Annotated in this window: 52 protein-coding genes and 2 tRNA genes (2 of these 54 running past the window's edge); 31 read left to right on the top strand and 23 right to left on the bottom strand. The window is 59.8% G+C overall.

Translation table 11 applies throughout. The features are described from left to right. On the top strand, window positions 1-402 hold the 3' portion of the coding sequence (infC, locus tag DXY16_RS03195) for a translation initiation factor IF-3 (protein ID WP_115018916.1). The gene continues 258 nt to the left of window position 1, outside the view; 402 of the gene's 660 nt are visible here — the last part of the coding sequence; its start codon lies beyond the left edge, outside the window; it ends in the stop codon at window positions 400-402. Between the two features lie 3 nt (window positions 403-405). On the opposite strand, the gene DXY16_RS03190 is transcribed toward infC, so the two are convergent. After that, window positions 406-1,158 carry a dienelactone hydrolase family protein gene (locus DXY16_RS03190; protein WP_115119464.1) on the bottom strand — a complete coding sequence of 251 codons (753 nt, stop codon included), beginning with the start codon at window positions 1,156-1,158 and terminating at the stop codon, window positions 406-408. A gap of 79 nt (window positions 1,159-1,237) precedes the next feature. Here DXY16_RS03190 and DXY16_RS03185 point away from each other — a divergent pair, with 79 nt between their 5' ends. Beyond that, complete coding sequence (locus tag DXY16_RS03185) at window positions 1,238-2,227, top strand: GntR family transcriptional regulator (RefSeq protein WP_115018918.1); 990 nt, start codon at window positions 1,238-1,240, stop codon at window positions 2,225-2,227. A 36-nt stretch (window positions 2,228-2,263) separates the two neighbouring features. Beyond that, on the top strand, window positions 2,264-3,034 hold the full coding sequence (gene cysE, locus DXY16_RS03180; protein ID WP_256359479.1) for a serine O-acetyltransferase: 771 nt from the start codon (window positions 2,264-2,266) through the stop codon (window positions 3,032-3,034). A gap of 11 nt (window positions 3,035-3,045) precedes the next feature. On the opposite strand, the gene secA is transcribed toward cysE, so the two are convergent. Beyond that, window positions 3,046-5,895 carry a preprotein translocase subunit SecA gene (gene secA, locus DXY16_RS03175; protein ID WP_115119388.1) on the bottom strand — a complete coding sequence of 950 codons (2,850 nt, stop codon included), beginning with the start codon at window positions 5,893-5,895 and terminating at the stop codon, window positions 3,046-3,048. Window positions 5,896-5,997: 102 nt separating this feature from the next. Here secA and DXY16_RS03170 point away from each other — a divergent pair, with 102 nt between their 5' ends. Both DXY16_RS03170 and DXY16_RS03165 read left to right on the top strand, forming a co-directional pair. Continuing rightward, entirely contained in the window at window positions 5,998-6,936 is a 939-nt protein-coding gene (locus DXY16_RS03170; RefSeq protein WP_115119386.1) for an N-acetylmuramoyl-L-alanine amidase, read from the top strand. Window positions 6,937-6,957: 21 nt separating this feature from the next. Beyond that, window positions 6,958-7,413 carry a GNAT family N-acetyltransferase gene (locus DXY16_RS03165; protein ID WP_115119384.1) on the top strand — a complete coding sequence of 152 codons (456 nt, stop codon included), beginning with the start codon at window positions 6,958-6,960 and terminating at the stop codon, window positions 7,411-7,413. Between the two features lie 3 nt (window positions 7,414-7,416). Here DXY16_RS03165 and DXY16_RS03160 read toward each other — a convergent pair. The 3 genes from DXY16_RS03160 to psbZ form a co-directional block, all read right to left on the bottom strand. Beyond that, window positions 7,417-7,488 (bottom strand) — tRNA-Gly (locus tag DXY16_RS03160). Window positions 7,489-7,555: 67 nt separating this feature from the next. After that, window positions 7,556-8,032 (bottom strand): 6,7-dimethyl-8-ribityllumazine synthase, encoded by a 477-nt coding sequence (gene ribH, locus DXY16_RS03155; protein ID WP_115119383.1) that lies wholly within the window; start codon window positions 8,030-8,032, stop codon window positions 7,556-7,558. Between the two features lie 74 nt (window positions 8,033-8,106). Further along, on the bottom strand, window positions 8,107-8,295 hold the full coding sequence (gene psbZ / locus DXY16_RS03150) for a photosystem II reaction center protein PsbZ (RefSeq protein ID WP_115119380.1): 189 nt from the start codon (window positions 8,293-8,295) through the stop codon (window positions 8,107-8,109). A gap of 164 nt (window positions 8,296-8,459) precedes the next feature. Between psbZ and mutS the strand changes: the two genes are divergently transcribed. Next, window positions 8,460-11,231 (top strand): DNA mismatch repair protein MutS, encoded by a 2,772-nt coding sequence (mutS, locus tag DXY16_RS03145; protein WP_115119462.1) that lies wholly within the window; start codon window positions 8,460-8,462, stop codon window positions 11,229-11,231. A 23-nt stretch (window positions 11,232-11,254) separates the two neighbouring features. On the opposite strand, the gene DXY16_RS03140 is transcribed toward mutS, so the two are convergent. Next, entirely contained in the window at window positions 11,255-11,956 is a 702-nt protein-coding gene (locus DXY16_RS03140) for a precorrin-8X methylmutase (protein WP_115119378.1), read from the bottom strand. Between DXY16_RS03140 and holA the strand changes: the two genes are divergently transcribed. Continuing rightward, window positions 11,955-12,959: a DNA polymerase III subunit delta gene (gene holA / locus DXY16_RS03135; RefSeq protein ID WP_115119376.1), complete on the top strand. Its 1,005-nt coding sequence runs from the start codon at window positions 11,955-11,957 to the stop codon at window positions 12,957-12,959. The two genes, DXY16_RS03140 and holA, sit on opposite strands and share 2 nt — an antisense overlap. A gap of 30 nt (window positions 12,960-12,989) precedes the next feature. Further along, window positions 12,990-14,792 carry an aspartate kinase gene (locus DXY16_RS03130; protein WP_115119374.1) on the top strand — a complete coding sequence of 601 codons (1,803 nt, stop codon included), beginning with the start codon at window positions 12,990-12,992 and terminating at the stop codon, window positions 14,790-14,792. Window positions 14,793-14,810: 18 nt separating this feature from the next. Here the strand turns inward: DXY16_RS03130 and DXY16_RS03125 are convergent, their stop codons facing one another. The 3 genes from DXY16_RS03125 to DXY16_RS03115 all read right to left on the bottom strand — a co-directional run bounded on the left by DXY16_RS03125 (window position 14,811) and on the right by DXY16_RS03115 (window position 18,621). Then, the gene (locus DXY16_RS03125) at window positions 14,811-15,650 is read right to left on the bottom strand and encodes a methyltransferase domain-containing protein (RefSeq protein ID WP_170953808.1); all 840 of its coding nucleotides are present in this window, start codon (window positions 15,648-15,650) and stop codon (window positions 14,811-14,813) included. Between the two features lie 10 nt (window positions 15,651-15,660). Next, on the bottom strand, window positions 15,661-17,700 hold the full coding sequence (uvrB, locus tag DXY16_RS03120) for an excinuclease ABC subunit UvrB (RefSeq protein WP_115119370.1): 2,040 nt from the start codon (window positions 17,698-17,700) through the stop codon (window positions 15,661-15,663). Window positions 17,701-17,844: 144 nt separating this feature from the next. After that, window positions 17,845-18,621 (bottom strand): DUF561 domain-containing protein, encoded by a 777-nt coding sequence (locus DXY16_RS03115; RefSeq protein ID WP_115119368.1) that lies wholly within the window; start codon window positions 18,619-18,621, stop codon window positions 17,845-17,847. Between the two features lie 35 nt (window positions 18,622-18,656). Here DXY16_RS03115 and tilS point away from each other — a divergent pair, with 35 nt between their 5' ends. The 5 genes from tilS to DXY16_RS03090 are packed head-to-tail and all read left to right on the top strand — an operon-like array spanning window position 18,657 to window position 25,477. Beyond that, complete coding sequence (gene tilS / locus DXY16_RS03110) at window positions 18,657-19,691, top strand: tRNA lysidine(34) synthetase TilS (RefSeq protein WP_115119366.1); 1,035 nt, start codon at window positions 18,657-18,659, stop codon at window positions 19,689-19,691. Between the two features lie 12 nt (window positions 19,692-19,703). Continuing rightward, window positions 19,704-20,471 (top strand): hypothetical protein, encoded by a 768-nt coding sequence (locus tag DXY16_RS03105; protein ID WP_115119364.1) that lies wholly within the window; start codon window positions 19,704-19,706, stop codon window positions 20,469-20,471. A 56-nt stretch (window positions 20,472-20,527) separates the two neighbouring features. Then, window positions 20,528-21,283 (top strand): peptidylprolyl isomerase, encoded by a 756-nt coding sequence (locus DXY16_RS03100; protein WP_115119362.1) that lies wholly within the window; start codon window positions 20,528-20,530, stop codon window positions 21,281-21,283. Then, complete coding sequence (locus DXY16_RS03095) at window positions 21,280-24,249, top strand: peptidase domain-containing ABC transporter (RefSeq protein ID WP_115119360.1); 2,970 nt, start codon at window positions 21,280-21,282, stop codon at window positions 24,247-24,249. The genes DXY16_RS03100 and DXY16_RS03095 overlap by 4 nt, the downstream gene beginning before the upstream one ends. Before the next feature lies 1 nt (window position 24,250). Beyond that, window positions 24,251-25,477 (top strand): HlyD family secretion protein, encoded by a 1,227-nt coding sequence (locus DXY16_RS03090; protein WP_115119358.1) that lies wholly within the window; start codon window positions 24,251-24,253, stop codon window positions 25,475-25,477. A gap of 72 nt (window positions 25,478-25,549) precedes the next feature. On the opposite strand, the gene DXY16_RS03085 is transcribed toward DXY16_RS03090, so the two are convergent. The 3 genes from DXY16_RS03085 to DXY16_RS03075 all read right to left on the bottom strand — a co-directional run bounded on the left by DXY16_RS03085 (window position 25,550) and on the right by DXY16_RS03075 (window position 29,593). Continuing rightward, window positions 25,550-27,604: a ribonuclease J gene (locus DXY16_RS03085; RefSeq protein ID WP_115119356.1), complete on the bottom strand. Its 2,055-nt coding sequence runs from the start codon at window positions 27,602-27,604 to the stop codon at window positions 25,550-25,552. Window positions 27,605-27,695: 91 nt separating this feature from the next. Next, window positions 27,696-28,604 (bottom strand): 4-hydroxy-tetrahydrodipicolinate synthase, encoded by a 909-nt coding sequence (gene dapA / locus DXY16_RS03080; RefSeq protein ID WP_115119354.1) that lies wholly within the window; start codon window positions 28,602-28,604, stop codon window positions 27,696-27,698. A 5-nt stretch (window positions 28,605-28,609) separates the two neighbouring features. Then, the gene (locus tag DXY16_RS03075; protein WP_170953816.1) at window positions 28,610-29,593 is read right to left on the bottom strand and encodes an aspartate-semialdehyde dehydrogenase; all 984 of its coding nucleotides are present in this window, start codon (window positions 29,591-29,593) and stop codon (window positions 28,610-28,612) included. A gap of 226 nt (window positions 29,594-29,819) precedes the next feature. Between DXY16_RS03075 and tig the strand changes: the two genes are divergently transcribed. The 6 genes from tig to DXY16_RS03045 all read left to right on the top strand — a co-directional run bounded on the left by tig (window position 29,820) and on the right by DXY16_RS03045 (window position 39,766). After that, window positions 29,820-31,250: a trigger factor gene (tig, locus tag DXY16_RS03070; RefSeq protein WP_115119352.1), complete on the top strand. Its 1,431-nt coding sequence runs from the start codon at window positions 29,820-29,822 to the stop codon at window positions 31,248-31,250. Between the two features lie 46 nt (window positions 31,251-31,296). Beyond that, window positions 31,297-31,986 (top strand): ATP-dependent Clp endopeptidase proteolytic subunit ClpP, encoded by a 690-nt coding sequence (gene clpP / locus DXY16_RS03065; RefSeq protein WP_115119350.1) that lies wholly within the window; start codon window positions 31,297-31,299, stop codon window positions 31,984-31,986. Window positions 31,987-32,073: 87 nt separating this feature from the next. After that, window positions 32,074-33,429 carry an ATP-dependent protease ATP-binding subunit ClpX gene (gene clpX / locus DXY16_RS03060; protein ID WP_115119348.1) on the top strand — a complete coding sequence of 452 codons (1,356 nt, stop codon included), beginning with the start codon at window positions 32,074-32,076 and terminating at the stop codon, window positions 33,427-33,429. A 4-nt stretch (window positions 33,430-33,433) separates the two neighbouring features. Beyond that, window positions 33,434-34,054, top strand: a complete 621-nt coding sequence (locus DXY16_RS03055; RefSeq protein ID WP_115119457.1) for a lecithin retinol acyltransferase family protein — start codon at window positions 33,434-33,436, stop codon at window positions 34,052-34,054. 387 nt (window positions 34,055-34,441) lie between these two features. Further along, window positions 34,442-37,594: a DUF4347 domain-containing protein gene (locus tag DXY16_RS03050; RefSeq protein WP_115119346.1), complete on the top strand. Its 3,153-nt coding sequence runs from the start codon at window positions 34,442-34,444 to the stop codon at window positions 37,592-37,594. A 96-nt stretch (window positions 37,595-37,690) separates the two neighbouring features. Further along, window positions 37,691-39,766, top strand: a complete 2,076-nt coding sequence (locus DXY16_RS03045) for a DNA polymerase III subunit gamma/tau (protein WP_115119344.1) — start codon at window positions 37,691-37,693, stop codon at window positions 39,764-39,766. Window positions 39,767-39,923: 157 nt separating this feature from the next. Here DXY16_RS03045 and DXY16_RS03040 read toward each other — a convergent pair whose 3' ends face one another. Beyond that, window positions 39,924-41,243, bottom strand: a complete 1,320-nt coding sequence (locus DXY16_RS03040) for a glycosyltransferase family 2 protein (protein WP_115119342.1) — start codon at window positions 41,241-41,243, stop codon at window positions 39,924-39,926. A 38-nt stretch (window positions 41,244-41,281) separates the two neighbouring features. Beyond that, a complete protein-coding gene (locus DXY16_RS03035) occupies window positions 41,282-42,853 on the bottom strand; it encodes a SpoIID/LytB domain-containing protein (protein WP_115119340.1) in 1,572 nt (523 codons plus the stop codon). A gap of 57 nt (window positions 42,854-42,910) precedes the next feature. Between DXY16_RS03035 and rpmI the strand changes: the two genes are divergently transcribed. The 3 genes from rpmI to DXY16_RS03020 are packed head-to-tail and all read left to right on the top strand — an operon-like array spanning window position 42,911 to window position 44,129. Next, a complete protein-coding gene (gene rpmI / locus DXY16_RS03030) occupies window positions 42,911-43,108 on the top strand; it encodes a 50S ribosomal protein L35 (RefSeq protein WP_115018965.1) in 198 nt (65 codons plus the stop codon). A gap of 60 nt (window positions 43,109-43,168) precedes the next feature. Then, window positions 43,169-43,516, top strand: coding sequence for a 50S ribosomal protein L20 (rplT, locus tag DXY16_RS03025; RefSeq protein ID WP_115018966.1), 348 nt, complete (start codon window positions 43,169-43,171; stop codon window positions 43,514-43,516). A gap of 43 nt (window positions 43,517-43,559) precedes the next feature. Further along, complete coding sequence (locus DXY16_RS03020) at window positions 43,560-44,129, top strand: tetratricopeptide repeat protein (protein WP_115119455.1); 570 nt, start codon at window positions 43,560-43,562, stop codon at window positions 44,127-44,129. On the opposite strand, the gene DXY16_RS03015 is transcribed toward DXY16_RS03020, so the two are convergent. Further along, window positions 44,097-44,615, bottom strand: coding sequence for a hypothetical protein (locus tag DXY16_RS03015; protein WP_115119338.1), 519 nt, complete (start codon window positions 44,613-44,615; stop codon window positions 44,097-44,099). The genes DXY16_RS03020 and DXY16_RS03015 overlap by 33 nt on opposite strands. Window positions 44,616-44,707: 92 nt before the next feature. On the opposite strand from DXY16_RS03015, the gene DXY16_RS03010 reads away from it, so the two are divergent. From DXY16_RS03010 to DXY16_RS02995, 4 genes are all read left to right on the top strand, one after another. Further along, on the top strand, window positions 44,708-45,544 hold the full coding sequence (locus tag DXY16_RS03010; protein ID WP_115119335.1) for a thiazole synthase: 837 nt from the start codon (window positions 44,708-44,710) through the stop codon (window positions 45,542-45,544). A gap of 76 nt (window positions 45,545-45,620) precedes the next feature. Beyond that, entirely contained in the window at window positions 45,621-45,788 is a 168-nt protein-coding gene (gene psb34 / locus DXY16_RS03005; protein ID WP_115019167.1) for a photosystem II assembly protein Psb34, read from the top strand. 58 nt (window positions 45,789-45,846) lie between these two features. Further along, the gene (locus tag DXY16_RS03000; RefSeq protein WP_115119333.1) at window positions 45,847-47,043 is read left to right on the top strand and encodes an NAD-dependent epimerase/dehydratase family protein; all 1,197 of its coding nucleotides are present in this window, start codon (window positions 45,847-45,849) and stop codon (window positions 47,041-47,043) included. A 25-nt stretch (window positions 47,044-47,068) separates the two neighbouring features. Then, a complete protein-coding gene (locus DXY16_RS02995) occupies window positions 47,069-48,214 on the top strand; it encodes a glycosyltransferase family 1 protein (protein ID WP_115119331.1) in 1,146 nt (381 codons plus the stop codon). Window positions 48,215-48,223: 9 nt separating this feature from the next. Here DXY16_RS02995 and mrdA read toward each other — a convergent pair whose 3' ends face one another. From mrdA to cbiD, 5 genes are all read right to left on the bottom strand, one after another. Beyond that, on the bottom strand, window positions 48,224-50,035 hold the full coding sequence (gene mrdA / locus DXY16_RS02990; RefSeq protein ID WP_115119329.1) for a penicillin-binding protein 2: 1,812 nt from the start codon (window positions 50,033-50,035) through the stop codon (window positions 48,224-48,226). Between the two features lie 17 nt (window positions 50,036-50,052). After that, entirely contained in the window at window positions 50,053-50,472 is a 420-nt protein-coding gene (locus tag DXY16_RS02985) for a hypothetical protein (protein WP_115119327.1), read from the bottom strand. An 11-nt stretch (window positions 50,473-50,483) separates the two neighbouring features. After that, entirely contained in the window at window positions 50,484-51,095 is a 612-nt protein-coding gene (locus DXY16_RS02980; protein WP_115119325.1) for a hypothetical protein, read from the bottom strand. A 64-nt stretch (window positions 51,096-51,159) separates the two neighbouring features. Beyond that, on the bottom strand, window positions 51,160-52,746 hold the full coding sequence (gene guaA, locus DXY16_RS02975; protein ID WP_115119323.1) for a glutamine-hydrolyzing GMP synthase: 1,587 nt from the start codon (window positions 52,744-52,746) through the stop codon (window positions 51,160-51,162). A 57-nt stretch (window positions 52,747-52,803) separates the two neighbouring features. Further along, window positions 52,804-53,937 (bottom strand): cobalt-precorrin-5B (C(1))-methyltransferase CbiD, encoded by a 1,134-nt coding sequence (cbiD, locus tag DXY16_RS02970; RefSeq protein ID WP_115119321.1) that lies wholly within the window; start codon window positions 53,935-53,937, stop codon window positions 52,804-52,806. Between the two features lie 67 nt (window positions 53,938-54,004). Here cbiD and DXY16_RS02965 point away from each other — a divergent pair, with 67 nt between their 5' ends. Continuing rightward, window positions 54,005-55,156 carry an alanine--glyoxylate aminotransferase family protein gene (locus DXY16_RS02965; protein ID WP_115119319.1) on the top strand — a complete coding sequence of 384 codons (1,152 nt, stop codon included), beginning with the start codon at window positions 54,005-54,007 and terminating at the stop codon, window positions 55,154-55,156. 59 nt (window positions 55,157-55,215) lie between these two features. Further along, window positions 55,216-55,287, top strand: a tRNA-Gly gene (locus DXY16_RS02960). Between the two features lie 35 nt (window positions 55,288-55,322). Here DXY16_RS02960 and DXY16_RS02955 read toward each other — a convergent pair. The 3 genes from DXY16_RS02955 to DXY16_RS15350 all read right to left on the bottom strand — a co-directional run bounded on the left by DXY16_RS02955 (window position 55,323) and on the right by DXY16_RS15350 (window position 56,264). Then, window positions 55,323-55,547, bottom strand: coding sequence for a hypothetical protein (locus DXY16_RS02955; protein ID WP_244281510.1), 225 nt, complete (start codon window positions 55,545-55,547; stop codon window positions 55,323-55,325). A 68-nt stretch (window positions 55,548-55,615) separates the two neighbouring features. Next, window positions 55,616-55,843, bottom strand: coding sequence for a hypothetical protein (locus DXY16_RS02950; RefSeq protein WP_115119315.1), 228 nt, complete (start codon window positions 55,841-55,843; stop codon window positions 55,616-55,618). Window positions 55,844-55,880: 37 nt separating this feature from the next. Next, entirely contained in the window at window positions 55,881-56,264 is a 384-nt protein-coding gene (locus tag DXY16_RS15350) for a hypothetical protein (RefSeq protein ID WP_371410854.1), read from the bottom strand. An 81-nt stretch (window positions 56,265-56,345) separates the two neighbouring features. Here DXY16_RS15350 and DXY16_RS02940 point away from each other — a divergent pair, with 81 nt between their 5' ends. The 3 genes in view from DXY16_RS02940 to DXY16_RS02930 are tightly spaced (at most 59 nt apart) and all read left to right on the top strand, a layout consistent with a single transcriptional unit that may run on beyond the window. Continuing rightward, window positions 56,346-56,861: an AbrB family transcriptional regulator gene (locus DXY16_RS02940; RefSeq protein WP_115119313.1), complete on the top strand. Its 516-nt coding sequence runs from the start codon at window positions 56,346-56,348 to the stop codon at window positions 56,859-56,861. A gap of 59 nt (window positions 56,862-56,920) precedes the next feature. Beyond that, the gene (locus DXY16_RS02935; RefSeq protein ID WP_115119311.1) at window positions 56,921-57,340 is read left to right on the top strand and encodes a DUF6554 family protein; all 420 of its coding nucleotides are present in this window, start codon (window positions 56,921-56,923) and stop codon (window positions 57,338-57,340) included. Beyond that, on the top strand, window positions 57,318-57,671 hold the 5' portion of the coding sequence (locus DXY16_RS02930) for a hypothetical protein (RefSeq protein ID WP_244281509.1). 60 nt of this gene lie beyond the right edge of the window; the window shows 354 of its 414 coding nt (coding positions 1-354); it begins with the start codon at window positions 57,318-57,320; its stop codon lies off the right edge, out of view. The genes DXY16_RS02935 and DXY16_RS02930 overlap by 23 nt, the downstream gene beginning before the upstream one ends.

The following is a 57,671-nucleotide window of genomic DNA, read 5'->3' as shown; positions in this document are numbered from 1 at the left end:
GAAGCCAAGAAAAAGTCGCATCAGACCGAGGTGAAAGAGGTCAAGATGCGCTACAAAATTGACCTGCATGACTACGACGTCCGCATTGGCCAAGCCCAGCGTTTCCTCAAGGCTGGTGACAAGGTGAAATGCACCGTGATCTTCCGCGGTCGGGAGATTCAACACACCGCCCTCGCCGAAGTGTTGCTGCGGCGGATGGCCAAGGATCTTGAAGAGCAGGCCGAAATCCAACAGCCTCCGAAGCGTGAAGGCCGCAACATGATCATGTTCCTCACACCGCGCAAGACGCCGCTGGTGAAGAAGGACAAGGACGACGACCAACCCGTCGTGAAGGCAGTGCGGACCATCACCGCCCCTCCCCGTGCGGCCAGGATGAGCGGCAAAAGCGGCACCACCCCATAACGCTCAAGCGTGAAGGTGGTCGAGCAACAGTTGCCAACCCAGCTGTGCCGCTACTGGATCATGGTTGCTGCGAGCTTCACACATGAATCCATGATCAGCCCCATCAATGCCCACATAGCGCAACCGCTCTTCTGAAGGGTCAGATGCTTTCAAGGCATCCGCTATCTGCTGCTGGTCCGCTGGTGGAATCAGCGGATCGGCTGCAGCGCAAATGCAGGTGAGATTGCCAGCGACTCGATCCAAGAGCTCCAAGCTGGGCGGCCCTCCACCAGGGCGGCCTTGGCAAACACCGGCGCCGTAAAAGTCAAAACTGCTCTGCACCTCTGGAAGCGTGGCCGCAAGCAGGGCAGCATGGCCCCCGAAACAAAACCCCAACACTGTGAGCTCCGTGCAGCCCTGCGTCCGCAGCCAGGCGGCGGCATGTCGAACGTCAGCGAGGATCCCCGCCATGGTGGTGCTGTCTTTGTGACGGCGCCCCTCCGCCAGCGCATCCGGGTCGTAACCCAACTCCAACTGCGGCGCTGTGCGCGCAAACAGCGGCATGGCCAGCGCCGGCACCCCTTCTGCGGCGATCCGATCAGCAATGCTGCGCACCCAGGCATTCACGCCAAACACCTCAGGTAGCACGAGGACAGCACGAGAACGACACTGTTTAGTGTCATTTACTGGCGCCCACCAACAGCGCAGTGGTGCATGCGAACGGGCAAGTGTGTGCCAATGAGAGGGAGTTTTTAAAGCGCGCTCAGGAATTGGCATCAGGACACTGACCACCCAACCAATTGTCACCAGGACGATCACTTCTTAGGGTGGCCGCAATTCGATCCGGTCCACCGGCGTGCGATTCCACATTCAGCAGGAAAGCGACATTCCGGCTTCGACCCAGCTTTACAACCAGATCTGCTTCGCGATCGCCGCCCGGCACTACCCGCCAGGCCACCGGCTACCCAGCACCCGCCAGCTCGCGATGCAGACCGGTCTGCATCGCAACACCATCAGCAAGGTCTATCGCCAGCTGGAAACCGACGGCGTGGTGGAAGCGATGGCCGGGTCTGGCATTTACGTGCGTGACCAGCAAAAACCCCGAGAAGTGCGCACCCCTGTGCACATCCGCAACCGTGGGGTGACAGATCTCGACCGCGAGGTGCGCAAATGCGTTGACGGACTCCTCAATGCCGGCTGCACCCTGCAGCAGACCCGGGAACTGCTCACGCGCGAGATCGACTGGAGACTGCGCTGCGGCGCGCGGGTGCTGGTGAGCACTCCGAGGGAGGATATCGGTGCCTCCATGCTGATTGCTGAAGAACTCGAGCCAAGCCTGGATGTGCCCGTTGAGGTGGTGCCGATGGAGGAGCTCGAGAGTGTTCTGGAGAGCGCCAGCAATGGCACCGTGGTGACAAGCCGCTACTTCCTGCAGCCGATCGAGGAGCTGGCCAAACGTCACGGCGTGCGCGCGGTGGCAGTGGATCTGAACGACTTCCGTGAAGAACTCAATCTGCTCAAGGAACTCAGAGCCGGAAGCTGCGTGGGCCTGGTGAGCATCAGCCCGGGCATCCTGCGTGCCGCCGAGGTGATCTTGCACAGCATGCGTGGCAATGAACTGCTGTTAATGACCGCAACTCCAGACGTGGGTAGCCGGCTACTGGCACTGTTGCGAGCCTCCAGCCATGTGCTCTGCGATCGGCCAAGCCTGCCCCTCGTGGAACAGAGCCTGCGCCAGAACCGGTCCCAGCTGATGCGCATGCCCCAAGTGCACTGCGCTGAGAGCTACCTGAGCAGCGACACGATCGAACTGCTGCGCAAAGAGATCGGTCTGCAGACCAACTGAAAGACCACAGCCCGCACCCCTGACAGGTGATGATGCCTGCACCAGGCAAGCGTCCAAACTGACAAGGCCATGTTCAAGCAGATCCGAGCTGACATGGCCCTCATCCGTGAGCGGGACCCTGCGGCACGAGGCGCTCTAGAGATCCTGCTCTGCTATCCGGGCTTTCAGGCCATCACAGTCCACCGTCTCAGCCACCGGCTGTGGCACTCCCGCCTACCCCTCAAACTTCCAGCTCGGCTGCTGAGCCAGCTAAGCCGGGGCCTGACCGGTATCGAAATTCACCCCGGTGCCCGCATCGGCAGCGGCGTGTTTATCGACCACGGCATGGGGGTGGTGATCGGCGAAACCGCCGAGGTGGGAGACCACTGCCTGCTGTACCAGGGAGTGACCCTGGGAGGAACAGGCAAGGAAAGCGGCAAACGTCACCCCACCCTCGCCAGCAATGTGGTGGTGGGAGCCGGTGCCAAGGTGCTGGGGGCTCTGAAGATCGGCACCAACACCCGCATTGGAGCAGGCTCGGTGGTAGTGCGCGACGTGGAGGCCGATTCCACCGTGGTCGGGATTCCCGGCAGGGTGATTCACCAGAGTGGAGTGCGGATCAACCCGCTGGCCCACTCCGCCTTGCCAGATGCCGAGGCCAACGTCATTCGCAACCTGATGGAGCGAATCGATCAACTGGAGAGCCAGGTGGGCACCCTGCAGGCCTGCCTCAAGGCCGTCGCAGCGGGACGGCCGATCAGTGAGGTGCGTAGTGGCAAATCTCAGAACCTCAAGGACCGAGAGATCCTCGAGTTCTTGGGGGACTGACCCAGAGACAATCAGGCGCTTGCTGTCTGCTGAGCCGCAGGAGCTGGCTGGAACATGAACATCGAATAAATCACGTTGCGGCGCATGTTGGTCATCATCTCCAGGAACATGTCATAGCCCTCATTCTTGTATTCGATCAGGGGATCTTTCTGGCCATAACCGCGCAGGCCAACCGATTCGCGCAGCGCATCCATCGCTTGGAGATGCTCCCGCCAGAGGGTATCGATCTGCTGGAGAATGAAGAAACGCTCAGCTTCGCGCATGAGGCCTGGGCGTTCTTGTTCAATCTGGCCCTCCTTGAGGTCGTAGGCGTTGCGTAGCTGCTCCTGCAGAAATGCCTTGAGGTCATCCATGGAGAGACCACTGAGTTGATCGGGCTTTAGATCCTCAAGCAGATAGACAAACTCCTGAACCTTGCCCACCAGCTGACCAAGATCCCACTCCTCAGGCGGGAGATCGGGGTTCACATAGGCCTCAACGATTTCATTCATCGTGCGCTCTCCATAGCCAATCACCTGCTTCTTAAGCTCACGCCCCTCGAGCACGCGGCGCCGTTCGGTGTAGACAGCCCGGCGCTGATTGTTCATCACTTCGTCGTACTCAAAGACCTGCTTACGGATGTCGTAGTAATACGTTTCCACCTTCTTTTGCGCACCTTCCAGAGAGCGGGTCAACATCCCCGACTCAATCGGCATGTCCTCCTCGACGCGGAAGGCATTCATCAGTCCAGCGACCCGGTCACCACCAAAGATGCGCAGCAAGTTGTCGCCAAGCGACAGGAAAAAGCGAGTGCTGCCGGGGTCCCCCTGGCGGCCGGCTCGACCTCGTAGCTGGTTATCGACACGACGGGATTCATGCCGTTCAGTGCCGATGACATGGAGACCACCCGCCTCACGCACACGAGCCTCTTCCTGTTTGACCACCTCGTCGTATTCCGCCTTCACTCGGCCAATCGCCAACCGCAAAGCGGCAATCTGCTCATCCTCAGTAGGAGCCTTCTCTGCCGCCGTGGCAATGCGATCCTCCAGCTCAATCACGCTGAGGGCACGATCACCCCAGGCCTTGATCAGATCACGAGCAAGATCAGCCAGCGCCTGGTCCGTGTCATCACTGAGTTGACAGGGATACAGGCTGCCGATGGCCCTGGCTTCGCTCGGTGCGCTGCCGTGGGGCCCTGAGGAAGGCGCTGCCTTAGCCGCAAACCCAGAAGCCTCTTGACTGCGCTGGAGAGGCACAGGTGGGCGATGACCCTCCTCCGGCTTCACCAGCCTGGGCAAGAGCACCTCTCGCAGCTTCAGGCGTGCCATGTAGTCACTGTTTCCACCGAGAATGATGTCGGTACCGCGGCCCGCCATGTTGGTGGCGATCGTCACAGCACCGGAGCGGCCGGCCTGCGCCACGATCTCAGCCTCCCGCTCCACGTTTTCTGGCTTGGCGTTGAGCAGGTTGTGAGGAATGGATTCCTCGGCCAACAGGGTGCTGAGCAGCTCGCTCTTTTCGACGCTGGTGGTACCTACCAGGACCGGCCGGCCATCGTGGTGGATCTGAGCGGTCTCTTTCGCCACCGCTCGCCATTTAGCGGTTTCAGTTTTGTAAACCTGATCGGCTAGATCACGGCGGGCTCGCACTCGATTGGTGGGCACAATCGTGGTCTCGAGTTTGTAAGTCTTCTCGAACTCCACTTCCTCAGTCTTGGCCGTCCCTGTCATCCCGGCTAAGCGGGGGTAAAGCAAAAAGAAGTTTTGGTAGGTAATCGAAGCCAGCGTCTGTGTTTCCGGCTGGATCTGCAGGCTCTCTTTAGCTTCGATCGCCTGGTGCTGCCCATCACTCCAGCGTCGACCAGGCATCACCCTGCCGGTGAATTCATCAACAATCACGGCTTCGCCATCACGCACGATGTAGTTCACATCGCGGACGAACAAATCCTTTGCCTTCAGCGCATTCGTAATGTAATGCGCCCAGGGATCTTGAGGGTCATAAAGATCACTCACACCAAGTAGTTTCTCTGCCTTTGAAAAACCTTCATCGGTAAGGGTGCAACTGCGCTGTTTCTCATCCACCTCGTAATCCCCTTCGGGATCGATGCCGTCCTTCCCCATTTCGGCCGCACGCTCGAGAGTATCTGCCACCTGCGCCGCCTGCTGGTATTTCTCCTGAGGTCTTTCCACCTGACCGGAAATAATCAGAGGCGTGCGGGCCTCATCGATCAGGATCGAATCAACCTCATCAATCACGCAGTACTGGAACTCGCGCTGCACCACCTCGCTGATGTCATTGGCCATGTTGTCGCGAAGGTAATCAAACCCCAGTTCTGAATTGGTCGCATAGGTGATGTCACATCCATAGTTTTTGCGCCGGGTGGCGGGATCCATGTCCTGCTGGATCAGACCCACCGAAAGGCCCAAGAAACGATGCACCTGGCCCATCCACTCCGCGTCACGCCGAGCCAGATAGTCGTTCACGGTGACGACATGAACGCCGCGGCCGGTGAGTGCATTGAGGTAACTGGGCAACGTGGCCACCAAGGTCTTGCCCTCACCGGTCTTCATCTCGGCGATCTGACCCTCATGCAGAACCATGCCCCCGATCATCTGCACATCGAAGTGACGCATGCCCAGCACCCGCTTCCCGGCTTCACGCACAACCGCGAAAGCCTCCGGCAGAAGTTCATCAAGAAGGGGCCGCTGTTTCTGAAGCGAGCCGGCGTTCTCCAGCTTCTGACGGAAGTCAGCCGTGCGACGGCGCAGGTCGTCATCACTGAGAGGAGCAATCTCCTCCTCCAGCAGATTGATGTCAGAGACGATCGGCTGGTAGCGCTTCAGCTTGCGGGCATTGGGATCACCCAGCAGGAGCTTGAGCATGGATGCAGCGGATCGTCTGGGGGCCAGCCTACTGAGAACACGCGACTCGCCCGCCAGCTCTGCAAAACAGCACGCTTCAAAACACCTGGCTAAGCAGACAACATGGGAGCCACCATCTATCTCCACTGGACGGCAACCCACTACGACTGGGTTCGAAGCGGCCACTACCACTCCATCATCAATGGTGATGGGCGGGTGCACCGCCTCCATGCCTACAGCGTTGATCTACCAGCGCATACATGGGGTCGCAACAACAATTCCGTTGCCCTCTCCTGCGCCTGCATGGGAGGTCAGCCCGATCCCTGGAGCCAGCCGCCAACTGTGGCGCAATTGCAAGGATTGTGCGCGGAAACGGCAGCCATTGCCCGCAGCTGGGGCTGGCAGGCGGAAGACATCACCATCCAAACGGTGATGACCCATGCCGAAGCAGCCTCCAACCGCGACGGTCGGATCCTGCACGACAACTATGGCCCCATGATCTGGGGCGGCACTGGAGAACGCTGGGATTTACTCCAGCTCGAAGCCAATGGCAGCAGCGATGGCGGCGATCAACTGCGTCAGCGGATCAAGAACCTGCTCAACAAGCAGGCTTCACCCGAGCCCGATCCGGACGAGAGCGTCATCGAACAGAAGACTCCACTTCAGTTCCAACGAACCAGCAGCATGCGGGCCCGTGGCGAAGCTCTGCCCGTCGTCATCGATACAGAAGGCCGCTCCTGGGCTTTGGCGGCAGATCTGCTGGTGCGCTACGGGATTGCCTTCAGCTGGGACAGCAACCTCCGGCGCGTACTGATTGGCAGCCTGGATGTGGTGCCCAGCTTTCGGGAGGATGGGGTTCAGAGCGATGTGGGCTGGCCTCTGTTCGAAATGACGCTTCAGAGCCATCAGGCGCCCGTGATCCTGCGCGGAATCCTTCGCCCCTCAGCAGACGAATCAGACGGTCACCACAGGGCCTGGTGCAGGGTGCTGGAATTCGCCGAGGAGTTCGGGATCTCCGTTGTCTTCTCACCATTCAGCCTTGGTGAACGCAGAGGCGGATGATGAAGACCAACATCCAATGCCATGGCACGCATCCGCCTGGTTGAACATGCCCCTGGAGCCCCAGGCCTGCGCTGGTTTGGCATGGGACCCGGGCTGCGTCCGAGCCGGGGCCTGATCAAGTTGCGCCGGCTCTTCCAGAAGCACGCCTTCTGGGCTGAGAACCGCACCACGAGCGACCTCAAGAAGATGCTGGCAGGCAGCACGGTGGTCGTCAGCCTGTGGCGTGGCAAGCGAATCGTGGGCTTCGGCCGCGCCCATAGCGACGGCATTCATCGCGCCGTGCTCTGGGACGTGGTGGTTGCCGGAGACTTGCAGGGGCGAGGACTGGGGCGCCGGGTGGTCGAGGCCCTGCTCGCAGCCCCTGCGATCCGGAACGCCGAACGTGTCTACCTCATGACGACGAACAGCGCGGGCTTCTACAAGCAGCTGGGATTTGATGATGCATCCCCCCAGCAAGTACTGATCAGGAAGCAATAAGCAAGCGGATGAAGAGATTCGAACTCTCGACCCTCTCCTTGGCAAGGAGATGCTCTACCACTGAGCTACATCCGCAAGTCGGCCGTGAGGTTGTGTCCCTCGCGACCTGGAAAGCATGCACTAACAAGGTGCCCTCAGTCAATCAACCGAGAGCTTTCATCAGAGAGCCCATCTCCAGAGCCTCAAGGCCATAGCTCCAGCCAAGATTGTTCTTGATCCCAGCCCGTTCCAGGGCCTGTTGCATGGTGTCTGTGGTAAGGACCCCGAAGATCACCGGCACAGCCGTATCACGCGCGACTGAGGCCACCCCCTTGCTGGCCTCAGCCACGACGACATCGAAATGGGGGGTGTCGCCACGAATCACTGCTCCAAGAGTGATCAGCACGTCATAGCTGCCGCTGCGAGCCATTGTTTGAGCCACCAATGGCAGTTCAAAAGACCCCGGAACCCAGGCCACATCCAATTGGGAGCTGGTATCGGTCGCATCCACACCATGCCGGGACAAGCAGTCGAGACAGCCACTGAGCAGCTTGCTGGTGACCAGATCGTTGAAACGAGCCACAACAACACCGATGCGCAGGCTCTGCGCATCGGTGAAGCGACCCTCAAAAATGGCCATGAGACCGGCTGAAACTGATCACATGCTCCCACCTCGGTGGAAGACCCACGTGCGATCAGATCAATGTCTGTGTGTCAGACGACAAAGAAACTGACACCCCAATTGAGCAGCACTAGGGCCACCCAGGCGATGCCGCCGAGAAGAATCAGGCGATTGGAGTTGCCACTGTCCTCGTTAGAGGCGTACAGGACGGGCACAGCCACAATCATGGCGAACGACATCACCACCAGGGCCAGAACGGTGAGGGTGTTGAGGATCTGCATGGAGTAAGTCGACGCCAGGTCGGTGGTTGGGATTCTCCCACGCGGGGGCCGAGGGTCCCGGCATGACCAGCGCCAACCTTTACAGCTTGTGGTGAAGAGTCGCTATCAAGACCCTTACGATCAAACCCCCGCCAGCGCTCCCCGTGCCCCAACTGGATCTGGCCATGCAGGGCAATCTGTTCGGGGATCCGGAGCCGGCAAGGCCGGACAACTCCCAGCCAACCGGGAGGGCAGATCGACACGGCAATGGCGACGGCACCACACCGCTGAATGACGCAGCCCTCACCGCTGATGCCGAAGCAAGGCCTCGACAGCGTCAGGCCTCGGAGGAGACCGCGACAGCCGCACAAGACGGTGTCAACGATCAGCCCGACAACGACAACCCCTCTGCAAACACCAGCCTGCTCGAAAGCAATGACGACGACCTGCCCGCCTGGAGCCATCACAGTCTCGTGGAGCCGGCGCAGCTCACGCCAATGCTGCGCCACTACGTTGAGCTGAAAGCAGCCCATCCGGAGCGGGTGCTGCTCTATCGACTCGGCGATTTCTTTGAATGCTTCTTCGAGGATGCGATCGAGCTCTCGCGCCTGCTGGAACTCACTCTCACAGGGAAGGAAGCAGGTAAAAGTGTCGGACGGGTGCCCATGGCGGGCATCCCCCACCACGCAGCCGAGCGTTACTGCTCCGATCTGATCCGCAAGGGGCGCAGCGTGGCACTCTGCGATCAACTGGAGGCTGCGCCAGCAAAGGGCAGCGCGAAGGGCACCTTGCTGCGGCGTGACATCACACGGGTGCTCACGCCAGGCACAGTGCTTGAAGAAGGCATGCTGAGCGCTCGCCGCAACAACTGGCTGGCCGCCGTGGTCGTGGAACCGGCACAGGGCAAGCAACCCTTTCGTTGGGGCCTGGCCAGCGCCGATGTGAGTACCGGAGAACTGGTGCTGCTGCAAATGGAAAGCAGCAGCGAACTGCATCAAGAGCTGGCGCGGCTCGATGCGGCGGAACTGCTTTGGGGACCTGGACACGAGCTCAATCCAAACGACAGCGCCAACGGCCGACCGGCCTGGTGTCCGGAACGACAGCGGCTCACGGCCATGGCCAGCACCCCCTTCAGCCGCCCGGAAGCAGAGCAGGCACTGCTCAGCCACTACCGTCTCGCAACCATTGATGGCCTCGGTCTGCAGAACCACCCCCTGGCCTTAAGAGCTGCCGGAGGACTGCTCGCCTATCTCAACGAAACCCGACCGCTGGAAGAGGATGACCTCAATGCGCCTCCACTGGATCGACCGAGCCTGCGCTTCAACGGTGATGCACTGGTGCTGGATGCCCAAACCCGACGCAACCTCGAACTGACCTCAACCCAGCGTGATGGTCAATTTCAAGGCTCCCTGCTCTGGGCGATCGACCGAACCCTCACCGCCATGGGTAGTCGCTGTCTACGCCGCTGGCTCGAAGCCCCGTTGGTGAAGACGCAGGCCATCCAGCAACGTCAATCCACCGTCAGCACCCTCGTGGAGAACCGGCCACTGCGGCAGGCCCTGCGGCGTTTGCTGCGGCCGATGGGAGACCTTGAACGTCTGGCGGGGCGCGCTGGAGCCGGCCAGGCTGGCGCTCGTGATCTCGTCGCCATCGCTGATGGGCTCGAACGGCTGCCCTTGCTAGCGGAACTGATCAGCGAACGCCTCAACGCTGGCCCCCACTGGCTCGAGCACTTGCTGGTACCGGATCGCGAACTCCAGAGCCTGGCTCGCACGATCCGACACGAACTCGTGGAGAACCCTCCTCTGAACCTGAGTGAGGGTGGTCTGATCCACGACAGCGTCGACCCCCTCCTTGATGGGCTACGCAACCAGCTCGACGACCAGGACAGCTGGTTGGCGGACCAGGAACTTCTCGAACGCCAGCTGAGCGGCAACACCAATCTGCGCCTGCAATATCACCGCACCTTTGGCTACTTCCTCTCCGTGAGCCGCGCCAAATCCACGTCCGTGCCCGACCACTGGATCCGCCGCCAAACCCTGGCCAACGAAGAACGCTTCATCACCCCCGACCTAAAGGCACGAGAAGGCACCATCTTTCAGCTCAGAGCTCGCAGCGCTCAACGCGAATACGAACTGTTCTGCACCCTGCGGGAGGAGGTGGGCCAGCACGCTGAAGCAATCCGAAGATCAGCCCGAGCCGTTGCTGGTTTGGATGCCCTCAGCAGCCTGGCGGACGTGGCCGCCACCGAAGGTTGGTGCGCACCTGAGATCAATGACAGCCGCGCGCTGATCGTGGAGGCCGGCCGCCATCCTGTGGTGGAACAACTGCTGGTGGAAGAGCACTTCACACCCAACGACATCGGGCTCGGAAGCGACATCGACCTGGTGGTTTTGACCGGCCCCAATGCCAGCGGCAAGAGCTGCTATCTCCGTCAGATCGGTCTGATCCAGCTGCTTGCCCAAATGGGTGGATGGGTGCCGGCGCAGTCGGCTTGCATCGGTATCGCCGACCGCATCTTCACCCGTGTTGGCGCCGTTGATGATCTGGCAGCAGGCCAATCCACCTTCATGGTGGAAATGGCCGAAACCGCCAACATCCTCCACCACGCCAGTGAACGATCGTTGGTGCTTTTGGACGAGATCGGGAGAGGCACCGCCACCTTCGATGGCCTCTCAATCGCCTGGGCCGTGAGTGAGCACCTGGCTGGCGAACTCCAAGCCAGGACTGTGTTCGCCACCCATTACCACGAACTCAATGCCCTGGCGGATCAACGGGGCAATGTGGCCAATTACCAGGTCCTTGTGAAAGAAACCGGGGAAGACCTCCTGTTCCTGCATCAAGTCGCCCCTGGAGGCGCCAGCCGCAGCTATGGCATCGAAGCAGCACGACTGGCGGGCGTGCCCACACCGGTGGTGCAAAGGGCTCAGCAGGTGCTGGATCAACTCGCTGCCTGAACTGCCTCCCCCAAAGCGAATGCCTAAGCGCTTGCTCCTGCCCGCAGCAACGCATTGCAAGCTGCCGCCACCAGGCCTGCACCGCCACGGGTTCCTTCGAGCCGGATCTGGGGCAGGTCCGTGGCTGCCAAACGACGTTTGCTTTCTGGTACGCCCACAAACCCAACGGGCATCCCGATCACCAGGCTGGGCGCAGCTGCACCCTCCAACAGTTGGTCCATCAGTTGCTCCAGCGCAGTCGGGGCACTGCCCACCAACAACAGCGGCAATGGCCTGGCCTCTGCCAATGCACGGCGAGAGAGCACGGGCCAGCAGGCTGCCATCGCAGCGGCCGAGCGGGTCGACCCTTCCGGTGCTTGGGAAGGGGCCCAATCCAGTAAGGAATTGACTGCATTCCCTCCCGTGCGCTTGGCCATCGGTGCCACCGCCGCTGCTGCCATCGCCGTGTCGGTGAGAATCAGCGCACCGGCCTGAAGCGCTGCCAGGCCCTGGTCGCAGGCCCCTGCACTGAACCGGAGCAAAGGAGCCAAAGAAGGATCCCCACTGCTGTGCACAAGCCGTTCCAAAACCTGCTGCTGCAGAGGGTCTAAACCGGTGTCGCCGAGCAACAGGCGAATGCGTCGGATGCTTTCGGTGAAGATCGGATGATCGCTGTGCACCTCTTGGGTCACAAGGGCTTGCGGCAGGGGGCAGACTTCAGCATCCTCCGCGGTCACGCCTGCCATGCCCGTGCACCTGTTCTGGGGCGACGACAGCGCAGCCCTTGAAAGAGCAGTGACAAAGCTGATCGACAGCGTGGTGGACCCAACCTGGAGCAGCATCAATCTCAGTCGCCTCGATGGTGGCGACAGCGGCCAAGCCCTGCAGGCTCTGGAGGAGGCCCGAACCCCGCCGTTTGGCAGCGGCGACCGGCTGGTGCTTTTACAACGGTCTCCCTTCTGCAATGCCTGTCCAAGCGAACTGGCCGACCGCTTCGACGCTGCCCTTGAGTTAATCCCCGACACAAGCCATCTGGTGCTGTGCAACCCGGCCAAGCCCGATGGCCGTTTGCGCACCACCAAGACCCTTCAGAAACGGATCAAAGCCAAGCTCGCCAATGAAGAGCGATTTCAACTCCCGGCCGTCTGGGATGGAGCTGGCCAGCGCCAACTGGTGGAACGCACCGCGAGCGAGCTCGCACTCGACCTGGAGCCCACGGCAGTGGATGCTCTGATCGATGCCATTGGCAATGACAGTGCGCGGCTGAGTGCGGAACTGCAGAAACTTGCCCTTCATGCCAGCAGCACCGGCAGCACCACGATCACTGCCGATGCTGTGGCTGCATTGATTGATGGCCAAGCCGCCAATGCTTTGCAGGTGGGCGATGCCTTGCTGGAAGGCCAGGTGGGCGAAGCCATCTGTCGCCTGGATGCATTGATCGATGCCGGTGAACCAGCCCTGCGCATCGTGGCAACCCTCACCGGCCAGATCCGGGGATGGCTTTGGGTGAGCCTGATGGAACAACAAGGCGAACGGGATGTCGCCGTGATCGCCAAAGCGGCGGGAATCGGCAACCCCAAACGCATTTATGTAATGCGCAAGCAGTTGCAAGGTCGCCCGCCAAACCGCTGCCTCAACCTGCTCGGTCGGCTGCTGGAAGTGGAAGCATCACTGAAACGCGGAGCCCAGCCGGCTGCTGCCTTCCGGGATGGGCTCTTGGGAGCCGCAGCCGGTGGGGGAGCCCAGTGAGACAATCACCAGCGGTATGAGACGGCTGGCATGGCGCTGCTGGTGCAGAAATTCGGTGGCACCTCCGTCGCTGATGTGGAGCGCATCAAGGCGGTAGCCCAGCGCATTGCCGCCAGCAAAGAGGAGGGCAACGATCTGGTGATCGTGGTGTCGGCCATGGGCCACACCACTGACGAGCTCACCAGCAAGGCACGGGCGATTAGCAGTGACCCACCCCAGCGAGAGATGGACATGCTGCTGGCCACCGGGGAGCAGGTGTCGATCGCCCTGCTGTCGATGGCCCTCAATGCCCTTGGCATCCCAGCGGTGTCAATGACAGGGCCCCAAGTGGGAATCGTGACGGAATCGGCCCACGGACGAGCGCGCATCCTCGAAGTGCGGACCAACCGGCTGCGCAGTCGTCTCGATGAGGGTCAGGTGGTCGTCGTGGCAGGGTTCCAAGGCACTAGCCAGAGCAGCGGCGGAACCGCGGAGATCACCACGCTGGGCAGAGGCGGCTCCGACACCTCTGCCGTAGCCCTGGCGGCAGCACTCGGTGCGGATGCTTGTGAGATTTACACCGATGTCCCCGGGGTGCTCACCACCGACCCGCGCAAGGTGAAAGATGCCCAACTGATGCCTCAGGTGAGCTGCGACGAGATGCTCGAACTCGCCAGTCTCGGCGCCGCGGTGCTCCATCCCAGGGCTGTGGAGATCGCACGCAATTACGGCGTCACCCTCGTGGTGCGCTCCAGTTGGAGCAATGAACCCGGCACCACCCTCACCAGTCGCAGCGGCCGACCGATCGGCCGCGACGGACTCGAACTGGGCCGGCCGGTTGATGGCGCTGACCTGGTGGAAGACCAGGCCGTGCTGGCCCTTTCCCATGTGCCAGATCAACCGGGCGTGGCTGCCAAGCTCTTCGAAGCCCTCTCCGCCGGAGGCGTGAATGTGGACCTGATCATTCAGGCCACCCACGAAGGCAGCAGCAACGACATCACCTTCACCGTTGCCGATGCAGATCTGCCCACAGCGCGGGCGATTTGCGCAGGCCTTCTGGATCGTGATGGGGGGCAGCTTGTCGCACAAGGCGGCATGAGCAAGCTGAGTATTAATGGCGCCGGGATCATGGGCCGCCCAGGCATTGCCGCCGGTCTCTTCGACACTCTCTCCAGGGCCGGTATCAATCTGCGCCTGATCGCCACCAGCGAAGTGAAGCTGAGCTGCGTCATCGATGCGGAATTCGGCGGCAAAGCACTACGAGCCGTCTCCGACGCCTTTGAACTCGATGAACACCAGGTTCACCTCAATCCACCAACGTCCGGAGAAGGCGAGCCCGAAGTACGCGGCGTTGCCCTCGATCGCGATCAGGCCCAGGTGAGTGTGCGCCATGTGCCCGACAAGCCGGGCACTGCAGCAGCCCTCTGCTCCGCCCTCGCTGATGCGAGCATCAGTCTGGACGCGATCGTGCAGTCGGAACGGCAACATGCCGACGGCAGCCGCGACATCACCTTCACCCTCAAGCGGGACGAGCGCTCGCGCGCCGATCAGGCGCTCGCACCTTTGCTTGCCCAGTGGCCTGGTGCCCAGCTTGAGGATGGCCCCGCCATCGCCCGCGTTAGTGCCGTTGGAGCAGGCATGCCTGCCACCGCCGGGACAGCTGGCCGGATGTTCCGCTATCTGGCCGATGCCGGCCTCAATATCGAACTGATCGCCACCAGCGAAATCCGTACCAGTTGCGTGGTGGCAGAAGCCGATGGCATCGCTGCCGTTCAAGCGGTCCATGCCGGCTTCGGACTCGGCGGCAACGAAGTGCATCAGGCCCAGGGCAGCGAATCACCTCTAGAGGGCTAAGCCCCAAAGCTGCCGGCTTCAACGCCGGCGCAACACCATCCAGGTGGAGTGGTAATCCAGCACCGCTGGCCCTTCGCGTAATTGCTGATCCAAGACACGCCGCAGACGAACCAATTGGGAGCGCGAATACCGAGAGCTTGGTGGACGGGCGCCGATCAGTGCGAAGTGGCGCAAGTAGGCCAGGGCCGAATCCACCGCGACCGCGTTGGCAAACGATCCACAACCAACCCAAATGAACCTGGAATCGAGGCAGCGTTGCGCCGCTGGCCCAATCAAATCCTGTTCTGCGGGCAGCTCGATTAAATGATTGGGTAAGGACGCCGCTGACAGAGCCCTCCTGAGCAAGGCCAAGCTGCGGGCATCTGGCACCACGAGGGCCAACCAATCACCAGGTTGGAGCAGCCTCGCCCACACCTCACGCAACACCGTCAGCGGGGCCTCACTCCACTGGAGCGCATAGCTGGACAGGATCAGACGCATGCCATCGGCAACAGGCGTCTCGGCGAGAACACGCACCAGATCGGAGCTGAAGGCATCAACGGACAGCCCCTGCACCGCTCCATGACGCTCTGAGAGCAGAGCCATGGCGTGAGCCACCATTTCGGGAGCCTGATCCAATAGCAGCAGCTGACGAGGTGGCAGCTGCCCTTGGTCCTGCAACAGATCCAGCCAGGCACGCGTGGCCAGACCAGTGCCGCATCCAAGATCGAGCAGACAATCAGGCGCCTTGACAGGGCCAGCGCTGCTGTCAGACGCGAGCAACCGCCATGCTTCCTCTACCAGCCGATCGGCTGCCAACCGCTGAGGTGTTGCCGCAGCGTCATAGGTGGAGACCGCAGCACCGAACGACGAGTTCAAAAGAATCGGCTCAAGCCTTACCCACCAGTTTCTGGCGCAACTGCTTAATGCGATCCCGCAGATTGGCGGCCTCTTCAAAATCCAGCTTCTTGGCAGCGTCTTTCATGCGCAGCTCAAGCTGATCGATCAGTTCCGGCAGGGCATCAAGGGCCATGCCATCGACATCATCCTCAATCGCCTTCACAGCCTTACCAGCCACCTTGACGAGATCGGCGTCAGGCCCATCAGACTTGAGTTTCCGAGACAACTCCAGAAAAGAGAGAATCGAATTGCTGGCTTTTTTACCAGCGGCCCTGGGCACGATGCCGTGCTTTTCGTTGTAGGCCTGCTGGATACAGCGTCGCCGCTCGGTCTCCTCAATCGCCTTGGCCATGGAGTCCGTCATGTTTTCGGCATACAGCAAGGCCATCCCCTCAACATGGCGTGCCGCCCGACCGATGGTCTGAATCAACGAGCGCTCGGCGCGCAGAAAGCCCTCCTTGTCGGCATCAAGGATTGCCACGAGCGACACCTCCGGCAGATCCAGTCCCTCCCGCAGCAGGTTGACCCCAACCAGTACGTCGTATTCACCGAGCCGTAAGTCCTGAATGATCTCGATTCGTTCAATCGAGTGGATCTCCGAATGCAGATAGCGCACTCTGACGCCGTTCTCCGCCATGTAATCGGTGAGATCCTCGGCCATGCGTTTGGTCAGCGTGGTCACCAAAACCCGCTGCTGCTTCTTGGCACGCGTGCGGATCTCCCCAAGCAGATCATCCACCTGACCGGTGGTGGGGCGCACTTCCACCACCGGGTCGAGCACGCCGGTAGGACGGATCACCTGCTCGGCTACCTGCCCCTCGCTTTCGTTCATCTCCCACTTGCCTGGCGTGGCACTCACGAACACCGTCTGGCGGGCCTTGGTCCAGAACTCCTCAGCCTTGAGAGGGCGATTATCAGCAGCACTGGGGAGGCGGAAGCCATGGTCGATCAGCACCTTCTTACGGGCCTGGTCGCCGTTGTACATCGCTTGCAACTGAGAGCAGGTGACATGACTCTCATCCACGATCAGCAGCCAGTCATCAGGGAAATAATCGATGAGGCATTCCGGTGGCGAACCGGGCTCCCGACCGGCCAGATGACGGGCGTAGTTCTCCACTCCATTGCAGTAGCCCACCTGATCCAACATCTCCAGGTCATAGGTGGTGCGCTGCTCTAGCCGCTGGGCCTCGAGGAGCTTGCCTTCGGCGTTGAGGAGGTCGAGCCGTTCCCTGAGCTCGGTGCGGATGTCCTTAATCGCCAGATTCAAACGCTCCTTAGGCGTCACAAAGTGTTTGGCCGGGTAGATATTGATCGTCTCCAAGCTCTGGAGGATCTCACCCGTCGTGGGATCCACATAACGGATCGCCTCCACTTCATCCCCAAAGAGCTCGATGCGCACCAACCGGTCTTCGTACGCAGGGCCAATTTCGAGCACATCTCCACGCACCCGGAAACGACCCCGAGTGATGTCGGTGTCGTTGCGGCTGTACTGGTTGTTCACCAGCTCTCGCAGCGATCCCCTCAGATCAAGGCTCTCTCCCACCTGGAACTTGACAGAAGCCTTGAGGTATTCGCTTGGAATCCCGAGACCGTAAATGCAACTGATCGACGCAACAACAATCACATCGTTGCGCTCAAAGAGGGAACGGGTCGCGGAGTGGCGCAACATGTCGATCTCTTCGTTGATCGACGCTGTCTTGGCGATGTAGGTATCGCTGACCGGAACGTAAGCCTCCGGTTGGTAGTAGTCGTAATAGGAGATGAAATATTCGACTGCGTTTTGAGGGAAAAACTCCCTCAACTCATTGCAGAGCTGAGCCGCCAAGGTCTTGTTATGGGCCAGCACCAATGCCGGCCGGCCGGTCTTAGCGATCACGTTCGCCATCGTGAACGTCTTGCCGGTGCCTGTCGCTCCCAGCAGCGTCTGGTAGCGCTGACCGCTATTCACCCCCTCCACTAACTGGGCGATTGCTTTGGGCTGATCCCCTTGGGGGGTGTATGGGGCGGTGAGGTCGTACTGGGGATTCACGTCACTGCCAGCGCGGCCGAGGATCCAGTTTATGGCGCCAGCCCAGGCCGTTGGGGCGCATGCGGCAGTTGGCGTGCAGCCACAAAAAAAGGCGTGATGCAATCACGCCCCTTGGTCTGGATCAGGAGAACAACAACCAAACGATCACAACCGCAGCAAAGAGGCGCTGGTGCCCAAGGCCTCGCGAAGACTGCGCACCACAGCCACCATGGCCAGCTCATCACTGAGACGATTCACCGCAGAACCGACACCCACACCGGCAGCCCCAGCGGCAATCGCCATCGGCAGGGTGACGGACGAAAGCCCAGAGGCGCAAAGAACAGGCACGGACACACCGGCCTGCTGCAGTGCAGCGTTGATGCTGTGAGTCGCCGCCAATGTGGGCGCAGCCTTTTCAATCAGTCCAAGCGTGCCGGCACTGAAAGGTTTAGCGCTGGTGCCGCCTTCGGTCTGAATCAGATCAGCACCAGCTGCCACCAGATCCAGCGCCAATTGCTGCTGCTCGTCCATGGGCAACACATGGGGCACAGTGACACTCATCACCACCCCGGGCAGGAGGGCACGGGTCTGGCGTGTGAGCTCCAGAACTTCGTCGGCTGAAAAGAGGCGGCCCTGGGGATAAAAAGCATCGAAGTTGCCGATCTCAACCATCACGGCACCAGCGGCGACAGCGGCGGGAAAGAGCTCGGGATCGACAGCTGACACACAGACCGGCACACCGCCCGATTCATGGACCGCCAAAGAGACAAGCTCGGGATCACAGGCCACATCGATCAGATCAGCACCACCATGGCCTGCCGCACGGGCAACTCGGGCGACGGAAGCGGGATCGAAGTTCATCAGACCAGCAATCACCTTCAGAGCCGAGCGCTGCTCAAGGCGCTGACGCAGGGTGGTAGGCAGCTGAGCGAGGCGGGTCATCAAGCCAGAGTCAGAGACGTTGATTCTCCCACCGCATGGATCCCCAGGCTGATCCAGCCCTAAGCAGCTGCTGGTCGGGCTGGCACGATCGTTTGCACCGCGAGCTTCTCAAGCAGCCCAAGCTGCTGCCCCAGGGGGCGATGCTGCTGCTGGCGGTGTCTGGTGGGCAAGACTCGATGGCCCTGACCGCCCTGCTACTAGGCCTGCGCCGACTCCACAACTGGACGCTTCATGGCTGGCATGGTGATCACAGCTGGCATCAGGGATCCAGTGCGATCGCCACAGAACTGCAGCGCTGGTACGAAGACCAGGGCCTCCGCCTTGCCATCAGCCGTGCCAATGCCGAGCAAGCCGGTAGCGAGGCCAAGGCCCGTGACTGGCGCTATGACCAGCTGGGTCGCACCGCCGTAGAGATCAGCCAAGCCCATCCGGATCTGCCCTGTCGCCGGGTGATCTGCGCCCACACCGCTACCGACAAAGCCGAAACCCTGCTGCTCCAGATGGCTCGCGGTACGGACCTGGCTGGCCTGGGCAGCCTGCGGCGAGAACGGACTCTCGATAGCGCCAACGACCCCACGCTGCTTCTCGTGCGACCCCTACTGAGCTTCACGCGCAAGGAAACCGCCACGATCTGCTCAGAACTGAAGTTGCCGATCTGGAACGATCCAAGCAACAACGATCTGAGGTTCGGCCGGAACCGCATCCGCCAGGAAGTCCTGCCGGTACTCAACGCCATGCACCCTGGGTGTGAACAACGGATGGCTCATCTCTCCGAACGACTCTCCCAACTGGAAGACAGCCAATCCGCCTTACTTCAGCTCAGCCTCAGAACTCTGCAGCAAGGCCCAGGCCTGAACCGACGCCACGTCGCAGCTCTGGCCCCTGGCCTGCGCCGAATGCTGTTAGCCCAATGGCTGAGGGACCAAGGCGCACCACCCCTCAATCACCGACAACTCGACGATCTGACCTCAGCCACCGCCTCTGGGGAGGGACCTGGAGGTAGAGATCTCGGCTGCGGCTGGCGCATCCAGTGGGACAAGAACGCACTACAACTGGAGCAGAAGCCTTGAGGCCTTGTGGACATGGATGTTCAGCAGCAGTATCTCGCCGCTGAACAGGCCTATGGCGATGGCAATTTCCAACAGGCAGAGACCATCGCCAGCAGCCTTCTCCGCCAGCTCGAAACAGGAACAAGGTCGGGTGCGGAGCAGGACGCCCGTCTGGCCTGGCGCGCGTTTGTAGCCCTGTTACTGGGACACATCTACTTCCATGGATTGGATCAATCGAAACAGGCACTGGATCACTACCAGCTGGTGCTGAACAGCCATCCTCCTGACACCCTGCGCGATCTCGCTCAACAAGGGCTGGATCGCTGCAAAGGCCTGGCTGAGCTGGAGCAGGGCCAGACGCCAGACGAGCCGGAGACAAAAACAGGCGATGCGCTCGACAACAGCTCGGAGACCCGAAGCGATGAAAACATCGGCCAAGCGCTGATCCGAGATCCCTTCCTCCAAAGCTCCCTCAGCCCACCCACCCAGCTCCAACCCGTGGCATCGGCCACACCCTGGCTCAACAGCACGACATCAACGCGTGAATCAATCCTGGCCCAGACCGACAGGACCGTCGTGCCGTCCAAACCCCAGCCACCAGAGCCAGAGATTGTCGATCCGAGCAGCGACAAGACCAAGCTGGACAGCACCTCACCATCAGGCACGGACTCTGAACCAATCCGTCAGGACGAAACGATCGAAGCGGACACCGATCGCCTGGATGCAGAAGCATCGGTCCAAAAAGGTCTCGATCTGACGCCTTGGCTGCTGCGCAAGACCCTTTCCTTCAACAAGCTTTGAACAAAACTGCCTAGGCCTGCCAACAGACCTAGCTTGCATTCAAGTGGCCAATTCGCGTGCTCGAACCAATGCTGCCCGATCTGCGATCGGTGCTCAGTCCAGAGGCCCTAAAGCTACTCACCAAGCATGGACTGCTGGATTCGTTAATCGAACGGATGCTGGTGAGTGATATCACCAACATGGTGACGCTCACTGAGGAAACTCAAAAGGCTGCCATCAATAACTTTCTGCGCCAGCAGAACGCCCCCTCTGCGGAAGCCCTGAACGAACTCATCAGCTCCAGCGGCCTGAGTGAAGAGGCTTTTTACGAGCAGCTTTTTCGACCCGCTCGGATGGCTCAGTTAGCAAAAGAGGAATTTGGTGCCAAAGCAGAAGCCCGTTTCCTCTCCCAAAAAGCTCGTCTCGATCGCGTCGTCTATAGCCTGCTGCGGCTGAGCAGCCAATCCCAGGCCCAGGAGCTCTATCTCCGCATCGCTCACGGGGAAGCCAACTTCAGCGACCTGGCGGGGCGCTACTCCCAGGGAATGGAACGCAACACCAACGGTGTGATCGGACCGGTTCCCCTGAACCAAGCCCATCCCACACTGTCGGAAAAACTGCGGGCCGCCCGGCCAGGCATGCTGCTGGAGCCGTTCCGGATCGACCGCTGGTGGGTCGTCACCCGGCTGGAACGATTTGCACCGGCCAGCTTCGATGAACGCATGGCCGAGCAGATGAGCATGGAACTGCTTCAGGAATGGTTAAAAGAGGAAACTGGCCGCCATTTGCAAGCACTTTCCACTCAAACTGACGCCGGTTCCGCTTCCTCATGAACCAGAACGTCATCAACCAACTCCTGCAGCATGAGGCCTTCAAGGGGCTGAGCGATCCTGCCCGAATTCGGTTGCAGGATGGCATTGAGTTGCTGTCATTCGAACTCGGCCAACAGCTCGTGGATCCAGGGGTGATTCCTGGTCGGGTGCTGATCCTGATTGAGGGCCGTGCGCGTCTGGTGGGCAACGACCAGGGGCGATTGATCTCCCTGGGGAAATTTGACCCAGGGGCAGTCCTCGGTGCCGCCAGCCTGCTGTGCGGTCGTAGTTGCGAAAACCTGATCGCCAGCGATGCCCTCAAGGCTGCCGCCATTGGTGATGAGCTTTGGGCTCACCTCTACCAGGAGGAAGAGAGCTTCCGCCGCTGGTGCGACAGCCAGCTCTGGGGTCAGGAGGTCATCGCCCTGATGCAGGATCTGCAGCAAAGCAATGCACGGGCTGAAGGCAGCTCTCTGCGCCTTCTGCCAGATACGCTGCGCGCCGCCGAACGGGTGCCCCTCAACCCGGCTGCAATCAAAGCCGCAGACGCTGATCAACGCGATGTATTCCTTGTCTCAGCCTGGAACGGCAGCACCCCAGGAACAGCCATTCAAGAAGAAACGCTGCCAGCGGAGAGCAAGCCGTTTCCGTCACGGCTGATCAGCCTCCCCAGGCCACTGGTGGAGATGATCATCAGCTCGGCTGAACAAACCGACACAGCCAACGAACCAGAACCAGCACCTACAACCAAGGCAAACGACGACCAAGGATCCCAAGCGCTCTCGACCCTGCAGGCTGGTCCGACACCTGTGAGTCGCTTCGACCCCAGCGGTGATGTGCTTGATCAGCTGCGCCTGATTCGTGCTGAAGGCGTCCTGCAGGAGACCCTGGCCTGCTTCCAGATGCTGGCGCAGCTGATGAAACTGCCCGTGCGCCGCGATGCCATTGACAAGGTTCTGCGCGAAACCATTCGCCGTGGCCAAACCCCCAATCTGCGGCTGTGCGGCCAGATTGCTGCGGGCCTTGGTCTGCACGTGTCCGGAGCCCGAGTCGGTGCGGCGATGGGAACCCGGCTACAGACCCCAACGCTGATCCCCTGGGGCGAAAGCTTTGCCGTCGTGGCCCGCAGCAACCAGAACGGACTCACCCTGGCGTCCCCCCGTGACGGCATCGTCAACCTGCAGCCCGAGCAACTGGAAGACACCTTCCCCGAAGGCATCGATCTGCTCTTGCTGGATCGCACCAACACCACCCCGAACGAAACCTTCGGACCCAACTGGTTCTGGCCCGCCCTGAAACGCCACCGTGCCGTGTTGGTGCAGGTGCTCGTCGCCAGCTTCGTGGTGCAACTGTTCGCTCTCGCCAACCCCCTCCTAATCCAGGTCATCATCGACAAGGTGATCACCCAACGCAGCCTCGACACGCTCCAAGTGCTTGGCATCGCCTTGGTGGTCGTCACCTTGCTGGAGGGAGTGCTCGGCAGCCTCAAGACATTCCTGTTCTCAGAAACAACCAACCGAATCGACCAGCGCCTTGGTGCAGAGGTGATTGATCACCTCCTGCGGCTGCCCTTGGGATATTTCGACAAACGTCCCGTTGGTGAACTGGGCTCTCGCATCGGCGAGCTGGAGAAGATCCGCAATTTCCTCACGGGCCAAGCCCTCACCACCCTTCTGGATGCTTGCTTCTCAGTGATCTACATCCTTGTGATGGTGGTCTACAGCTGGCTTCTCACCCTGATCGCCCTGGCGGTTCTACCAATTCAAGTGGGGCTCACCCTGATCGGGGCTCCCTTGTTCCGGCGCCAATATCGCCAGGCAGCAGAAGCAAACGCCAAGACTCAGAGCCATCTGGTGGAGGTGCTCACGGGGATCCAAACCGTGAAAAGCCAGAACGTTGAGATGGTGAGCCGCTTCTCCTGGCAAGAGTTCTACGCCGGCTACATCAATCGCTCGTTTGAAAAAACGATCAGCGGCACCGTGCTGAGCCAAACCTCCCAGGTGCTGCAGAAGCTCTCCCAGCTGATGGTGCTATGGGTTGGCGCCACTCTCGTTCTCAGTGGTGATCTCACCCTGGGTCAGTTGATCGCCTTCCGGATCATCTCCGGCTATGTCACCCAGCCCCTCCTTCGCCTCTCCAGCATCTGGCAGAACATTCAGGAACTGAAGGTCAGTTTCGAGCGACTGGCCGATGTCATTGACACCCCCCAGGAGTCGAACGAAGTCGACAAGGCCAAGGTGCCATTGCCACCAATCGAAGGAGCAGTGAACTTCGAGAACCTCACCTTCCGGTTCCGTCCCGATGCAGCTCCTGTCCTCAAAGATGTGAACCTGCAGATCAAGGCAGGCACCTTTGTAGGAATCGTCGGCCAGAGCGGAAGCGGCAAGAGCACACTGATGAAACTCTTGCCTCGCCTCTACGCGCCTGAGGAAGGTCGCATCCTCATCGATGGCTATGACATCGACAAGGTTGAGCTCTATTCCCTACGACGGCAAATCGGAATCGTGCCTCAGGATCCGTTGCTGTTCTCCGGCACAATCAGCGAAAACATTGCCCTCACGCAGCCCGATGTCGGTAGTGATGAGATCGTGATGGCCGCCAAGTTGGCCGATGCCCATGACTTCATCATGGAGCTGCCCAGCGGCTATAGCTCACCGGTGGGCGAACGCGGTGCCTCCCTGAGTGGGGGCCAACGCCAACGCATCGCCATCGCACGCACCTTGCTCAGCAACCCCAAGCTGCTGGTGATGGATGAGGCCACCAGCGCCCTTGACTACGAAACAGAACGCCGTGTCTGCGACAACCTGGTGCAAGCCCTGCAGGACTGCACGGTGTTCTTCATCACCCACCGTCTGGCCACCGTGCGCCGCGCCGATGTGATTGTGGTGATGCATCTTGGAGTGGTCGCCGAAGTCGGCAGCCACGATGAATTGATGGCCAAGCGCGGCCGTTACTACGCGCTCTACCGCCAACAGGAGGCCAGCTGACATGGGCAAGATCAAACAGAACCCCGTTGGTGGCCTGATCCGTAAAGCTCAAGATCAACTTGAGAAACGTGCCGGTTCCATCACCAACAATGAAAGTGTTCTGCAACAAGATCGTTTCTGGCTGAAAGCCACCACTTGGGCCCTGATCGGCACCACCGTTTTCGGAATCGGCTGGCTAGCGATCGCCCGCACCGAGGAAGTGGTCGTCGCCCAAGGAAAACTCGAACCTGTCGGTAACGTCAAAGAAGTTCGGATCCCTACCGGAGGCGTTGTCGAGGAGATCCTGGTGAAAAACGGCGAGCGCGTCAAAAAGGGCCAACTGCTCATCCGCCTCGATCAAGAGAGCACGGCTGAACAACTCAACTCTTTAGAGCAAGGTGTGAGTGAAAAAAGTACTCAGATCAATCAAAAAAAAGAACAACTCAAACTCAAACGACTTGAGCGAGAACGCACCCTCGAGCTCAATCGTGAACAACTCATCACCACCAAGACCAATCTATCTCTGGAAAAAGAAATTCTTGAGCGCCTTGCAGGCCTTGCCCGCGAGGGCGCCTCACCAGACATCCAATATCTGCAACAACGCAACAAAGTCACTGAATTGAAGGGTGAGCTGGTCAAGCTCGAACTGGATGGGCGCCGCCAGATCAATCAGATCGATCAACAGATCGAACAACTGAGTGCTGAGTTAGCAGGCCTGCGCAGTGAACGCGCTCAGCTGGAAGCCAGACGCACCGAAGTGAAAGTGACCAACCGCAACCAGTTGCTGCGCTCTCCTGTGGATGGCATTGTCTTCGACCTCAAGCTCACCAACCCGGGCTTCGTCTCCCAGGACCAATCCAGCCAAGCAGCACTGAAAGTGGTGCCGTTCAACACCCTGGAAGCTGATGTGGAAATCCCAAGCAGCAAGATCGGCTTCGTGCGCAAGGGTCAAAACGCGGAAGTCAGCATCGACTCCTTTCCGGCCACCGATTTCGGTGTGCTCGAAGGCAGTGTCTCCTCGGTGGGATCCGATGCACTGGCACCAGACGCCCAACAAGGACGAGAGGAATATCGTTATCCGGCCACCATCGAGCTCAATGACCAGCAGCTCAAACTGAAGAACGGCACGACTCTGCCGCTTCAGGTGGGCATGTCACTAACAGCCAATATCAAGCTACGCAGCGTCAGCTATCTGCAGCTTCTTCTCAACACCTTCCGGAGCAAAACCGACTCGCTCCGACAAATCTGACCCTCCCAAACAGCCAAACAAAAAGCGTCGCCTTTTGGCGACGCTTGATTCACTGATTGGCGGAAACCAAGCTCAGGCCGCGGCTGAACGGCGGCGGCGAGTGCGTCCTGCGGGCATCTCGGGCTCCAGCTCGGCCTTAGGACGACTCACCACCGGCGCTGCCGCTGCAGGGGCCTGCTTCGAAACGGGTGCAGCAGGGGTCGCAGACGGTGAAGACGAGGGTGAAGACGACGGCGACGCAGGAATCACACGCTTAGGAGCCTGATCCCGGTCACGGCGACCATGACCACCCTGGCCGCGATAGCCGCCGCGGCCACCGCGACCACGAGGCGCCGGACGGTCATCCGGCTCAGCATCAGCACGGCCCTTGTACACAGGCGTGCCTCCTGGAGCTGGCTGGACAAGGCAGAGGATGAGGGGCTCCACCTGAAGCTCTCGGCGCATGCGCCGACCCAAGCCCACTTCCACCTCACGCTGCACACCCATCCAATCCACTTCTGGCGTCTTTTCACCAGTCATGCGGCAGAGCTGCTTCCAGCGGTTCTCAAGCACCCACTTGATTTCCCGCTCAGTCCAGAGCGACATCTTGCGGGCATCAGCCGTGGTGACCACACCGCGAAGGTTGACCCGTGGCGGTGCAACCATGGCGCCATCGGTACTGATCGCCGCCAAGATCGTGACCACCCCGTCTTCAGCGAGCTGCTGTCTTTCCTTAAGAACACGCGCATCGACAATGCCGTTGCGGGACTGATCCAGCAGCTCAATACCGGCCTTCACAGGATCACCCTTGCGGATCGAATCGGCGGTGAGCTCAACCACGTCTCCGTTGTCGATGATCAGCGTGTTGTCTTCCGGCACCCCCATGGAATGGCCGGTCTTGGAATGGCAGACGAGCATGCGGTGCTCACCATGCACCGGCACAAAAAACTTGGGCTTCGTCAGCGCCAACATCAGCTTCTGGTCTTCCTGGAAGCCATGACCTGACACGTGAATGCCTTCGCCTTTGCCATAAACGACCTTGGCGCCAAGCATCATCAAACGATCAATGGTGTTAACCACTGAGATCGTGTTGCCAGGGATAGGACTGGCCGAGAAAATGATCGTATCTGTAGTTTTGACCTTCACCTGCGGGTGCTCGCCGCGGGAGATGCGGCTGAGAGCCGCCAGCGGTTCTCCCTGACTTCCAGTCATCAAGAGCAGGGTTTCGCGATCGGGCAGATCGTTGATCTGCTTAATCGGCACAAACAAATCATCGGGCGCGCGCATGTAGCCAAGTTCGCGAGCTTTGGCGATCACATTGAGCATCGAGCGGCCCAGCAAACCCACCTTGCGGCCGTTCTTGAGCGCCAGCTCAAGAATCATGGCCACCCTATGGATCGAACTGGCAAAGGTGGTGATGATCACCCGGCCCTCCGCCTCCGCCATGCGGCGATCGAGATTGGGAAACACCGAACGCTCTGGCGGACAGAAACCAGGTACCTCGGCGTTGGTGGAGTCGCTGAAGAGACAGAGCACACCCTGATCACCGTGATGTGCGAGGCGGGCGATGTCGAAGTGCTCACCATCCACCGGGGTGTGATCAAATTTGAAATCACCGGTGAAAATCACCGTGCCCACAGGAGTGGTGATAGCCAAAGAAAAGCTATCCGCCATCGAGTGGGTGTTGCGGATGAACTCCACCGAGAAGTGCTGACCCACCTTGACCACGTCCCGCGGACCCACGGTCTGCAAGGTGGTGCGATCGGTAACGCCAGCCTCATCCATCTTGCCGGTGAGCATCGACAGAGCCAAACGCGGCCCATAAATCACAGGAATGTTGAAGTGCTTGAGGTGATGGGCAATGCCACCGATGTGATCCTCATGACCATGGGTGACGATCATTCCCCGGATGCGCTTCTGGTTCTCCCTCAGAAAGCTCGTATCCGGGAGCACGACATTGACACCGTGCATGCCATCGCTGGGAAAAGCCAGACCAGCGTCAACGAGCATCAGATCATCTCCGTACTCGAACACACAGGTGTTCTTGCCGATCTCATGCAGACCACCAAGGGGAATCACCCGCAGGCAGGGCTCGTTTGCTGTGGCTTGGCCATTACGTGATCGGTTGAGGGAGGAGATCGGTGTCATGGAATTGCGTCGTAACTAGAGAGAGAAAACAGGTCGGGCGCTGGCACCGAAGCCGCTGGCCTCGGAACGCCGTAGGAGATCAGCCGTGGCGTCAGGTCTGACGCAAGGCGGCCAAGGCTTGGGAGAGGGTGTCACGCATGGATGAATCGAGCGGTAGCAAAGGAAGACGAGGAGCACCGACTGGCCAACCGCTGAGCTCAAGTGCAGCTTTGACGGGAATCGGATTAGTGGTGGCGAACAGGGCCTTACAGAGCGGCAGGAGCTGGTCATGCTGCGCAAGAGCCTCAGCATGACGGCCGGCAAAGAAGGCTTCGATCATCGAGCACAGGCGACGACCGGCCACATGGCTGGCCACACTCACCACACCAACAGCACCAACGGAGAGCATCGGCAAGGTGAGGGCGTCATCACCGCTGTAGATCGCCAGTTTGGGGCCACAGGTGAGACGCAGCTGACTGACTTCTTCAGTAGTGCCGCTTGCGGCCTTGATGCTCACCACATTGGGACAATCCATCAAACGGGCCACAGTGGCAGGAGCAAGACTGCATCCGGTTCGGCCAGGGATGTTGTAAAGCATCAGAGGCAACTCAGGAGCAGCCTGAGCCACGGCGCGGAAATGGGCCTCAAGCCCCTCCTGAGGAGGCTTGTTGTAATAAGGCACAACCACCAAAGCGCCATCAGCACCAGCAGCTGCCGCCTCACGGGTTGCCTCCACTGCTTCAGCGGTGCTGTTACTACCAGTGCCTGCCAGCACCTTCACACCAGGGCCAACGGCCTCACGAACCGCAGCCAGCATCTGCACCTGCTCCTCCCAGCTGAGGGTGGGGGATTCACCAGTGGTGCCGCAGACCAAGATGCCTTCCGATCCTTCCTCCACCAGATGGCTGGCGAGCCGGCCAGCCAAGGCCAAATCAACCTTGCCTTCGGCATCGAAGGGGGTCACCATCGCCGTGAGCAAACGACCGAAAGGAGTAGGGGACAGCTGGGCAGCAGTGCTCATAGCGATCAGGAAGAAATCAGCAGTTCTGCGATCTGAATGGCGTTCAGAGCGGCCCCCTTGCGGATCTGGTCACCGCACAGCCAGAACTCGAGAGCATTCGGTTCGCTGATGTCCTGACGGATCCGACCCACAGCGATGGGATCTCGACCGGTCACATCAGTGGGCATGGGGAAACGGTTGTCGTCCGGTCGATCGATGAGCTCGACCCCAGGGGCTGCGGCAAGCAGGGAACGGGCCTCGTCGACCGGAAAGGGCTGTTCGAACTCCACATTTACGGCTTCGGAATGGGCCCTCAAGACGGGCACCCGTACACAAGTGGCACTGAAACGCAAATCCGGAAGTTCCATGATCTTGCGCGTTTCATTGACCATCTTCATCTCCTCCTCGCAATAGCTGTTTGCCTGCAGCGGGGAATTGTGAAGGAAGAGATTGAAGGCCAAGGAGTGAGGAAGCACGGCACTTTCAGGCGTGCCGCCATCGAGCACCACCTGGCTGAGGTCACGCAGCTCCTCCATGGCGCGAGCGCCGGCACCACTAGCGGACTGATAAGTACTCACCACCACCCGGCACATCGGAACCCTGGCAGCAAGAGGCGCCAGGGCAAGGGTGAGCAAAATCGTGGTGCAGTTCGGATTCGCGATGACACCCTGATGCCCAAAGGCTGCATCAGGGTTGACCTCAGGCACCACCAGCGGCACGCCCTCCTCCATCCGGAACGCGCTGGAGTTGTCAACCATCAACGCTCCGGCAGCGATGATGGCCTCACGCCACTGCTTGGAGACAGAGCCCCCGGCAGAAGCGAGCACAAGATCAACACCCTGAAAGGCCTCAGCGCTCACCTCCTGAACCGTGAGCTGCTGGCCTTTCCAAGACTGGGTCGTGCCGGCCGAGCGGGAAGATGCCAACAAGCGCAGTTCAGACACCGGGAAAGCCCGTTGCTCGAGCAGCTGAAGCAGTTCCTGACCCACAGCACCGCTGGCGCCAAGCACAGCAACGGTGAGAGGTCGGGACGGCAGGGATCGGTCGCTGGTTTGAGAGGAGATGGGCAAACGCTTGTCGCTGAAGCTGGGAAACGATTTCAGACGTCTTCTGACTGTCGAAGGGTGACCAGGATGGAGAGCTGTTGGTACACCCGAGAGAACGCTGGGGTCACAATACGCGGCGAAGCCTGTACTGGCTCTTTCATAAAGTGTTGGGCTGCCCGTACCAGTTCAGATGAGCGCCGCTTCGTTGAAGGTCAAGACCACCACCCGTCCCGGCAGCCGCCTGGCCGTTGAAGTGGCAGTGCCAGCTGCACGCTGCAAGGAGAGTTACGAAGCGGCCGTAGCTCAGCTCAGCCGGACGATCAATCTGCCCGGCTTCCGCAAGGGCAAGGTGCCCAGAGCCGTGCTGCTGCAGCAGATTGGTCCGCTTCGCATCCGTGCAACGGCTCTCGAGTCGATGGTGGATGGCGTTTGGCGTGAAGCGATCGAACAGGAGAAAATCGAGGCCCTGGGTCAGCCCGACCTCGCCGATGGCTTCGAGAAACTGCTCGACGCCTTTGATCCCAGCAAGGAACTGACCGTCACCCTGGAAACCGATGTGGCGCCGGTCCCCAAGCTGAAGGCCACCAAAGGCCTGAATGCGGAAGCTGAAAGCGTGAGCTACGACCCCGCCAAGGTCGAGGAGATGATCGAGCAATCACGCAAGCAGATGGCCACCTTGGTCCCGGTCGAGAACAGGCCAGCAGCCAGCGGGGATGTGGCCGTGGTCGGCTTCAACGGCACCTACAGCGATGACGGCAGCGCCATTGAAGGTGGCAGCGCCGACTCGATGGATGTGGAGCTGGAAGACGGCCGCATGATCCCCGGATTCGTGGAAGGGATTGTGGGCATGAGCATCGGCGATGAGAAAACCGTTGCATGCCAGTTCCCTGAGGACTACTCCAAGGACGATGCCCGTGGTCGCAAGGCCAGCTTTGTGATCAACCTCAAGGATCTCAAGACCCGTGAGCTGCCTGAGCTTGACGATGCCTTCGCCAAGCAGGCCAGCGACAAAGACACGATGACCGAACTGCGTGCTGATCTGGAACAGCGCCTTAAAGACGATGCTGATCGTCGCCAGAAGAGCAACCGTCACGACGCCCTGATCGCCGCCTTAGTGGAACAGCTGGAGGTTGAATTGCCCGAGAGCCTGGTGCAACAAGAAGTGCGCAACCTGGTCGAACAAACCGCCGGGCAGTTCGCTCAGCAAGGCATGGATGTGAAATCGCTCTTCACGCCTGAGCTCGTGCGCAATCTGATGGAATCGTCCCGACCGGAGGCGGAAGAGCGGCTTCGCCGCAGCCTGGCCCTCTCGGCCCTGGCCGAAAGCGAAGGGCTCAAGGTTGAAGACGCCGATATCGACGCGAAAGTGACCGAAGTGAAGCGGGAACTCTCAGGGGAACGAGACATCGATCCCCAACGCTTGCGGGATGTCGTGATCGAAGACCTTCTACGCGACAAGCTGCTGGGTTGGCTCGAGGACAACAGCACGGTGACCGAGAAGGCTGCTGAAGAGGCCTCGGCCAAAACCAAGGCCAAACCAGCAGCCAAAAAGGCCAAGGACACCAAGGCCAAAACCGCCAAGACCAAGACCGCAAAATCGGATGAGGACACCAAGGGCTGATCAAGCCCCATAGATTGCACCCACAACGTTCTGCCCCGACCGCCGCGTGATCAACGCCCGCAGCCACCACCCGATCCAGAACCGCTGGCATGGCATCCGCCCCAGTGCAACCATGCCATCCGCGGCTCCGGGGGTGTTGCCCACAGTGGTGGAGCAGTCGGGGCGGGGCGAACGTGCCTTTGATATCTATTCGCGTCTTCTTCGCGAACGGATCATTTTTCTAGGCACTGGTATCGATGACCAGGTTGCGGATGCCCTGGTGGCGCAACTCCTCTTCCTCGAAGCCGAAGACCCCGAAAAAGACATTCAGATCTACATCAACTCACCGGGTGGATCAGTCACAGCAGGGCTGGCGATCTACGACACGATGCAGCAGGTGACTCCAAACGTGGTCACCATTTGCTACGGCCTAGCAGCGTCGATGGGGGCCTTCCTCCTCTCCGGCGGCTGCAAAGGCAAGCGACTGGCACTGCCAAACGCCCGGATCATGATCCACCAACCACTCGGCGGCGCCCAGGGCCAGGCAGTGGATATCGAAATCCAGGCCCAGGAAATCCTCTTTCTTAAGGAAACCTTGAACGGACTGATGGCCCAACACACCGGCCAACCCCTCGACAAAATCTCCGAAGACACTGACCGCGACTACTTCCTTTCGCCGGCAGAAGCGGTTGAATACGGCTTGATCGATCGGGTGGTGGACAGTCCCGCAGACGGAGGAATCGTTACGGAGGGCTGACATCGCCCGTTTCAGCAACGATCCTTGGTACCGGACCGTCCCTTCACGAGAGGTCCGTTTCTGCCCGTTTGAAGAGTCCGGCGCCCGATGGCCAAATTCGATGCCCATCTGAAGTGCTCCTTCTGCGGCAAGTCCCAGGAACAGGTGCGCAAGCTGATCGCCGGTCCCGGCGTCTATATCTGCGATGAATGCATTGATCTCTGCAACGAGATCCTTGATGAAGAGCTGATCGACGCCCAGGGCAATCCCCGCCATGGCGCTGATGCAGGTCGCAAAACCGCCCAGGGCACACGCAAGAGCAGCAAGCCAGCACCCACCCTGGCCACGATTCCCAAACCGCAGGAGATCAAGTCATTCCTGGATGAACAGGTTGTTGGTCAGGACGCTGCCAAGAAGGTGCTGTCTGTGGCTGTTTACAACCACTACAAGCGGCTGGCCTGGCAGGGGGATGGCAAAGGCGAAACGGAAGAGACCGCGACCCGATTGCATAAGAGCAACATCCTGCTGATCGGCCCGACTGGCTGCGGCAAGACCCTGCTGGCCCAAACGCTGGCAGAAATGCTGGATGTGCCCTTCGCCGTGGCCGATGCCACCACCCTCACGGAAGCGGGATACGTCGGTGAAGACGTGGAAAACATCCTGCTGCGACTGCTGCAGAAAGCCGACATGGATGTGGATCAGGCTCAGCGCGGCATTATTTATATCGACGAGATCGACAAAATCGCTCGCAAGAGTGAAAACCCCTCGATTACCCGCGATGTCTCTGGTGAAGGCGTTCAGCAAGCCCTGCTGAAAATGCTTGAGGGCACCGTCGCCAACGTGCCGCCGCAAGGTGGTCGTAAGCACCCTTATCAAGACTGCATCCAGATCGATACCAGTCAGATCCTGTTCATCTGTGGCGGCGCCTTCGTGGGGCTGGACGATGTGGTGCAGAAACGTATGGGACGTAATGCCATCGGATTCGTGCCAAGCAGCGATGGTCGCGGCCGCAACCGCGCCAACCGCGACCTCCAGGCCGCCCAAGTGCTGCGCCATCTGGAGCCCGACGACCTGGTGCGCTACGGCCTCATCCCAGAATTCATTGGCCGGATGCCAGTGAGCGCCGTGCTTGAACCCCTTGATGAACCAGCCCTCAAGTCAATTCTCACCGAGCCTCGCGATGCGCTGGTGAAACAGTTCCGCACCTTGCTGAGCATGGACAACGTGCAGCTCGAATTCGAGAACGATGCCGTAGCAGCTATCGCCTCAGAGGCCCACCGACGCAAAACCGGCGCCCGTGCCCTCCGCGGAATCGTGGAGGAGCTGATGCTCGATCTGATGTACGACCTCCCCTCGCGCAAGAACGTGAAAACCTTCACCGTGACTCGCGCCATGGTGGATGAACACACCGGCGGCAAGGTGCTGCCGCTTCCAGGTGCTGATCGCCAACAGGAATCCGCCTGAAGCGATGGCCGCTGCCGATCACCTTCAGGTGCCTCGGCAGCACGGCCTTTTTCTCCACCACGGCATCGACTTAGGCGACGGCACCGTGGCCCACTACCTGGAGGGCCGTGAAATCCTGCGCAGTTCGCTGGACGACTTCAGCCAGGGCCAACCGGTAAGCGTGGTGCCGCATGCGGAGTGCTCTCTCCAGGGGGTGACCTTGCGGCGGGCGATGGGCCGCATCGGCGAGCAGAACTACAACCTGTTGTTCAATAACTGCGAGCATTTCGCCACCTGGTGCAAGACCGGCCGCCATCGCAGCGCCCAGGTGAACTCGGTGATCGACAAAGCCCGCAGCTGGAGTGCCCGCATGCCATCAGCGCTAATGGCCGGGCTAGAGCTGCTGGTGCAACGGGGACTTCTGGATGACAACAGCCGCGCCCTGGCCAGCAAGGGTGTGACCCAACTGGAACAACTGCGCCTCAAACTGCTGAGCAAGTTGGAAGCCCTGCTGCAACAGGCTGGTGATGGTGGCAATCAGCGCTTACTGCTGAGTGGCCAAAGCCTGGCAGATGAATTAGCGGCGGTGGAAGACCTGGAAGACAAGCTCAACACCCTGCTGGAGCAGCAAGGAAGAGATAAATAAGACCAGGCCGTTTCGAATCAAGGCCAAGAAAGCGGCACAAACACGCTTTTATTTGGGCAACAGGGGGTGAAAATATTTTACCCATCCAATAAAGAACTGACAAAAACCACCAACGACTCAATCAAACACCTTGCGAATGTCAATACAAATAGGGCATTGGCAATCTTGAGTGATGCGTGAACGTCACCTCGCAGACAACAGAGAAACAACTACAGCAGAGCCCAGCAACGCATCGACGACTTAACCAGGCGCTGATCAGTACAGCTCTGGCGCAGGTGATTCGACTCAGCAACGCAACCAGAACTCAGCGCTGAAAAGCAACGTACTTAGGCGCCTCCCCCAACACCGCCCAGCCACTTCATTAGCAACATCCCAAGCCGATTAATCATGACCTTCAAAGCCTGCGGACTCGAGCAGATCAACAGCTCCACTACCACCCAAGGGCAGAAACAGGCCACGCTGATCGTTGCTGACGGCAGCTGCCCCAAGATCCGGGAGCTGCTGGCTGAAGCCTTGGTGCCGGTGCTGTGGCTGGAGGCCGAGCAACACCCACTAAAAGCGGTAACCGCTGCCCTCAAGGTGCGCCGACAGCAGGGGAAACCGGTGGAGACGCTGCACTGGGTTAGCCATGGTCGGCCTGGGGTACTGCAGGTGGGCGGGCGCGAAATCACGCGTGAAACGCTGGTTCTTTATCGCGCTGACCTGGGAACGTGGGGACTCAAAAATCTGGCCCTATGGAGCTGCCGCTATGGCGCCGCGCCAGTGCCCATCAGCCTGCTGGAGGAATTCATCGGAGCATCAGTCTTTGCCAGCGCAAGCGATCTCGGCCGAACAAGCGAAGCAATCACCCAGTGGAAGCTTGGAGCCACTGATATTGCGATCCCGGTGAACCCGGCAAAACTGCGCAGATGGGCACACAAGTTAGGCGAAAAGATATATACAACCCATGGTCAGGGCAAGAAACTGGGTTATGTAGATAAATCTGATAATTCATTCACAGATCTTGGCAAGTTTAACGACGGAACCAGCAATCTGACCACGGTCTGGGGACTCGCTTTCGGCAAGGACGGGAATTTATATGCAACGCAAGAAGCCAATTCTATGAACCATGACCCAGGCGATCCTGGCACCAAGATTTACAAAGTCGACCTCACGTCATCAACCGATCCCGCCACAACCGTCCTAACCCAAGCGCCGGTCGAAGTCACCACAGACTCAAGCGTTGCCGGCGATCCCGGTGGACCGATCCAGTTCCACGCCATGGATGTCGACTCCGACGGTTTGATGTATGCACTCGACCTGAGAGGCTACATCTACAAAGTTGATATTGCCACAGGCGCAGCAACATACATTGCAGAAACAAGTAAGAGCGATAGCTCAAAAATAACAAGCGCAATGGATATCGCATTCGATGTCGACGGCAATCTTTTTGCTGTCGATGGAAGCGGAGCTCTTTATCAGATTTCACTGAATGGAAGCACAACAGCTACGGCGACGCAGCTGGGCTCAACTTCCTACAACATGCTGATGGGGCTAATGGTCACATCAGACAACACCCTGTACGGGACAAATTTTACAAGTGGCAAGCTTTTTTCAATTAACAAGAGCACCGGTGCTCTCACCGAACAGACCTCCACTGGCTTTACCAACAATCCCCATGGAGGCGATGCTTACATCCCCTATACAGGCTGGCCTACTACCCCTGGTACTCCCGTAATTTCTAACGCCGGAGATACTCTTTCCTACACAGAAGGCGATGGCGCCACTGTCATCGACTCCTCTCTCTCCATCTCCGATGCCGATGACACCAACATCGAATCAGCCACCGTCACCATCTCCTCTGGCTTCCAATCCGCAGAAGATGTTCTCGCTTTCTCCGATACCTCCGCCATCACTGGCTCCTGGAATGCATCCACGGGCGTCTTAACCCTCACAGGCTCCGACACCCTCGCCAATTACAAGACAGCACTCGAATCGGTCACCTACAACAACACCTCCGACAACCCCAATACCGCAAACCGCACCATCTCCTGGGTCGTCAATGACGGCACCGATTCCTCCTCCGCTGTCACCTCAACGGTCGCCATCACCGCCGCCACTGATATAAACATTGGCTATTTCAGCGGTTCTGCCACCACCACAAAGGCTGCTCTTGAAAGCACAACAGAAGCGATTAATTCATCTGCGATCAAAGATCTAACCAATGCTGGTATCACTCTGCAGTCAGACTCCCTCGCTTTCAAAGCCAAGGTCAACGAGAACATTCCCAGAACCACATTCAATCTGGCGCTCTCAAGCCTCAATTTTGAGAATGGCGCCATCACCACTGGGGAAGGGGTACGCGACACCAGGAAAAAGCTTCTCTATTACTCCGTCAACAATGCAGGAGATGTCTCAGCCCTGAGTTTCGATCCCATCATCAACGCGGGCGCTCGTTTTTATGATCTCGATGGTGATGGACTTGCCGATTATCTTTCTCTGACCTTGGTGGATGGAGGCTTTGGTGATAAAGACGGAGTGAAAAATGGAGTCATTGACGATCCCTCCACTGCGGCCACTGGGACACTGGATCCTGGCATCCAAGCCAACGATGGTCCCTTCAATCTGCTGACGATTGCTGACCCCGACAATGCTGCACCAGCAGCTTTCAATCTCAACGCCACCATCACCGGAGGCACTGATGTGGTGAACCAGATCGGCTACATCGTGCTGAACGCCGATGAAGTCGCAACGGCCAAAACCATCCTTAGTGATCTGGATCAGCTCAAGAAACGCGCGACCATCCTGTTCAGCAGCCTGGAAGCGAAGGATGTCACCCTGGCCAAAGCCTTCCAGTTCTCCAGAGACCTGCTGATCCGCAACGGTCAATCGGTGCGTTTCTTCTCTGTTGAAAACACCACCCTCGACAATCTGCGCAGCCTCGATGATTCCGGTTTCTCATTCCTCAAGTCCACGGCCAAGGGCGATGGCTCCTTCTCTCTCTCGTCGGGATCAGGCCTGAGTATTGATCTTGCCCTCAATGCCAACGACCAGGGGCTTGGCGCTCTCGTGGCCCAGGCTCAAGACATGGCCCCCGTCCTCAATGTCACTCCATTCACCAATGGAGAAACCCTCAACGGCACCCTGGTGCAGGCCAGGGAAGCCACCCTTGATGCCCTCACCGGTTTCTACAAGGTGGTCGATCCCAACGGGATGGTGATGGCTGCCGATGGCTCTCTGATCGCCCCAGGCGCTGCGGGTTACGCCAAAGCGGCTCTACGCGCCGACAACCTCTTTGGCGGAGACGATTTCAACTTCTCCCTGGCCAATGGCAACACTGAAGAGTCAGCTCTTGAGATGGCGAATCTCAGCGGCTACCTGGCCCCCTACGCCAAGGTGCAGAGCAATACGTTCTTTGCCTTTGCCAAGGCCAACAGCGATGGCATCAGCCACTTCCGCGTTCTTGGCAACAACCTCTTTGGCCTGGAGGACCAGGTCGGTGGAGGGGACCGCGACTTCGACGATCACATCCTTTCTTTCAACTTCGATTCAATCACCTAATCCACAACTGTGATCTGAGGCCACCTCCAAAGCCACACCCTCATGCACGCCTGCCGCCAGTCGGCCTCGGTAACCTCTGGGTTCCGCAGGCAGCGCATGAGCCAGGCCTACCAGCCGCTGCATCACAAATACCGACCCCAGCGGTTTGACCAGCTGGTGGGGCAGGACGCGATTGCCGCGACCCTGGGGCACGCCCTGCGCACTGACCGGATCGCGCCTGCCTACCTCTTCAGCGGCCCGCGCGGTACCGGCAAGACCTCCAGCGCCAGAATCCTGGCCCGTTCGCTCAACTGCCTCAGCAGCGAAGGGCCGACGCCTGAACCCTGCGGCACTTGCGAGCTCTGCACCACGATCGCAGCCGGCACCGCCCTTGATGTGATCGAGATCGACGCCGCCTCCAATACCGGCGTTGACAACATCCGCGATCTGATCGAACGCTCCCGATTCGCACCAGTGCAGGCGCGCTGGAAGGTGTACGTGGTGGACGAGTGCCACATGCTCTCCACCGCCGCCTTCAACGCCCTGCTCAAGACGCTGGAAGAGCCGCCACCGCGGGTGGTGTTCGTGCTGGCCACCACCGACCCGCAGCGAGTGCTGCCCACGATTCTGAGCCGCTGCCAGCGCTTCGATTTCCGTCGCATCCCGATCGATGCACTGGAGAAACACCTCACCTGGATCGCTGAACAGGAATCGATCCCCATCCAGCCAGAAGCAGTGCATGTGGTAGCCCAGCGAGCCCAGGGGGGCCTGCGCGATGCGGAAAGCCTGCTGGATCAGCTCAGCCTGCTGCCGGCTCCGATTGAAGCCGATGCCGTATGGGACCTGCTCGGCGCCGTTCCCGAACAGGACCTCATCGCGTTGGCGGAAGCCCTGGCGAGCGGTGATCCACTGCAGCTGGTGGAATCGAGCCGCAGCCTGCTGGACCGGGGGCGCGATCCTGGCGCCGTACTGCAAGGCCTGGCCGGCATCCTTCGGGACCTGGTGCTGATGGCAGCTGCGCCGGATCGTCCGGAGCTCACCAGTGTGTCGCCCCAGTTCCGTGCGCAGCTGCCCGATCTGGCGCAACGAATCGGGAGGCAACGGTTACTGCACTGGCAAGCGCGCTTACGAGGCAGCGAACAGCAACTGCGTCTGAGCGTGCAACCCCGGCTGTGGCTGGAAGTCTTGCTGATGGGCCTGCTGGCCGAAGCCGAACCCGTTGCCGCCAAAGGCATGGCCACCATGCCTCAAGCTGCAGCACAGACTCCAGCCCCAGCTGCCGCAGCACTGAAAACAACTGCACAAGCTGCTGCCGTTGCACACCCTGCTGCAGCTTCAGTTCCCGTGCCCAGCGAAGCGACTGCAGTGGCGGCTCCACCTCCCTCAGCTGCGCCAGCACCCCCAACTGAAACAGCTGCGGCCCCAACAACCGCTTCGGTGTCCTTACCTCCCACCGGCCCAGCTGCCACCACTGCAGCACCAGCGACCGATCTGGAAGCAGAGCAGACGAGCCCAGACGAGACTGCCAGTGCTGCTTCCGGTGCCACAAGCACCAACCTGCCCGAGCTCTGGCAGCAGATCCTGGCCAGCCTGGAATTGCCCTCCACGCGGATGCTGCTCTCCCAGCAGGCTCAATTGGTGCGGATGGATTCGCATCGGGCCGTGGTGCAGGTAGCCGGAAACTGGATGGGCATGGTGCAAAGCCGTGCCACCTTGCTGGAGCAGGCCATCGCCAGGGCCTGCGGCGGCAACCGCCAACTGGTGCTGGAGAACCACGCTGGTGTCATCACCCCAGCAACAGCAGCCCCCGGTGCCGCCCCACCTGCTTCCGCGCCAACGCCGGCACGGGCACAAGCCAGGAGTGCAGCACCAACCCTCTCAGCGCCCACCCAACCGCCTGCTTTGCAGTCCACTGCTGCCATCCCCGCTCCGCCTCCTGCTCAGTCCCAGCCCCAAACCGGATCCATGCCAACGCCCGTGACTACACCGACGGGTTCACCACCAGCAACAACGACAGCAGGCACACCACCATCGCCTCAGCTACCCCAGACAGCTGCACCGACGCAGGAGCAGGGGCAGCCAACCGCTAATCCACCAGGCCAACCTCCAATGCGCTCACCAATGGACGACAAAGTGAAGCGCTTCGCTGACTTCTTCAATGGCCAAGTCGTCGATGCTGACCTGGACAGCTAATTCAAACCGCAACTAGAAAAGAGAAGCAAATCAGACTCAATAACTCCTTCCGGCAAAAGAAATATGCGTTGCCCCAAATAAAGCTTTAAGCGACATCTATTTCAACGAAGCAATCAACAAGCAAAAGCCATAAGTGGCTCAAACTTGATTGTTTAGATTAAGCCGGTGCCTCGCCGCGATGACTGGTCTTGGCCCACACCAATCGCTTCGGGAACAGGGCCATCTTCAGCGTGACCCAGGGAATCACGACAAACCAATGACCCAGATAAGCGATCCCAAGCAGCAAGTTGAGCAACCCGGGCCGAGGAAGCTCAGGGCCCTCGCTCAACCTGCGACAACCACGCCAATACGCCAAACCCGACACGCTGAACGCAACGATTGAGAGAGGCCAGTACACCGGCATCGTGCGCAGGATCAGGCTCGTGACCAGATCCGCAAACGACAGCAAGGGCAACACGTACTGGAGCAAAAAGAAACAGGCCAGATCGAGCTTCTGACCAGCACTCAGCGATCCAGAGGTGAGTTTCGGCCAGTAATCAAAGAAACGCTGCAACCCACCTTCAGCCCAACGTTGACGCTGCTTCCACAGGGCCGGGAGCGATTCCACCGCCTCCTCCTGGACTGGGGGGTCCCAGAGCAAACCCACAGGGGCGCCATCGGTCAGAAGCCGAAAGCTGAGATCGAGATCGTCAGTGACTGTGTCTTCGTTGAAGCCGCCACAGGCCTGAAGTCGGCTGCGCTGAAGCAACTGCCCGTTACCGCGAAGCTCCATCACGCCGGCGCCCCGGAGCCGACCCTGCTGCAAAAGAGCGTCGAGAGCCATCTCCATCGCCTGCACCCTCGTGAGCCAACTCTGCTGGGCGTTCGTGACCGCTTTACGCAACTGCACGGCAGCCCAGCGGCCACGAAGCGCAAAAGGCAGCAAGCGCTCCAACACATCGTTCTGGAGCTGCGCATCAGCATCCAGCACCAACATCCAATCGCCCTTGAGCTGCTGAAGCACGGTGTTGAGCGCGCCCGACTTTCCTCCACCTGCACCGCGCTTGCGATGAATCACCTGCAACTGAGGATGCTGCTGCTTGAGGTCATCGAGCAAGAGGCCGGTGCGATCCTCACTGCCGTCATCCACAACCCAGAGCGAAAGGCGCTCCTTGGGATAGCGCAAGGCAGTAAGACGCTCCACCAACCTGGTGACTACTGCTTCCTCATCCCGGGCGGCCACCACCACATCCACTGCGGGCAAATCCAGAGAATCATCCTCTCGATCTGGATCAGCGCCCGGAGCACAGGGCTGATCACGACTGCGCAGCACGGTGCGAAGGCCGTAACCCCCCAGCAGCAGTGCCAAGGTGACCGCTGGCGCCAGGCTGCGCAGAGGATCCAACCAGTGGGGTGCTGCCCCCGCCCAGCCGCAGGCCACAAGGAACAGGGCTGACTTGCCGCGTCGGTGATCACCAGTCACTGCCGCCACGGCCATCGCACTTCGCGGAATAGCGGGACTCTAAGCGGCGCTCCCTATGGGGCTAGCGGTGCCAGGGTCGCTCCCGGGTAGTAGTGCTGAAGAATGCGCTGCACCGACCATCCCCGAGAGGCCAGATCAATGGCCCCGGCCTGGGACAGTCCGGCCCCATGGCCGAAGCCACCGCCGTTGAAGCGCCAAACTCCCTCTCCACTGGTTTCGAGTGTGAACAGAGTGCTGGGCAGCCGCCGCAAGGTGCGGCGAATGGCATCAAGACGCAGATCCACAGGGGAACCTGGCCCATCGCCCTCAATGCGCAGGGTCAGAACCCTCCCACTAGGGCCACGCTTCACCACCGCTACGTCCTGCACAACACCAGGGGACTGAGAGGCCAAGGCCCTTTCAAGCTGAGATGCCGTATAGGTCCGCGTCCAGCGGAATAACGGATGACCAGCCCCATAAGCACCACGACCAGCCTGAACAAGACGGCTCACGGCATCGGCATCGTTCAACGGCAGCACAACGGCATCAAGCCAGCCCTGGTCACCATCGGCTTGAGCCTGCAGGTAAGCAGCGGGAGCCATCGCCCACGCCTCAGGCGCCGAGGCCATCACACCACCATTGGAGGCGTGATAAACAGCACTGATCGGTTTGCCGTTCCACTGCAACACCTGACCAGTCGTGGCCTTAATGGCCTGTCGCACCGCTGAACCGGCATCGCGGGGATCGCTATAGACCTGGCACTGGGTGTCACTGCACAGGTGATAGCCGTCGATGCCAAAACGATGGCTATTGGCCAGCGCCCATGTGCGGGCCAGGACGGCCTGAGCCTGCAAAGCCGCCTCCGGCGAACCAGCCCCAATCTCATGGGGCACCACACCCTCGAGGTAACGCTCCAGTGGTACCTGCTCAAGCAGCGTCCAGCTGCCGTAGGCATCTGGCTGCAGCCGGAATGGCCCCTGCATCACACCACCCTTCCAGCTCAAACCATCGGGGGCCTCGAGCAACAAGGGCCCAGCAAGGGTCTTGAGGTCGCCATCGATGCCCTCCAGTACCGGACGAACCACTGAAGTGATCGTGTTGCGCCAAGGACGGGTCGCAACTCCCTCCAGCACAGAAGCAGTCTCTGGAGCCCAGACCTCCCACTCACCCGGATGGGCGACCAACGCCTGAACGCCCTGCTGACGCCACCGCTGTGCCACCCGATCGGCGGTCTCGAAACTGGCGTAAGGCCCCGCCACTAAACGGGACACCTTGACGGGCTCAGCAAGCGGCTCCAACCGCCAACTGATCGAGAGGTTTGGAGCAGTCGCTAGTGGCTGGGAGACCCCCGAAGCGTTGCCATCTCGGAGCACCAGTGGGGAAGCCCCAGCACTGCGAAGCGTCAATGTCGGAGCGGACTGATCACGCTTTGTGCCCCGTCCAAGGTGATCGTCAAGGGCAACCCAAAGACGATTCCCAGACGCCTGGGGCGGCGCTGGCACAGGACGATGCGTGGGGATGACAGGCTTGTCGGGCCCAGGGGAGACCGCCGCCTCCTGGGCCCGACAACCACCGCAGATCACACTCACCACCAGCACACAAGGGGTGATGACCCCCAGCGACAGGACGCGTCCTAAGCGGTTCATTGGCTGGGGGAGGATGAGGGCGTATTGTTGTCGTTTGTGCCACGTGCTGCCAGAGACATGCCCAAGCTGAAGACCCGCAAAGCAGCCGCCAAGCGGTTCAAAGCAACAGGTACTGGCAAATTCATGCGTCGTCGTGCCTTCCACAATCACCTTCTGGATCACAAGAGCCCGAAGCTGAAGCGCCACCTGGGCACCAAAGCCGTTGTGGACCGCACCGATGAGGAACGTGTGGCCCTGATGATGCCTTACGCCTGATCGAGCTTGCGCTCGCTCGTCGCGAACCCGAACTGTTTCCCTTACTGACTCCCCTGATCCATGGCCCGCGTTAAAAGAGGCAACGTTGCCCGCAAGCGCCGTAACAAGATCCTGCGCCTTGCCCGTGGTTTCCGTGGCAGCAACGGCACCCTCTTCCGCACCGCCAACCAGCGCGTGATGAAGGCGCTGTGTAACGCCTATCGCGACCGTCGTCGTCGCAAGCGTGACTTCCGTCGCCTCTGGATTGCACGGATCAACGCTGCTGCACGTCTCAACGGCATGAGCTATAGCCGTCTAATCGGCGGCCTCAAGAAGGCCGATGTGCGGCTGAACCGCAAGATGCTGGCCCAACTGGCCGTAGCTGATCCCGGCAGCTTCACCAATGTGGTGACAGCAGCAAAAAGCTGAATCAAACGCCGAACCATTGAACTGAGAGGAGGAGTTGCTCGTGATGGATGGACTCCTCCCACAGACCTATCTGCTGGGTCTGATCGTGTTGCTCGCGATCGTTGCCATTGTGGTCGGTCGACAGCTGCTTCGAACCCGCAGGGATGAGCTCAGCCTGATCCAGTTTGAGCAAGAGGGTGCTGCAACGTCGAAAGATGCTGGCCGGCTCTATGAACTCGCCTCTGTGCAACTACGCAAACGCCTCTACCCACAGGCCACGGCCAACCTGCGCCAAGCACTAAAGCGCCTTTCAGGGGAGCCTGATGAAGCCAAGGCGCTGATCGAGAACGCCCTGGGCTTCGCTTTGGCTGCTCAGAAAGACTTCGACGGTGCGGTGAAGCATTACAGGTCTGCTCTGAATGCCAAGGCGGACTACCCCGTGGCCCTCAACAACCTTGCCTTTGCCCATGAGCGCCTGCTCGAGCCGGAGAAGTCTGCAGATCTCTATCGCAAAGTGTTGGAATTTGAACCCTCCAACACCACAGCAACCAAACGGCTCAAACGCATTGAACGCCAACTTCGTTCAGGCCAAGACGCCAGCTCACCAGAGGCCGCGAATCGGAAGGGCTTCTGAGACGCAACCAGGCGACAGACTCAAGCGTCCGCCGGGATTGGTGAGCCGAGGCGCTTCCCAGCCAGCAAGGTCAAACCCCTGAAGACCCAGAAACTCGCCGCCACTCTCCAACCCGTCGGGGAGACTGTCAGCAAGGGGAATCAGATCAAGCTGATCTGACTTGGCATTGAGATTGCCTTGAACTGGGGTCTTGATCGTGCCAATCGTCATGTCTCCGCGGAGCGCCACCATTTGTCCATAGGCCTGCACGCTGGAAAGATTGAGCAGCACCTCCTGATCCATGCCGTTGGGGAAGCTCTTGTAACGCCCGCACCATTGGCGCGGCATCGTGACGGCTAAGTCGGAAGCACGAGCTACCGGATCAAAGCTTTCAACATTGCCCTCGAGCATCAGAGGCATCGCCAGCCTTGAACTATCAAAAGGCAGCTGGCTTTCAAAAGGCACGGCACTTTCAACAGGCAGATCCACGACGGGTGGAACAGGCATGGCTGAAACAGGATGATGGGCTCAAGTTAGGGCCATTCCAACTGGCCTGTTCAGTCCCCACCCGGTTCTCACACCCTTTTCTGCTCTTCGGCATGTCCACGGTTTCGACCTCTCCCCTCTCCAGCTGCACCAACGCTTCGGATCCGCTGCAGATCGCAGGGCGACAGTTCAACAGTCGCTTGTTCACTGGCACGGGCAAATACCCGAATCTGGCCACAATGCAGCAAAGCCTGGAACGATCGGGTTGCGAGATCGTCACCGTGGCCGTACGCCGGGTCCAGACGGTGGCTGCAGGGCATGAAGGCCTGATGGAAGCGATCGACTGGTCAAGAATCTGGATGCTCCCCAATACGGCAGGTTGTGCCACCGCTGATGAAGCAGTGCGCGTGGCACGGCTGGGTCGCGAACTCGCCAAGCTGGCAGGCCAGGAGGACAACACCTTCGTCAAGCTGGAGGTGATCCCCGATAGCCGCCATCTCCTCCCCGATCCGATTGGCACGCTCGAAGCCGCCAAACAACTCGTGAAGGAGGGGTTCACCGTTCTCCCCTACATCAATGCCGATCCTCTATTGGCCAAACACCTGGAGGATGTGGGCTGCGCCACGGTGATGCCCCTAGGCTCGCCGATCGGCTCCGGTCAGGGTCTCCGCAACCTCGCCAACATCGCTCTGATCATTGAGAACGCCAGCGTTCCAGTTGTGGTGGATGCGGGGATCGGCGTTCCGAGTGAAGCCGCCCAAGCACTGGAGATGGGGGCAGCAGCGGTCCTGGTCAACAGTGCCATTGCCATGGCGGGAGACCCTCCAGCCATGGCCGAAGCCATGGGCTTAGCCGTTCAGGCAGGCAGACAAGCCCACCTAGCAGGCCGGCTGCCACTGCGTCAGGACGCCTCCCCTAGCTCCCCCACCACCGGAACGGTGAAAAGCTAGTCATGACAGACCATGGCGCAATCGGCCCAAAGCAGCCAGAAGCCCATAAGGTCTCCCCTTCGGAAACATCGAATCCATGCAAGTCACAGAAGAGGATGGAGGAAGGCTGAATGCCTTCGCCAAAGAACCACGCATGGAAGTGATTGACGTGAAATCCAGCCGCAGCAGCAGCTCTCAGCTGTTGATCGTGGTTGGCGGGGTGCTTGTGGTCGCCCTAGTGGCCGTGACTGTGGTGATCAGCTGAAAACCCTGTAGTAGCTTGCCCGGGATTAGCGCTCAGCACGCTTCGGCAGGAGTTTGAGGTGAAGGTTCTCGTTCTCGGCGGCGACGGCTTCTGCGGCTGGCCCTGTGCAGTGAATCTTGCGGACCAGGGTCACGACGTGCTGATCGTCGATAACCTCAGTCGCCGCAAGATCGATATCGATCTCGAGGTTGAATCGCTCACCCCGATCACCAGCATCGGCGAGCGTCTGAAGGCGTGGGAGGAAATCGGCGGCAAACCCATGCGCTTCCTGCACATGGATATCGCCCACGAATACCAACGGCTGCTCGATCTACTGATCGAAGAAAAACCCAATGCAGTGGTGCATTTCGCCGAGCAACGGGCTGCTCCCTATTCAATGAAGAGCAGCGCCACGAAGCGCTATACGGTCGACAACAACGTCAACGGCACCCACAACCTGCTGGCCGCCATCGTCGAAAGCGGACAAGACATCCATGTGGTGCATCTCGGCACCATGGGCGTTTATGGCTACGGCTCGCACCGCGGAGCCACCATTCCTGAGGGCTACCTCAAAGTGGAGGTTCCGCAGCCTGACGGCAGCCGCTTTGAGGAAGAGATCCTCCACCCCGCCAGCCCTGGCAGCGTCTATCACATGACCAAGACGCTCGATCAGCTGCTCTTCCTCTACTACAACAAGAACGACAACGTCCGCATCACCGACCTGCACCAGGGCATCGTCTGGGGCACCAATACCGATGCCACCGATAGGGATCCGCGTCTCACCAACCGCTTTGATTACGACGGCGACTACGGCACTGTTCTCAACCGCTTCCTGATGCAAGCGGCCATCGGCTATCCGCTCACCGTGCATGGCACCGGCGGCCAGACCCGGGCCTTCATTCACATCCGCGACTCGGTGAAGTGCGTGCAGCTCGCTCTGGAGAACCCCCCCAGCAAAAGCGAGCGGGTGAAGATCTTCAACCAGATGACCGAAAGCCATCAAGTGGGCGAGCTGGCCAAAAAGGTGGCCGCACTCACCGGAGCCCAGGTGAACAACTTGCCCAACCCTCGTAACGAGGCTGTGGAAAACGATCTGATCGTGGACAACCGTTGCTTCCTCGAGCTCGGCCTCAATCCCACGACCCTTGATGATGGTCTGCTGAAGGAAGTGGTGGAAATCGCCACGCGCTACGCCGACCGTTGCGATCGCAACCGCATTCTCTGCACCTCCGCCTGGACCAAGACCCAGGCTGAAGCAATCGGCACTGCACCTTGATCCGCATCTCCCCACCGCCGACCCAGTGAAAGTCGCTTTTTTCACCGAAACCTTCCTTCCGAAAGTTGACGGCATCGTCACCAGGCTTACCAAAACGGTGAGGCACCTGGTGGAAGCAGGTGATGAGGTGGTTGTGTTCTGTCCGGAGGGGTGTCCAAGCGACTACATGGGCGCCCAGCTGATTGGCGTGCCCGCCATGCCGCTGCCGCTGTATCCAGAACTGAAGCTTGCCCTGCCCAGACCGGCAGTATCAGAAGCGATCGACAGCTTCCAGCCAGACCTAATCCATGTCGTCAATCCCGCCGTCCTTGGGCTTGGAGGCATCTGGCTGGCCAAAACCAAGGGAATTCCCCTGGTTGCGAGCTACCACACCCATCTGCCCAAATATCTCGAGCACTACGGCATGGGCATGCTGGAGCCGCTGCTATGGGAACTGCTCAAGGCAGCCCATAACCAGGCCGTACTCAACCTGTGCACCTCTACCGCAATGGTGCAGGAGCTGAGCGAGAAGGGAATTCAGCACACCGATCTCTGGCAGCGAGGGGTGGATACAGACATGTTCCGCCCGGAACTGCGCAGCGACGCGATGCGAGAGCGACTGCACGGTTGCCATGACGACCGCGGTTCACTGCTCCTTTATGTGGGCCGTCTCTCAGCCGAAAAGCAGATTGAAAGGATCCGACCCGTGCTCGAAGCCATGCCCGATGCGCGGTTAGCGCTGGTGGGCGACGGACCCCATCGGCAGCAGCTAGAGAAACACTTCGAGGGCACCGCAACCACCTTCGTGGGGTACTTGGCGGGTGACGAACTGGCCAGTGCCTATGCAAGCGGTGATGCCTTTCTGTTCCCTTCCAGCACCGAAACCCTCGGCCTCGTGCTTCTAGAAGCGATGGCCGCCGGCTGCCCCGTTGTCGGGGCCAATCGCGGCGGCATTCCCGACATCATCAGCGATGGCATCAACGGCTGCTTGTATGAACCGGATGGAGCCGATGGTGGTGCCAAAAGCCTGATCGAAGCCACAAGCAAGCTGCTTGGCAACGACATTGAGCGCCAGAGTCTTCGCTCTGCAGCCCGCCAGGAAGCCGAACGCTGGGGATGGGCTGGTGCCACAGAACAACTCCGGGGCTACTACCGCCATGTGCTGCAGCAAGAGTTGAGCGCTGTTGCCTGAGCCTCAAGCTCAGCTCTTCTGGCGTTTGCGGTTCCACACCTCCATCACCTTTTTTGCCATCGGCAGCGCATGCACTGAGCCGCCACCTGGGGTGTTCTGCGCAAATGCCACGATCACGATCTCACCCTCCGGATAGGGGGCATAAGTGGCAAACCAGGCATGATCCGCTCCATGAGAGCTGTTGTCTTCTGCCGTGCCGGTCTTACCGCCAGCCGATGGGATCCCAGGACCGTTCAGTCCATAACCGGTTCCATCGGAGACCACTTTGCGTAATCCTTCCCGGATCTTGGCCAAAGTGGCGGGTTTGATGGCCACCCTGCTCCGCCGCGACGGTGCCGTCCAATCCAGACCCTGATCCGCCAAGTGAGGGGTGACCAGCCAGCCGCCATTGGCAAACACGCTGTAGGCCCGTGCCAGCTGCAACGGTGTGATTTGCACCACCGACTGACCGATCGAGGCGCTCGCCATATCTTCGGGAATCCAAGGAGTGGTACCGGGTTGACCCCAGCCACGACCGGCGGCCGCCCAATCTTCATCGGCCACTAAACCCACGCTTTCCTCCCAACCAATCTCGATCCCGCTCTTGGCACCAAACCCAAGATCCGTGGCCGCCTTCTTGAGGTGGCGTGATCCAACACCGACACCAATCTGATAGAAAAAAGTGTTGCTCGAGAAGCGCAGGGCATCGGCGTAACCGATGGTGCCGAAACCTGCACCGTTATGGTCTGGGAAGCAGTGCCCTCCATAGGTAATACAGGCAGTAGTTTTCAACTTGGTTTCAGGGGGATACTTTCCTGACTCCATCCCAGCCATTGCAGTGACAACTTTCCAGGTGCTGCCTGGGTTGTAAGCATTCAGTGCACGACTGAACAGGGGCAGCCGTGGGTTGTCGAACAGCTGGTCGTACTCCTTCTGGGTAGTGACCAGTTTGGAGAAAAAATTGGGGTCGTAATTGGGCTTACTGGCCAAGGCCAAGATCGCACCAGTGCGGGGATCCATCGCCACAATCGCGCCGCCCTTCTTATCGGCCAAAACCTGCTCCGCCACCAGCTGAAGATCGAGGTCAAGGGTGAGAGTGAGGTCCTTTCCGGCCACCGAGGGGCGATCACCGAGGTTCCGCTGCACCTCACCCATGGCATTCACTTCCAACATCTGGCCGCCCCACTTACCGCGCAGATGCGGTTCATAGGCCGCTTCAACGCCGGTGCGGCCGATGCGGTCGCGAATTTTGTAGCCCTTGTCGCCGAGCAGCTTGTACTCGCTTTCCGTGATCGGGGAGGAATAGCCAAGGGCGTGAGCCGCCATCGTGCCGTGGGGATAGAAGCGGAGGATGTCCACATCCACCATGGCTCCCTTCAAACCCAAAGCCTGCTCCTGGAAACGCAGCACCTGTTCGGGCTTGAGCTCGGTGGCCAGGGTGGTGCGATAACCATCGCGGTCCACCCCACGCTCGCGACGCCGATCGAGCTCGGCCGGACTCAAATTGAGCAACCGAGACAGACGATCTCGTAACGGAGGCCAGCCCGCGTCATCCACCAATCGGGGCTCGATATAGAGCGAATAGGTGAGCTTGCTGGATGCCAGCACGCGGCCTTCTCGGTCGAGCAGACGACCACGAATTGGAGAACGGGGCACCAAACGGATGCGGTTCTCATCCGCCAGCTCGCGGTAATGGGCACCCTCCAACACCTGCAACCAAGTGAGCCGGGTCAACATCGCCCCGCTGAACACCAGCACCAAGCCGATCAAAACCAGCGGCTGTTGCTTCAGACCGCTGTGGCGATAACCGCCCTCACGTCCGGTAAAGCTGGATCGGGCCATGGGAGCGGAAGCGAGGCTCAGGACGCGAGATGCTGCTGGAGCTGATCCAGCCGCGTCTCAATCCTGGCGAGAACCACCTGGAGCGACTCGCGATCGTCAGAGGTCGTTGTTGTCCCATCCATCGTTGCGCCAATCTCAGCCGCCGATTCAGGAGACTCAGACAGCGTTGAGGCAGAACCTGGCTCAACATCCACATCCACCTGAATCACAGGATTGCCTAGTCCAGGACTGACTTGATCAAGCCGTTCCCGCACCTGCTTTGCCGCGGTTTCCCCTTCATCACGCAGATCTGCCAGGGGGTCAGATGAACCCGTGAAACCCTCAACCATTTTGGAGGCACCACCCTTGCGCACCCGTTCAACCATGGCCAGACCCACCGGCAGAACCTCCTGCATCAGGGTGAGCCTGAACGCTTCGAGTGGTCTTTGATCGGCCATCGGACCGGTAGTCAGCGAATCCCAGTCTGCTCCGAAGGCAGCACCAATGTGGGACAAGCCGCCTGCCGCGTCCCGAAGGTCCAACCCATCACACCACTGAGCACAATCAGGGCCAGCACGGGCACAATCGCTTGATGGGTCGTCTCCTGCCCGATCCACTCCCGCCAGCTGCGCAGAAAACGATCCCTGGCAAAGCGACGCCGTTCCCGCGACTCCAGCTTGAAGCGACGCCGAAATGATTTCTCCACCCAACGCTCAAATGAGCGCTTCTTAGTGATCGCCATCTTGCGCTCCACCTCCAGCATCTGACCGGCGGTGAGCTCGGGATGGAAGGTGCTGATCAACTCAAGGCTCTTGAGAAACATCTCAACAGCACCATCTTTGATCTGGCGCCCATCCTCATCAAGGAGATCCCAAGCCAGCTCGGGATAGAAACGGCCTCGATTTTGAAGAATCTGCTCTTCGGTGAGCTGACCGGGCTCCCTCAACCAGCGATCGGTGTTGCTGTCAAAGCGACGCCAGTAGAGGAAGGGGTTGATGTAGATCGTCTTGCCGACCAGCTGGATACTGTCTTGCTGCAGACGTCGCTGAAGCTGCAGGGTCTGCTCTTGAGCAGCGGTCACAACGAATTCCGGCCGGGGGCTCAGAGTATCGGCGCCGTCGACCCTCCACCAGCCCCTAGAAGCACTATTCCCACTCAATCGTGCCGGGGGGCTTGCTGGTGATATCCAGCACCACCCGGTTCACGCCCTTCACCTCATTGACGATGCGGTTGGAGATCCGCTCCATCAGCTCGGGTGGAAGCCTGGACCAATCAGCGGTCATACCGTCTTCGCTGGAGACACAGCGCAGCACGATCGGCCAGGCATAGGTGCGCTTGTCGCCCATCACACCAACCGAACGCACAGGCAGCAACACAGCGAAGGCTTGCCAAATGTCGTGATAGAGGCCGGCCTCCTTGATCTCCTCACGCACGATCAGATCGGCATCGCGAAGGCAATCGAGCTTCTCGTCCGTCACCTCCCCAAGAATGCGAATCGCCAGACCCGGACCGGGGAAGGGATGGCGACGCACGATCTCCTCGGGCAATCCAAGGTTGCGGCCCACCTTGCGCACCTCGTCCTTGAACAATTTGCGCAGAGGCTCCACCAACTTGAACTGCAAATCCTTAGGCAGGCCACCAACGTTGTGATGGCTCTTGATCTTCACCGCCACCCGCTCTCCGGTTTTCGGGTCAACGTTGGTGCCGGCGCTCTCAATCACATCCGGATAGAGAGTGCCCTGGGCAAGGTAATCAAAGGGGCCAAGGCGCTTGCTCTCCTCTTCAAACACACGAATGAACTCGGTGCCGATGATCTTGCGCTTCTGCTCAGGATCCGTCACTCCATTGAGCTTCTCTAGAAACCGCTGACGAGCATGAATGTATTCAACGTTGATGTTGAACTTTCGATCAAAGAAATCCATCAGGAATTCAGGCTCGCCTTTACGCATGAAGCCCTGATCAATGAACATGCAGGTGAGCTGATCGCCAATCGCTTTCTTCAGCAAAAAGGCGAGGGTGGATGAATCCACACCACCAGACAACGCCAGCAGCACCCGCTTATCGCCCACCTGCTGCCGCACCTGTGCAACCGCCTCCTCAATGAAGGCATCGGTGGTCCAATCCGGCTCACAACCACAAACGTGATAAACGAAATTGCGGATCAGAGCCATGCCGCAGGTGGAGTGCACCACCTCGGGATGGAACTGCACGCCATAGAGCCTGCGGTTGTGATCAGCCACCGCAGCTTCAGGTGTGTTGGTGGTGTGGGCCAAGCGCACGAAGCCTTTCGGCAACGCCTTCACCGAATCGCCATGGCTCATCCACATCGTGGAGCCGTCGTCGACGTTGGTGAGCAAATCGGTAGGGTCATCCACCTGTAGTGGCGCTTTGCCGTATTCGGCCTTGCCTGTGGCCGCCTCAACCTCACCCCCAAGCTGCTGCACCATCAGCTGCATGCCGTAGCAGACCCCCAACACAGGGATTCCCAGAGTCCAGATCTCCGGATCACATAAGGGGGCACCGTCGGCGTAAACGGAGCTGGGTCCACCACTCAGGATGATTCCCGCTGGAGCCATTTTGCGCAGCTCCTCAGCAGAGGTGCTGTAGCCAATCACCAGAGAGAACACCTCCGTTTCCCTCACCCGCCGGGCAATCAGTTCGGAATACTGCGAACCGAAATCGAGAATGACGATCGCTGGCTTTCGCTGGCCGTCAGGCTGAATCTGAGTCATCTCTACGAATGGGGTCGTGGGCAAACGACCGTCAATCAATCAGCGTAGAGAAGGGGCTCAAAGGCTTCGTCCCCAATCCGCCAGCAAGACCTGTCCAACTGGACCTGGCCAGCGTCGCTGCCTGGAGCGATCGAACAGCACAGCACCCACCTGCAGGGCCCAATCTCCATAACGCTGGAGATAGGCCCTAACCCGAGCCTCCACTGCTGCCGCCATGGCCTGCCGCAACGCCTCAGCCTGCCTCGGCTCCCGAGCCTGGAGATCCTCAAGAGCCGCTTCAACGGACGCCGCTTGACCCAGGCTTTGCAGCAGATCCAGAGGAAAAGCAAGGTCCACCGCCAGCGCTACCAACACCTCCAACCGCCCGTCAGCCAGGTGGTGATGGGTATGAAAAATGCCGCCAGCAAGCTTGACCAACTTTCCCTGATAACCCAAAAGCACCAACTCCTCCACGCCCGCTTCCGCCGCCGCCACCAGCATCGGTCCGATCCAGTTACCGGTCTTGAGCACCGGCCCTGAAGACCCGAAGCCCAGCTGCTGCGCCAAGTGAAAGCCGTTCTCGCCAATCACCAACGTCAGCCGCCCAGCGAAGTCCGGCTCAACAACCAGTGCCCGCAACCGATCCAGACTGCTCTGTAACTGATCCGGCGAGGCACTGATCTGCACCTCGGCCTGAGTGCCGATCAGCGCCAGCCCCTCCACCACACCAAAGGCAGCATTGCTGGTGCGTTGAGCCAGCTCACGCCCGCGGGGAAGCACCACCTCCACCACCAGACCACGACCCTTAGGAACAAAAGGCCGCAGATTCTGCTCCAGCAGCTCACGGGCAAAGGTGGAGAGACAGATGCCTCCACCCTCGGCGAACCGACCAACACCAGCACCTGGAATCACATTCAGCCAAGGATCGTCAGTTGGGGCCCAGGCCACACGCACCCAGACCTCCAATCCCCGGGTGAGATCCAACCCTGGCCCGGGATCACACACACTGATCGCCAAAGCCTGCACTCCGCTCTCCAGGAGAGAGACGGATCGCACAGGCACGGTCTGCACAGGATCGCCACCTGGCTGGAACAGCTGCTGATTCAGCACAACCGGCTCACCGACCAGGCACTGCATGGCAGCCCTGGCAGCAGCAGCCACCCACATGGGCAAGGTCAAACCCAAGCTCGGAGAAGGGGACGCCTCAGGCATATGGACTGACCAGCAACAAGACGTTCAGGACCATTTTTTAAGATGATGGATTGGCATTTCCGCGGCCGTGCAGGACAAGCTCACCCTGATGATCCCCGGGCCCACCCCGGTGCCCGAGACGGTGCTCAAGGCCATGGGCCGTCACCCCATCGGACATCGCAGTGGTGAGTTTCAGGCTGTGGTGCAACGCACCACAGAGCAACTGCGTTGGCTGCATCAAACCAGCAACGATGTGCTGGTGATCACAGGCAGTGGAACCGCTGCAATGGAAGCCGGCATCATCAACACCCTCAGCCGCGGCGACAAGGTGGTCTGCGGAGATAACGGCAAATTCGGAGAACGCTGGGTGAAGGTGGCCAAGGCCTATGGCCTTGACGTGGAAGTGATCAAGGCCGAGTGGGGCCAACCCCTGGATCCAAATGCCTTCCGCAACGCTCTGGAAGCCGACACGGAGAAAGCAATCCGTGCCGTGATTCTCACCCATTCCGAAACCTCGACTGGAGTCATCAACGATCTCGAAACCATCAGCGCTCACGTGCGCGCCCACGGAACAGCACTAACGATTGCTGACTGTGTCACCAGTCTCGGAGCCACAAATGTGCCCATGGACAGCTGGGGCCTGGACGTGGTGGCCTCCGGCTCCCAAAAGGGATACATGATGCCCCCTGGCCTGAGCTTCGTGGCCATGAGCGAAAGGGCCTGGAAAGCCTATGAGCGTTCCGATCTGCCCAAGTTTTATCTCGATCTAGGGCCTTACAGGAAAACTGCTGCGAAGAACAGCAACCCGTTCACCCCTGCTGTGAACCTCTACTTCGCCCTAGAAGCAGCACTGGAGATGATGCAGACCGAAGGCATGGAATCAATTTTCAACCGTCATGCCCGCCACCGTGCCGCTGCTCAGGCAGGCATGAAAGCCATGGGCCTCCCCCTCTATGCCGCAGACGGTTATGGGAGCCCTGCGATCACCGCCGTGGCTCCAGACGGCATCGATGCAGAACAACTGCGCAAAGCCGTCAAGGACCGTTTTGACATCTTGCTGGCCGGAGGTCAGGATCACCTCAAGGGCCAAGTCTTCCGCATCGGCCATCTTGGATTTGTATGCGATCGGGATGTGCTAACAGCCGTTGCTGCGATTGAATCCACGCTGCATTCCCTCAACCTGGGCAAAACCAAAATGGGTGATGGTTTGGCAGCAGCAGCAGCAGCCTTAAACAGCTGAGGCGACAAGGCGAAACGATCAGAAGGATGATCGGCGGCAGTGCCATAAACTGCCGTTATGCGGGTGTAATTCAGTGGTAGAATGTCAGCTTCCCAAGCTGAACGTCGCCGGTTCGAGTCCGGTCACCCGCTTGAACGATTGAACAAGGAAAGATCCAAGTTTCGTCTCACTGGCGTGGCTTGATCAGTTGCATGACCTGCGGGCCAACCCCACCGGCACGACGTTCCTGATCGAGAGCACGGAGAATCAGAGATCCGGATTCAGGAACATCACCCTTTTCAGCTGCTACGCGGGCTTGGGCAAACAACCGTTGTGCCGAGTCAAGATAACCCTGACGCTTATCGATCACTGCCGCAGAGCCCCCAGAAGCTCGTGCAAGTATTGACGTCAATGTCTAAACGATGATCTGTTTTGAGTTTAACGTAATCGTCACCATTGCAATACAAAGTGAGAGATCAATCAAGTACCTGGCTCCTCAACATTGCCACCCATCGCATCGATTTGCTCGCGCAGAAGAGTGATGCGTGACTGATCACCGCGGGTGATCGCCACAGCAAGAGCAAACTCAAGTTTCTCAAGCTGATGGCCCCCTTCGACGTATCCACGCCCGGAACGACCAGCGGGGAACGAACGAAAAGCACTACTGCTACCGCCGCTTGCACATGCACCGGGCTGAGGAATGGCCATGGGTCACTTTCTTTTCATTTTGACACCTCCGGCCTGTTCATGCCGCCTCGTGATCGACCTGATTGCCATCCTCTGACCCAGAAAACAGATCGGAGACAGCATCGCTTTCATCGCCATCATGAACAGCGTGATCGGCGAAATCCTCTGTGGCCGTCTCCGCAGCGGGCATCTCAGCCATGGCCTCTGTGCTGGCGGCGGTGGATTGCAGCAGCGACTGACAGTCCATCAGCAGACGATCCACGTCATCAAGGCGGGCAAGTTCATCCGCTGGCATCTCAGGGGTGTCATGGTGCTGCCTGACCTGCAGTTCAAGGCTCTCGAGACGCTGCTCGAGCTTCACCAATCGCTGCGACAGGGCATTGATCGCCTGAGCGACATCCTCTGCCGTGCGGGTGATCCGAAAAGACACGGACTGGGTCATGGCCGATGCATGCCAATGGGAATGCGCCGATGACAACACATCTGGGATCAGACTGAAACCCTTATGCGATCGGAACCTCCAATGCCCCCTCTGGCAACTCTTCTGATCTATGCCCTCGCCGGCACCAGCATGGGCCTGCTCGCTTTACGCACCGGCATCCCCGCCGCTCCCCTTGCAGGCGCACTGCTGGGGGCAGGGATCGTGAGCATGAGCGGACGGCTGGATGTTGCCGAATGGCCTACAGGAACGCGAACAACGATCGAGATCGCCATTGGCGTGGTGATCGGTACCAGCCTGACCCGCGCCTCACTGGAACAACTGCAGGAACTCTGGCGACCGGCCATCCTGATCACCCTCACTCTTGTGATGACAGGGATCGCCATCGGACTGTGGACCAGCCGCTTACTCGGGATCGATCCAATGGTGGCCCTGCTCGGAGCCGCACCTGGCGGCATCAGTGGTATGAGCCTTGTTGGGGCGGAATTCGGCGTCGGCGCTGCAGTCGCTGCCTTGCATGCGGTACGGCTCATCACCGTGCTTCTGGTTCTGCCGCTGCTGGTGAAACTGTTAGTGCCTCTTGGCCTAGGTGAATCCTGAGGCCTGGACATCATCGGTCGAGTCGATACGTTGGCGCAGATCGACCACTTCGTCCAGCCATGGCCAGGAACCGTGCAAGCTCCGTTCTCACCCTGTCCTTGGCGGGTCTTTGCCTCAGCAGCCTGCTGCCTGGAAACGCCCAGGCTGCCAACACCTCCCCAAACAAAGGGGCTCAGGTGTATTGCTTCATGCGCAGCAACGGCAACGATCACAACGTGAGCTGGGATGCCTCTTACGCCCTGATCAAGCGGCAGAAAAGTGGGATGTTCAAGACTTCGCCTGAACATGCGGCGGTCATGATCACCGAAGCGGTGGTCAACGACCCCGGCACCTACCCCGACTGCGGTCGCTACCTCGGCGATTTGTTCGGACCCCGGAAAAGCAACGCCTCTCTTCCCGAAAACCGCCCTCTAGGCGGCGACAGTAGCCAGTCCTCCTCTTCTGCCTCTTCTTACGGTGACCAGCGTTACAGCTACTAAATCCAAGCGAGCACTGGGCGCAGCGCTACTCACCAGCCTGCTTCTCACCGGAGTGGGTTGCCGCAGCCGCTCAGCACCGACATCCGACCTGAGCGAGGCGGAACTGACACCTCAAGCCTGTCTTGAGGAACTGGACCTCAGTCAACTCAATCAGGCACTCAATCGCTGCAATCAAGTGGTGAAAGCCCACCGCAGCGATCCAGCCCCGCTCACGGATCGCTCATTGCTGCATACCCTTCTGGGCCAAATCGATGAGGCATGCCTGGATGTGAATCGAGCCCTCACACTGGTGAAGGACCAGGGGACAACAGCCGACCCGATGATCAGTCAT

Source organism: Synechococcus sp. UW105, assembly GCF_900473935.1.
In the GTDB taxonomy this organism is placed as follows: Bacteria; Cyanobacteriota; Cyanobacteriia; order PCC-6307; family Cyanobiaceae; genus Synechococcus_C.
The sequence above is the reverse complement of the archived record's forward strand: the minus strand, read 5'-3'. Positions and strand labels throughout refer to the sequence as shown.

Bases quoted from the DNA above. Each gene is read 5' to 3' on its own strand.
- DXY16_RS03190 (WP_115119464.1), bottom strand. From the start codon at position 1,158: ATGCCAATTCCTGAGCGCGCTTTAAAAACTCCCTCTCATTGGCACACA.
- secA (WP_115119388.1), bottom strand. From the start codon at position 5,895: ATGCTCAAGCTCCTGCTGGGTGATCCCAATGCCCGCAAGCTGAAGCGC.
- DXY16_RS03170 (WP_115119386.1), top strand. From the start codon at position 5,998: ATGGGAGCCACCATCTATCTCCACTGGACGGCAACCCACTACGACTGG.
- DXY16_RS03165 (WP_115119384.1), top strand. From the start codon at position 6,958: ATGGCACGCATCCGCCTGGTTGAACATGCCCCTGGAGCCCCAGGCCTG.
- ribH (WP_115119383.1), bottom strand. From the start codon at position 8,032: ATGGCCATTTTTGAGGGTCGCTTCACCGATGCGCAGAGCCTGCGCATC.
- psbZ (WP_115119380.1), bottom strand. From the start codon at position 8,295: ATGCAGATCCTCAACACCCTCACCGTTCTGGCCCTGGTGGTGATGTCG.
- mutS (WP_115119462.1), top strand. From the start codon at position 8,460: ATGCAGGGCAATCTGTTCGGGGATCCGGAGCCGGCAAGGCCGGACAAC.
- holA (WP_115119376.1), top strand. From the start codon at position 11,955: ATGCCCGTGCACCTGTTCTGGGGCGACGACAGCGCAGCCCTTGAAAGA.
- DXY16_RS03140 (WP_115119378.1), bottom strand. From the start codon at position 11,956: ATGGCAGGCGTGACCGCGGAGGATGCTGAAGTCTGCCCCCTGCCGCAA.
- DXY16_RS03130 (WP_115119374.1), top strand. From the start codon at position 12,990: ATGGCGCTGCTGGTGCAGAAATTCGGTGGCACCTCCGTCGCTGATGTG.
- DXY16_RS03115 (WP_115119368.1), bottom strand. From the start codon at position 18,621: ATGACCCGCCTCGCTCAGCTGCCTACCACCCTGCGTCAGCGCCTTGAG.
- tilS (WP_115119366.1), top strand. From the start codon at position 18,657: ATGGATCCCCAGGCTGATCCAGCCCTAAGCAGCTGCTGGTCGGGCTGG.
- DXY16_RS03105 (WP_115119364.1), top strand. From the start codon at position 19,704: ATGGATGTTCAGCAGCAGTATCTCGCCGCTGAACAGGCCTATGGCGAT.
- DXY16_RS03095 (WP_115119360.1), top strand. From the start codon at position 21,280: ATGAACCAGAACGTCATCAACCAACTCCTGCAGCATGAGGCCTTCAAG.
- DXY16_RS03090 (WP_115119358.1), top strand. From the start codon at position 24,251: ATGGGCAAGATCAAACAGAACCCCGTTGGTGGCCTGATCCGTAAAGCT.
- DXY16_RS03085 (WP_115119356.1), bottom strand. From the start codon at position 27,604: ATGACACCGATCTCCTCCCTCAACCGATCACGTAATGGCCAAGCCACA.
- dapA (WP_115119354.1), bottom strand. From the start codon at position 28,604: ATGAGCACTGCTGCCCAGCTGTCCCCTACTCCTTTCGGTCGTTTGCTC.
- tig (WP_115119352.1), top strand. From the start codon at position 29,820: ATGAGCGCCGCTTCGTTGAAGGTCAAGACCACCACCCGTCCCGGCAGC.
- clpX (WP_115119348.1), top strand. From the start codon at position 32,074: ATGGCCAAATTCGATGCCCATCTGAAGTGCTCCTTCTGCGGCAAGTCC.
- DXY16_RS03055 (WP_115119457.1), top strand. From the start codon at position 33,434: ATGGCCGCTGCCGATCACCTTCAGGTGCCTCGGCAGCACGGCCTTTTT.
- DXY16_RS03050 (WP_115119346.1), top strand. From the start codon at position 34,442: ATGACCTTCAAAGCCTGCGGACTCGAGCAGATCAACAGCTCCACTACC.
- DXY16_RS03045 (WP_115119344.1), top strand. From the start codon at position 37,691: ATGAGCCAGGCCTACCAGCCGCTGCATCACAAATACCGACCCCAGCGG.
- DXY16_RS03040 (WP_115119342.1), bottom strand. From the start codon at position 41,243: ATGGCCGTGGCGGCAGTGACTGGTGATCACCGACGCGGCAAGTCAGCC.
- DXY16_RS03035 (WP_115119340.1), bottom strand. From the start codon at position 42,853: ATGAACCGCTTAGGACGCGTCCTGTCGCTGGGGGTCATCACCCCTTGT.
- rpmI (WP_115018965.1), top strand. From the start codon at position 42,911: ATGCCCAAGCTGAAGACCCGCAAAGCAGCCGCCAAGCGGTTCAAAGCA.
- rplT (WP_115018966.1), top strand. From the start codon at position 43,169: ATGGCCCGCGTTAAAAGAGGCAACGTTGCCCGCAAGCGCCGTAACAAG.
- DXY16_RS03020 (WP_115119455.1), top strand. From the start codon at position 43,560: ATGGATGGACTCCTCCCACAGACCTATCTGCTGGGTCTGATCGTGTTG.
- DXY16_RS03015 (WP_115119338.1), bottom strand. From the start codon at position 44,615: ATGCCTGTTCCACCCGTCGTGGATCTGCCTGTTGAAAGTGCCGTGCCT.
- DXY16_RS03010 (WP_115119335.1), top strand. From the start codon at position 44,708: ATGTCCACGGTTTCGACCTCTCCCCTCTCCAGCTGCACCAACGCTTCG.
- psb34 (WP_115019167.1), top strand. From the start codon at position 45,621: ATGCAAGTCACAGAAGAGGATGGAGGAAGGCTGAATGCCTTCGCCAAA.
- mrdA (WP_115119329.1), bottom strand. From the start codon at position 50,035: ATGGCCCGATCCAGCTTTACCGGACGTGAGGGCGGTTATCGCCACAGC.
- DXY16_RS02985 (WP_115119327.1), bottom strand. From the start codon at position 50,472: ATGGCCGATCAAAGACCACTCGAAGCGTTCAGGCTCACCCTGATGCAG.
- guaA (WP_115119323.1), bottom strand. From the start codon at position 52,746: ATGACTCAGATTCAGCCTGACGGCCAGCGAAAGCCAGCGATCGTCATT.
- cbiD (WP_115119321.1), bottom strand. From the start codon at position 53,937: ATGCCTGAGGCGTCCCCTTCTCCGAGCTTGGGTTTGACCTTGCCCATG.
- DXY16_RS02950 (WP_115119315.1), bottom strand. From the start codon at position 55,843: ATGGCCATTCCTCAGCCCGGTGCATGTGCAAGCGGCGGTAGCAGTAGT.
- DXY16_RS15350 (WP_371410854.1), bottom strand. From the start codon at position 56,264: ATGACCCAGTCCGTGTCTTTTCGGATCACCCGCACGGCAGAGGATGTC.
- DXY16_RS02940 (WP_115119313.1), top strand. From the start codon at position 56,346: ATGCCCCCTCTGGCAACTCTTCTGATCTATGCCCTCGCCGGCACCAGC.
- DXY16_RS02935 (WP_115119311.1), top strand. From the start codon at position 56,921: ATGGCCAGGAACCGTGCAAGCTCCGTTCTCACCCTGTCCTTGGCGGGT.